The sequence below is a fragment of the Oceaniovalibus sp. ACAM 378 genome (genome assembly GCF_008085915.1).
In the GTDB taxonomy this organism is placed as follows: domain Bacteria; phylum Pseudomonadota; class Alphaproteobacteria; order Rhodobacterales; family Rhodobacteraceae; genus Oceaniglobus.
Map to the genome: position 1 here is coordinate 114,070 of NZ_VSJK01000005.1, position 57,671 is coordinate 171,740.

19 protein-coding genes and 1 riboswitch (1 of these 20 running past the window's edge) are annotated in these 57,671 nt (G+C 62.8%); of the genes, 2 read left to right on the plus strand and 17 right to left on the minus strand.

The annotated features are described in order from the left end of the window. Positions 1 to 76: 76 nt before the first annotated feature. A complete protein-coding gene (metE, locus tag FQ320_RS08130) occupies positions 77 to 2,350 on the minus strand; it encodes a 5-methyltetrahydropteroyltriglutamate--homocysteine S-methyltransferase (RefSeq protein ID WP_148471218.1) in 2,274 nt (757 codons plus the stop codon). Positions 2,351 to 2,453: 103 nt separating this feature from the next. On the opposite strand from metE, the gene FQ320_RS08135 reads away from it, so the two are divergent. Continuing rightward, the gene (locus tag FQ320_RS08135; RefSeq protein ID WP_148471219.1) at positions 2,454 to 3,341 is read left to right on the plus strand and encodes a LysR family transcriptional regulator; all 888 of its coding nucleotides are present in this window, start codon (positions 2,454 to 2,456) and stop codon (positions 3,339 to 3,341) included. A gap of 10 nt (positions 3,342 to 3,351) precedes the next feature. Here the strand turns inward: FQ320_RS08135 and nrdF are convergent, their stop codons facing one another. The 10 genes from nrdF to argE form a co-directional block, all read right to left on the minus strand. After that, on the minus strand, positions 3,352 to 4,326 hold the full coding sequence (nrdF, locus tag FQ320_RS08140) for a class 1b ribonucleoside-diphosphate reductase subunit beta (RefSeq protein ID WP_148471220.1): 975 nt from the start codon (positions 4,324 to 4,326) through the stop codon (positions 3,352 to 3,354). Between the two features lie 8 nt (positions 4,327 to 4,334). Next, positions 4,335 to 6,461 carry a class 1b ribonucleoside-diphosphate reductase subunit alpha gene (gene nrdE, locus FQ320_RS08145; RefSeq protein ID WP_148471221.1) on the minus strand — a complete coding sequence of 709 codons (2,127 nt, stop codon included), beginning with the start codon at positions 6,459 to 6,461 and terminating at the stop codon, positions 4,335 to 4,337. After that, positions 6,443 to 6,859: a class Ib ribonucleoside-diphosphate reductase assembly flavoprotein NrdI gene (nrdI, locus tag FQ320_RS08150; protein ID WP_148471222.1), complete on the minus strand. Its 417-nt coding sequence runs from the start codon at positions 6,857 to 6,859 to the stop codon at positions 6,443 to 6,445. Before nrdI ends, nrdE begins: the two co-directional genes overlap by 19 nt. A 6-nt stretch (positions 6,860 to 6,865) precedes the next feature. Next, positions 6,866 to 7,087, minus strand: a complete 222-nt coding sequence (gene nrdH / locus FQ320_RS08155) for a glutaredoxin-like protein NrdH (RefSeq protein ID WP_148471223.1) — start codon at positions 7,085 to 7,087, stop codon at positions 6,866 to 6,868. 102 nt (positions 7,088 to 7,189) lie between these two features. Further along, positions 7,190 to 7,383: riboswitch (cobalamin riboswitch) on the minus strand. 110 nt (positions 7,384 to 7,493) lie between these two features. After that, positions 7,494 to 8,243: an alpha/beta fold hydrolase gene (locus FQ320_RS08160; protein ID WP_148471224.1), complete on the minus strand. Its 750-nt coding sequence runs from the start codon at positions 8,241 to 8,243 to the stop codon at positions 7,494 to 7,496. Further along, a complete protein-coding gene (locus tag FQ320_RS08165) occupies positions 8,240 to 9,649 on the minus strand; it encodes an amidohydrolase family protein (RefSeq protein ID WP_148471225.1) in 1,410 nt (469 codons plus the stop codon). Before FQ320_RS08165 ends, FQ320_RS08160 begins: the two co-directional genes overlap by 4 nt. Positions 9,650 to 9,664: 15 nt before the next feature. Continuing rightward, complete coding sequence (locus tag FQ320_RS08170) at positions 9,665 to 10,987, minus strand: TRAP transporter large permease (protein ID WP_148471226.1); 1,323 nt, start codon at positions 10,985 to 10,987, stop codon at positions 9,665 to 9,667. Positions 10,988 to 10,989: 2 nt separating this feature from the next. After that, positions 10,990 to 11,508 (minus strand): TRAP transporter small permease subunit, encoded by a 519-nt coding sequence (locus tag FQ320_RS08175; RefSeq protein ID WP_148471227.1) that lies wholly within the window; start codon positions 11,506 to 11,508, stop codon positions 10,990 to 10,992. Between the two features lie 91 nt (positions 11,509 to 11,599). After that, positions 11,600 to 12,646: a TRAP transporter substrate-binding protein gene (locus tag FQ320_RS08180; RefSeq protein ID WP_148471228.1), complete on the minus strand. Its 1,047-nt coding sequence runs from the start codon at positions 12,644 to 12,646 to the stop codon at positions 11,600 to 11,602. 208 nt (positions 12,647 to 12,854) lie between these two features. Continuing rightward, the gene (gene argE, locus FQ320_RS08185; protein WP_148471229.1) at positions 12,855 to 14,015 is read right to left on the minus strand and encodes an acetylornithine deacetylase; all 1,161 of its coding nucleotides are present in this window, start codon (positions 14,013 to 14,015) and stop codon (positions 12,855 to 12,857) included. A gap of 174 nt (positions 14,016 to 14,189) precedes the next feature. On the opposite strand from argE, the gene FQ320_RS08190 reads away from it, so the two are divergent. Next, positions 14,190 to 15,128: an N-carbamoyl-D-amino-acid hydrolase gene (locus tag FQ320_RS08190; RefSeq protein WP_148471230.1), complete on the plus strand. Its 939-nt coding sequence runs from the start codon at positions 14,190 to 14,192 to the stop codon at positions 15,126 to 15,128. Between the two features lie 191 nt (positions 15,129 to 15,319). Here the strand turns inward: FQ320_RS08190 and FQ320_RS08195 are convergent, their stop codons facing one another. The 6 genes from FQ320_RS08195 to FQ320_RS08220 form a co-directional block, all read right to left on the minus strand. Continuing rightward, complete coding sequence (locus FQ320_RS08195; RefSeq protein ID WP_148471231.1) at positions 15,320 to 15,880, minus strand: YcjF family protein; 561 nt, start codon at positions 15,878 to 15,880, stop codon at positions 15,320 to 15,322. A 406-nt stretch (positions 15,881 to 16,286) separates the two neighbouring features. After that, on the minus strand, positions 16,287 to 17,615 hold the full coding sequence (locus tag FQ320_RS08200; RefSeq protein ID WP_148471232.1) for an ABC transporter substrate-binding protein: 1,329 nt from the start codon (positions 17,613 to 17,615) through the stop codon (positions 16,287 to 16,289). A 4-nt stretch (positions 17,616 to 17,619) separates the two neighbouring features. Continuing rightward, positions 17,620 to 18,486: a prohibitin family protein gene (locus tag FQ320_RS08205; RefSeq protein WP_148471233.1), complete on the minus strand. Its 867-nt coding sequence runs from the start codon at positions 18,484 to 18,486 to the stop codon at positions 17,620 to 17,622. Between the two features lie 133 nt (positions 18,487 to 18,619). Next, the gene (locus FQ320_RS08210; protein WP_187393823.1) at positions 18,620 to 38,539 is read right to left on the minus strand and encodes a non-ribosomal peptide synthetase; all 19,920 of its coding nucleotides are present in this window, start codon (positions 38,537 to 38,539) and stop codon (positions 18,620 to 18,622) included. Beyond that, positions 38,536 to 39,870: an NAD(P)/FAD-dependent oxidoreductase gene (locus FQ320_RS08215; protein WP_148471235.1), complete on the minus strand. Its 1,335-nt coding sequence runs from the start codon at positions 39,868 to 39,870 to the stop codon at positions 38,536 to 38,538. The genes FQ320_RS08210 and FQ320_RS08215 overlap by 4 nt, the downstream gene beginning before the upstream one ends. Then, positions 39,867 to 57,671: the 3' portion of an SDR family NAD(P)-dependent oxidoreductase gene (locus FQ320_RS08220; protein ID WP_148471236.1), read on the minus strand. Its footprint extends 2,172 nt past the window's final position; 17,805 of the gene's 19,977 nt are visible here — the last part of the coding sequence; its start codon lies off the right edge, out of view — the gene reads right to left on this strand; the stop codon is at positions 39,867 to 39,869. The genes FQ320_RS08215 and FQ320_RS08220 overlap by 4 nt, the downstream gene beginning before the upstream one ends.

Genomic DNA, 57,671 nt, shown 5'->3' on the forward strand with positions numbered 1-57,671 from the left:
ACGGGGCAGCAACAGCGGCGACCGGATAGATCAGGTGGTTGCGATCAACATCTCAGGCATCCGGCATTCGCACCAATTACTCAGCCGCCACAGCTCTCTTTTCCCGCAACACCCGCGCGGCGCCGACGAGATAGGCTGTTGAGCGTCTGACCTCATCCCATTGCCGGGTTTTCAGGCCGCAGTCGGGATTGACCCAGAGCTTGGCCGGATCGATCACCTCGGCCGCCTTGCGCAGCAGGGTTTCCATTTCCCCCTGTGCGGGCACCCGTGGCGAATGGATGTCCCAGACCCCCGGCCCGATCTGGTTGGGGTAATTGAAGTCAGCGAAGACCTTGAGCAGCTCCATGTCCGAACGCGATGTCTCGATCGAGATCACATCGGCATCCATGGCGGCGATGGCCGGCATGATGTCGTTGAATTCGGAATAGCACATATGGGTGTGGATCTGCGTCGCGTCCTGCACACCGCTGGCCGAAAGTCGGAAAGTGGCAACCGCCCAGTCAAGATAGTCCTGCCAGTCTGCGTGGCGTAAAGGCAGCCCTTCACGCAGGGCGGGTTCGTCGATCTGGATCACCTTGATGCCGGCAGCCTCCAGATCCGTCACTTCATCGCGGATCGCCAGCGCGATCTGTTGGCAGGTCTGAACGCGGGGCTGATCGTCACGCACGAAAGACCATTGCAGGATCGTCACCGGACCGGTCAACATGCCTTTCATTGGTCTGGGCGTCAGAGATTGGGCAAAGCGCGCCCATTCGACGGTCATCGCCTTGGGGCGAGAAACATCGCCATAGATCAACGGCGGCTTGACACAGCGCGTGCCATAGGACTGCACCCAGCCGTTTTTGGTAAAAGCAAAACCGGCCAACTGTTCGCCGAAATACTCGACCATATCGTTGCGCTCGAATTCGCCGTGGACCAGCACATCCAACCCGGCCTCTTCCTGCCATGCCACACATTCACGCGTCCGGTCCTTGAGAAACCTGTCGTATTCGACATCGGACAATTCGCCTTTGCGGTGGAGCGCCCGCGCCTGCCGGATTTCAGCCGTCTGCGGGAAAGAGCCGATTGTTGTCGTCGGAAAATCCGGCAGGCCAAGCTGCGCCTGTTGTTGCAGGATGCGCTTGGCAAATGGTGTTGCGCGGCGGCTGTCGGCTTGGGTTACACCGGCGGCACGTTCCTTGACCGCAGGCGCGTGAATCCGGGGCGAGGCACGACGCGTGGCAGCCGCCGTATCGGACGCGGCGAAGGCAGCGGCGACATCGGATTTCTGACCGTTCAAAGCGCGCGTCACGGCCACGATCTCGGTCAGTTTCTGTTGGGCGAAGGCAAGCCAGCCGCGCAGTTCAGCATCAAGCCCGGTTTCATGATCCAGATCGACCGGCACATGCAGCATCGAACAGGACGGTGCGATCTGCACGCGGTCGGCTCCGATCGCCGCAACCGCCCGTTCGGCGATGGCGAGACAAGCGGTCAGATCGGCGCGCCAGACGTTGCGCCCGTCGATCAGACCAAGCGACAGATGTTTATCGCCAATCGCCGCCAGAACATCGTCCAACTGATCCGGCGCGCGCACCAGATCCACATGCAGCCCCGCCACCGGCAGCGCGGCGGCAAGCGCGAGGTTGTCGCGCAGCGCATCGAAATAGCTGGTCAGCATGATCTTCGGGCCAGCATCGCTCAGCGCGCCATAGGTTGATTTGAGAGCATCCACCTCAGCCTCGGACAGATCCCGCGCAAGGATCGGTTCGTCGATCTGCACCCAGGACGCACCGGCACCGGCAAGCTGACGCAGCAGATCGCCGTAGGCGGCAATGACCTGTGGCAACAATGTCAGCGGGTCGAAGCCCGGTGTCTTGGCCTTGCCAAGCGCCAGCCAGGTGACCGGACCGACCAGCACCGGGCGTGTCTCGATGCCCAGAGCCTTCGCCTCCAGGAACTCGTCCAGCGGCTTGGTTGAGGCAAGTTGAAGGGTCATGCCTTCGGTGAATTCGGGTACGATGTAGTGATAATTCGTGTCGAACCACTTGGTCATTTCCATCGCCGGGGCGTCTTTGGTTCCCCGTGCCATGGCGAAATAGGTGCTCAGATCCGCGCCAGTGCCGAACCGCGCAGGCACCGCGCCAAGCATCAGAGTGGTGTCAAGCACCTGATCGTAGAGCGAAAAGTCGTTGGACGGAATCGCATCGATCCCGGCGTCTTGCTGGACCTTCCAATTTTGCGCCCGCAGATCGCTTGCAGATCGCTGCAACTCGGTCTGTGACGTCTCTTCGCGCCAGAATGACTCGATTGCGTGTTTCAATTCGCGCTTTGCCCCGATGCGGGGAAAACCCAGATTGGCTGCCGTGACCATGTTCCGTCTCCTGTTCGAAAGGGTATGGATGTATGGTTAGCTGCATTGTCCCATGACGTGAAATGATGATATGTCACCGGTTGATGAACCGGAGTCATGCCAAATGATCGACACACAGCCCCTTGCCATCCTGCGCGAGATCGACCGAACCGGCAGCCTGACGCTGGCTGCCGACCGTTTGTGTCTCAGCCAGTCGGCTGTCAGCCACGCCATCCGCCGTTTCGAGGCGCGCCATGGGGTCGCGCTTTGGCAGCGTGACGGGCGCGGTATCCGGTTGACGCAGGCGGGCGAATATCTGCTGGCGCTGGCGGTGCGTGTCCTGCCACAGTTGGATCACGCTGAGACCGTTCTCGATGCATTTGCCAAGGGGCGTCGCGGAACATTGCGCATCGGGATGGAGTGCCACCCCTGTCAGCAATGGCTGATGCGGGTTGTCGATCCGTTTCTGGCCATGTGGCCGGACGTCGATCTTGACGTCTCAACCGCCTTTCAATTCGGCGGCCTTGCAGCCCTGCTCGGGCACGAAATTGACGTTCTGATCACGCCCGATCCAATCGAGAGATCGGGGCTGAGCTATGTCCCGGTGTTCGGCTATGAACTTGTCGTTGCCGTGGCCGAGACGCATCCGCTGGCCGGGCGGGATGTGCTGTCACCGGCGGATCTGGCGACTGAAACGCTGATCACCTATCCTGTCGCGCCCGAACGGCTGGATATTTTCACCGGGTTTCTGGTGCCCGCCGGATGTCTGCCCCGCCGGCACCGCACTGTCGAGACGACGGATATGATGCTGCGACTTGTTGCGGCGGGGCGCGGCGTCAGCGCCATCCCCGATTGGCTTTTGGCCGAAAATGCAGCGCCCGACGGGATCGTTCCGCTGCATATCGGCGAAAAAGGTATTTTCAAAAGCATCCATCTGGGCACCCGCGGCAATGAACCGTCGCCAGATTATTTGGCCGGGTTCATCACGACCGCCCGCGCAACCGCGCTGTAACGCTGCGTGATCAAAAATCCCAATCCTCGTCCTCGGTCGCGACCGCCTTGCCGATGACATAGGACGACCCACTGCCGGAAAAGAAATCGTGATTTTCACTGTCGGGCGACAGGGCGGCAAGGATCGCAGGATTGACCTCGCAGGCCTGCGCCGGGAACAGCGCCTCATAGCCCAGATTTTGCAGCGCCTTGTTGGCGTTGTAATGCAGAAACGCCTTCACATCCTCGGTCAGACCCAACCCGTCATAAAGTTCGGCGGTGTAATGCGCCTCGATTTCGTAGAGATCGAACATCAGCGCAAAAGCAAAATCCTTGAGCGCGGCGCGTTCCGCCTCGGGCAGGCGTTCGGTCGCGCGCTGAAACTTATAGCCGATGTAATAGCCATGAATCGCCTCGTCGCGAATAATCAGGCGGATCAGGTCGGCTGTGTTGGTCAGCTTGGCGCGGCTGGACCAGTACATCGGCAGATAAAAGCCGGAATAGAAAAGGAAACTCTCCAGAAACACCGATGCGATCTTGCGCTTGTACGGATCGGCAGTGGCATTGTATTCCTGAAGGATCAGCCGGGATTTCGCCTGAAGATACTGGTTTTCCTCGGACCAGCGAAACGCCTCGTCCACCTCTTTGGTCGAACAAAGCGTCGAGAAGATCGAGGAGTATGACCGTGCGTGTACCGCCTCCATGAAAGCGATATTGGTCAGCACCGCCTCTTCGTGCGGTGTCTGCGCATCAGGGAGCAGCGACGGCGCGCCAACGGTATTCTGGATCGTATCAAGCAGTGTCAGCCCGGTCAGAACGCGGATCGTCAGAGTGCGTTCGTCTTCGGTCAGGGTCGCCCAGCTTTGCACGTCATTGGACAGCGGCACCTTTTCGGGCAGCCAAAAATTGACGGTCAGACGGTTCCAGACCTCAAGATCCTTGTCATCCTGAATGCGGTTCCAGTTGATCGCGCGGGGCACGGTGGTGGTATGGGTCAAGTCTTTCATGTCGGAACTCACAATGAACAGGAAACGCAGCCTTCGACCTCGGTCCCTTCAAGGGCGGTCTGTCGCAGGCGGATGTAATAGATCGTCTTGATCCCTTTTTTCCACGCATAGATCTGGGCGCGGTTGATGTCGCGTGTGCTGGCCTCGGCGGGAAAGAACAGCGTCAGGGACAGGCCCTGATCCACATGTACCGTCGCGGCTGCATAGGTGTCGATGATCGCCTCGGGGCCGATCTCATAGGCATCGCGGTAGAATTCAAGGTTGTCGTTGTTCATGAAGGGCGCGGGGTAATAGACGCGGCCGATCTTGCCCTCTTTGCGGATCTCGATCTTCGACACGATGGGGTGGATCGAAGAGGTCGAGTTGTTGATGTAACTGATCGAGCCGGTGGGCGGCACTGCCTGCAGGTTACGGTTGTAAAGCCCGTGTTCCATCACCGATACCCGCAGCTTTTCCCAATCCGCGCGTGTCGGAAGATCCTTACCGGCAAAAAGCGCCGTTACCGCGTCGCTTTCCGGCAGCCAGTCGCGGCTTGTGTATCTGTCGAAGAAACTGCCATCGGCATATGTCGACGCCTCGAACCCTTTAAAGCTTGCGCCCTTTTCGCGCGCCAGAATGTTCGACGCGCGGATCGCGTGAAACGTCACAGTGGCGAAATAGACCGAGGTGAATTCGACCCCCTCGGGGCTGCCGTAATGGATGCGTTCCCGCGCCAGATAGCCGTGCAGGTTCATCTGTCCCAGGCCGATGGCATGGCTTTCATCGTTGCCTTTGCGGATCGACGGAACCGAGTCGATGGCGGACATTTCCGACACCGCCGTCAGCACACGAATGGCGGTTTCGACGGTTGCGCCGAAATCCGGTCCGTCCATCGTCTTGGCGATATTGAGCGAGCCAAGGTTGCAGGAAATATCGGTGCCCATGTGATCATAGCTCAGATCCTCATGGAACGTGCTGGCCTCGTTCACCTGCAGGATTTCAGAACAGAGATTGGACATGGAAATGCGCCCCGCGATCGGGTTGGCGCGGTTCACCGTGTCCTCGAACATGATATAGGGATAGCCCGACTCGAACTGGATCTCGGCCAGCGTCTGGAAGAACTCGCGCGCGTTGATCTTCTTTTTGCGGATCCGCTTGTCGTCGACCATCTCGGCGTATTTCTCAGACACCGGAACTTCCGAAAACGGCAGCCCATAGACACGTTCGACGTCATGGGGCGAGAACAGATACATATCGTCGTTATTCTTGGCCAACTCAAAGGTGATATCGGGAATCACCACGCCAAGGCTCAGCGTCTTGATGCGAATTTTCTCGTCGGCATTTTCGCGTTTGGTATCAAGAAACCGCAGGATGTCAGGGTGATGCGCGTTCAGATAAACCGCGCCCGCCCCCTGTCGCGCACCAAGCTGGTTGGCATAGGAGAATGAATCCTCAAGCAGTTTCATCACCGGAATCACGCCCGACGACTGGTTCTCGATGCCCTTGATCGGCGCGCCATGTTCGCGCAGGTTGGTCAGCATCAAGGCCACGCCGCCGCCGCGTTTCGACAGTTGCAGTGCAGAATTGATGCTGCGTCCGATGCTCTCCATGTTGTCTTCCAGCCGCAGCAGGAAACAGGAAATCAACTCGCCCCGGCTTTGCTTGCCGGCGTTAAGGAAGGTCGGCGTCGCGGGCTGAAACCGGCCCGAGAGGATCTCTTCCATGAAACCCAGCGCCTGATCGCAGTCGCCCCGCGCAAGCGTCAGCGCGACCATGACCACGCGATCCTCATAGCGTTCGAGAAACCGTTTTCCGTCGCGGGTTTTCAACGTGTAGGAGGTGTAATATTTGAACGCGCCCAGAAATGTGGGAAAGCGGAATTTATATGCAAAGGCGGCGGCCCAGATCTGATGCAGGAAGGGCCGTGGATAGGCGTCAAGAACCGCCCCCTCGTAATATCCTTCTTCGACCAGATAGCCCAGTTTTTCATCCAGCGAGTGAAAGAACACGGTGTTCTGGTTCACATGTTGCAGGAAATATTGCCGGGCCGCCATTTTATCAGCGTCAAAACGGATGCGGCCCTCGTCGTCATAGAGGTTCAGCATCGCGTTCAGAGCGTGATAATCCAGCGACGCATTCACACCATTGTCGAGCATTCTGCCCTCCATAATTTATCCAGCCCGACACGAATGCGGGCAATGTCGGTTTCTGTTCCGACCATCTCGAAACGATACAGCACCGGCACGTTGCATTTGGCGGCGATCACATCGCCAGACAGCGCGAAGGTCGCGCCAAAGTTGCGGTTCCCCGCCCCGATCACCCCGCGCAAAAGTCGGCGTCGGGCTGGATCGTTGAGAAAGCGGATCACCTGTTTCGGCACTGCGCCGCGACCCTCGCCATCGGCAAAGGTCGGGCAGATCAGCACGAAAGGTTTAACCGGCTGTGGCATCGGATCGGCAGGCCGGACCGGAATACGATCGGCCTTCAGCCCCAGCGCCGCAACGAAACGCGCCGTATTGCCCGAAAGCGACGAGAAATAGACCAGCCCGCTCATCTTCGTTCAGACCAGTTGGCCGATCATATCCGGGCGAAATCCCGCCCAATGCGCATCGCCCGCCACCACCACAGGAACCTGCCGATAGCCCATGTCAGACACTTCCTGCATGGCCTCTGCATCCATCGTCAGGTCGATGACGCGGTAATTCAGCCCCCGCATGTCCAAAGCACGGGTGGTCGCGGTGCACTGCACGCAGCTTGGTTTCGAATAGACGGTGATCGTCATGCCCTTGTCCTTTTGTATTGTAGCAAAGGAAACAGGGGCGCGCAGGTTCCTGACCCTGACAGGGGCACAAACTCAAACACGTCCCCGGGCCCTCCGCCCGTGGTAGTCGTATCGCACTTGGGCAGGTCTCCTGGCTCACGGCTCGATCGCGCTGGCCCGCCTTCCCGGCGCATTTGCACCAGTGGTTATCGGACCATCGCTTGCCGCTTACAGTTGCGGGGGCAGCACCGGTGTTGCACCGGTTTCCCTCTTAGCCTGCGATACGAGTCGCAGGAACCAAAGCAACTACATATTGCGTCTATGTGACTGTGAGTGTCAATATACGGATTAGGCCGACCGGGGATTTTTGTAGCCCTGTTCGGAATCGGCGGCGCCAAAGCTGGTCATCCAGCCGTCATGAACAGGTTCAGCGGCTGAGCCAATCCGTGATCTTCTGCGCGAAATCTGTCGCCCGTGTCTGCGGGAAGAAATGACCACCATCGGGCAGCACGGTCAATGTGCTTCCCGCCAGCCGCTCATGCAATTCGCGCGCCAGATGAATCGGGACGATCCGATCGTCCTGCGCGCCGATCACCATCACCGGTTGATTGATCCGTTCCATCAACGGCGTGCCGTCGTGGCCCTTCAGCGCATTGATCCGCCTGAGTGTGACGCTCGGGTCCAGTGCGACAGCCGGTACGGGCGGTTTGAAATCATCAAGCGGAACGCGCAGAAGATTACCGAGCACCGGGTCAAGATCCGGGGCGCGGGTCAAAAGTTCATGCCGCAGATCAAACACCGCGCGCATATAATCATCTGCCCGCATCCATGTGCCTGACAGAACGACCGAGTCGACCTGTTGCGGATGTGCCGCCGCCATGTGTTGCGCAATGGCGCCGCCGGTCGAATGGCCAACAACCGCAAAGGGTTCATCGCCGAACACGCTTTGCGCCACGGCAAAGGCATCGGCGGCGAGCGTTTCGATAGTCCACTCTGCACCATCATCCGGCGTCGCGCCGCACGCCTTCTGATCGAAGACCAGCACGGAGAATTGCGCAGACAGTGTGGTGGTGATGCCATCCCAGAATCGCGCCTGTCCGTTCAGCCCTGAAACCATCAGAACCTTGCGCCCTTCTCCCGACAAGCGGTGAAAGATTCCGTGCGTTTGCGCGGTCATGCTGCTCTCCCGGGGATCATTGAACCGGGCTCGGCGATCAGCACATCCATGCCCATGGCGCGCACGTGTTCGGCGCCTTCGGGTGGGACCAGCATCCGACTGCTCCGGCCCAGCACCTGCCCATCCGCAAGAATCGGTTTGCCATGGGCAAAGCTTGCCACCGGCGTCAGCCGCGCCAGATCAATCACCGTCACATCGCCATCAGCACCCACGCCAAGATGCCCCTTGCGTGCCGACAGGCCCAGAACCCGCGCCGGGTTCATGCTGGTCTTGATGACGAAACCCTCCATGCTCAGCGCGTCCAGATGCACAAGGCCCAGACCGCGCGAACACAGGTCATTCCGGGGAATACCCCCGCCATCGGTTGCCAGTCCATCAATCGCATAGCTGCCATCCGCGCGCCGGGCCGTCGCCAGATGCAGGCGCGGCTCGGGCGGGTTGGCGTAAAAGCTGATGCCGATATCGGATTCGGCAGCCTGCCATGCAAGCAGCCCTTCGGGGCCACCTTGCAAGTGGTTGATACCGTCCTTCAGCACATGCACCATGGCCCAACCATCGCGGATCGCCTGCGCCAGACCTTCCTTGCTTGCCTCGAAGCCGCCGCGTTCCAGATTGCGCTGGGTGGCAACCGCTTCGGGCACGCCATTGGCGCATTTGCCCGAATTGCCGTTGATCGGCGCGAGATAGGATTCTGACCAGATGTTGGGATGACGGCCAAGCATTTCGATGGCGTCTTCCGCCTCGATCAGCGCCGAACCGTCAAGCCCGCGCGTATAGCTGTTGATATGCGGCAGATGCAGCGGATTGCCCGCCGCCAATTCACAGGACTGGCGCATCCCGTCGACATTCTGAGGCGTGTCGACAGTACCGGAATGGAAGGCAACATAGGCGCCCTCGTCCGCCGTCACCTGCATGACCCGGCCCGAGGCCTCGGCACTGAGCGGGAAGTGCCCGCCGAGGATTTTCAGGCCGATGGCGCCTGAAGCGCGGGCGCGGGCCAGCGTATCGCGCAACTCTGCCATGCCGGGATTGACGGATTCCACAGTATGACCCGGCCGCACATAATCGATGCAGGCGATGGTCAGACCGCAGCCCTGTTCGGCGGCAAATCGGGTCACACCGTCAATCGGTCCGGCCATGTCCAACGCGCAGGTCACGCCGGCGAGCGCCAGCATCCGGTGCCCCGCCGCGCCGCCCAGCCATGGCGACAAATGCACGTGGGAATCGATGATGCCCGGCATGACCACCATGCCTGTAACATCCCGCTCGATCTTTGCGCGCCCGGTCACATCGCCGACCTGCGCCACCTTGCCATCGGCAATCGCCAGATCGGCCACCCGGTTCACACCATTGGCCGGGTCAACGATCAGGCCGCCCCGCAGAATGACATCATATTCCATTGGCATGGCTAAGCTCCGTCGTCAGTTGAACATCATGTTGGGCAGGAAGGTCACGATCCCCGGCACCGCGATCAGCAGGATCAGGACAACAAGGTCACAGAGGATGAAGGGCATAACCCCTTTGTAAACATGCTCCACCCTGACATCTTTGCCGGCCGACCCCGCCAGACTGAAGGCGTTGAGCCCGACCGGCGGCGTCACCCCCGCAATCTCGTTCATCTTCATCGCGATGACGCAGAACCAGATCGGATCATAGCCAAGGTTGACGACGATGGGGAACAGGATCGGCAAGGTCAGCGCAAAAACCGCCGTCTGCACGATCAGCATGCCCAACACGAACCATGTCAAAAGGATCAGGGCGAGAATGAAGTGGCGGTGAACCTCCCAGCTCTCAAGGAACAGGGTCAGGTGGTATGGGATCCGCGACAGACCCAGAAAGCGGCTGAAAAACAACGCACCGACAATGATGAAAAACAGCATCGCGGTGATTTCAGCGGATTCGCGCAGAGCGCCGCGAAAGGTTTCAAAGTGGCGCAGCGGACCGTTGGCCAGACCGAAAACCAGCGTGCCGATTGCGCCGATGGCCCCGGCTTCTGTCGCGGTGAAAAACCCGGCATACATGCCGCCGATGACAATCGTTCCCAGCAGTGCAATCTGCCACAACCCGCCAAGTGCGCGCACCCGCTGGACTGGTGTCACGGATTTCTCTTCGTCCAGCATAGGCGCAAGTGCGGGGTTCGTCTTGGCCCGCCAGTACATCGAAATCGCATAGACGGTGGCGGTGATGACGCCGGGGACGATCCCGGCCATGAACAGGCGGCCGACGGAGGTCTCGGTAAAGATCGCGAACAGGATGAACATGCCGCTGGGCGGGATCATGCTGGCGAAAGTGCCCGAACAAGCAATGGACCCCAGAGCAAAGCTGCGATCATAGCCATAGCGGCGCATTTCAGGATAGGCGATGCGGCCAAAGACACTGGCTGTGGCCAGTGACGAGCCGCAGATTGTGGCAAAGGCGGCACTCCCGAACGAGGTGGCGATGGCGAGCGATCCGGGAATCCCCGCCGCGACCTTGTGGATCGACTTGTAGGCCTGTTCAGCAAACCCGCTGGCCGCCGCGAAGGCACCCATCAACACGAACAGCGGCAGCACCGTATAGGTTGGCGTCGCGATGGCCGAATACATCGTCTCGCCGACCAGTGACAGCGCCGCCTTTGAGTTCAGCAGAATTGCGACACCGCCAAAGCCAACGAGCAAAAAAGTCACCGCCAGATGCATGCCCAAAAGCAGCAGCGCCAGAAAGGCGACAATGGCGCCAATACCGACAATCGTAAAAAAATCCATGTTCAGGCGTCCCCGGTTTTGGTTGTGGGATCATCTGACCCGGCGCGGACAACGGTGCGAACCCCTTGACCGACATTGATAATAATTTGAACTAGATAAAGCGAAAGCCCGACAACCATCACGAACTTGACGGGCCAGACCAGCAAGGGCGTTGGCCCGGCGATTGCCTGCCGTTTGGAAAAGGACACCCCGGCGTTGATATAGACCGCATAGAGCACCACCGCCATTGTCCCGACAACCAGCAGATACATTGCCAGATCGACGATTGCGGCAGAGCGGGGCGACAGCTTGTCAAGGATCAGCTCGACCCGAACGTGGGCCTTCATCTTTTCGGCATAGGGCACGCCCAGATAGACGATGGCGATCATCACGAACATCGCACTTTCCGACACACCATAGATCGGCGTTCCCGTGGCGCGACTGATCAGATCGACAAGGATCAATCCCATCACGATCAGCAGCATCCAGCCGCAAAGTTCGGCCAGAATGTTGGTGAAAAAATCTATGACTTTGCCGAGCATCGGGCTCTCCGTTCAGGGTGGGGAAATCCCGCGCCGGATCGTCAGGATCCGGCGCGGGACAATCATTCAAAAACTACGTTAGCCGGTCCGATCAGCGATTGATCGCTTCACCAACAACCGTTTGGAACTGCTCAAGAATTGCTTCCGGATCAGCGACGCCTGCGGCCTTGGCTTCCTTGGCCCAGGTCTCGCGATTGGTCTGGACTTCGGGCAGATTTGCCATGGTTTCGACGTCAGCGTCTGACGCCATCACGATCGAATAACCAGCCTCTTTTTGCGCTGCGAGGATGTCTTCGATCTCTGTATCCCAGACCGAGGAGAACCTCTCACGCGCCGCTTTGGCGGCTGTGGCAAACGCCGCTTGCTGTTCAGGAGACAGTGCCTGAAATTTATCTTCGTTGATCGTGATGATAAACGGCAGGCCCAGCCACAGGTCAGGCATAAAGAAAATGTTCTGGGCGGCTTCGTCCAGGCTGGAGCGGTGAATTCCGTCGATGTTGGTAAAGACACCGTCGATGGCTCCGGTTTGCAGCCCCTGATAGACATCGCCCCAAGGCATTGAAACCGGCGTTGCGCCTGCACCTTGCAGCAGGTTCAGATACCAACGGCTGGCGGCACGCACCCGCAGATTTTTCATGTCCTCAACGCTGTTCACCGGCGATTTGAACGCGCCGGCAAAGGGCGTCACACCATAGGCATAGACGATGCGCTGGCCCTGATTTGCATATTCCTCGTTGAGTTCGGGCACGCGCTCGAACATCTGGTCGAAGGCCCACGCGATGCTTTCATAGTTCGACGGACCCTGTGGAAACAGGTTGTACGCGCTGTTGATCAAAAGCTGGTTCGGATAGTAGTTTGCGTTGATAAAGCCCATATCGGCCACACCGTCGCGCACACCGCCCAGAATTTCCGAGCCTTCCAGCAGCGACGAGCCCCAATAAGGCACAATACCGATTTCGCCGTTCGAGGCTTTGGTCAGTTCTTCAAGAAAGATCGACTCTGCCTCGCCGCGCATGTTGTTGGGCGGAGTATTGGTGGCAAAGCTGAGTGTGACGTCCTGCGCCATGGCGGCGGTTGCTGTGGTCAGGCCAAACGCCAGCAGTGGCACGGCAAAACGCGCCGTTGAAATAAAGTTCATGTGAAGTTTCCTCCTTGGTGGCGGACATCTCGTCCGCACAATTCTGGGAAGATAGTCGGATGCCCCGTAAAAAGCCTCGGACTGCTCAGATGGATGTCGGCCCGGAACCGGACCTGAAAATGCGTGTTGCTTCCCTCGCCCGCACCGAACCGACTCTTCGGCTTGTCGTCAATACTTTTACTAATTTTAATTTTCAGTGTGGTCCGGCCTACTTGCCTGCAATCGAGGCAAGAATCCGCGACAGCATCTCGTCGCAGCGACGCAGCTCTGACGCCTCGATGAATTCATCGGGCTTGTGGGCCTGGTCAATCGAACCGGGGCCACAGACGACGGTTTGCACGCCAGCCTTGGAAAAATGGCCTGCTTCGGTGCCAAAATCCACTTTGCCCGCATTGCCCTTTTGATCAAGGAAGCCGCTGATCCAGCCGACAATTTCAGAATCCGCGGGCGTTTGCAGTGCCGGATAAGCGTTGCTCTGTTCGATCTCGATGTCAGCCTGTGTGTGATTTTCGCGCGCCTCACCGACAATCTTGTCTGCGCTCTTGCGCAATTCCTCGATGATCGGACCGGGTGCGTCCTGTGGCAGGTGGCGCAGTTCAAAATCAATCACGGCACTGTCCGGAACGATGTTCAACGCACTGCCACCGCTTAACTTTCCGACATGGAGAGTCGAATAGGGCATCGGAAATTCGTCGTCGTGCGCACCATTTTGACGCAGATCGTCCTGCATCGTGCGGATCGTCTGGATCAGATCCGTGGCCAGATGCAGCGCATTGATAAACTTTGGAGCCAGGGAGGAATGCCCCGCCATGCCCGTGCAACGCGCTTGCAGTGTTACCTTGCCCTTATGTTCGGTGATCAGCTTCATTTCTGTCGGTTCGCCGATGATGCAAACCCTTGGCAAGCCGATGGTCGGCTGCAACTGGTCAATCATATGGGCGATGCCAAGGCAGCCGACTTCCTCGTCGTAAGAGATCGCCAGCTTGAACGGTTCGCGCAACTCGAGTCGCGAGGCCCGGTCCGCCGCAGATAAGGCGCAGGCCAGAAACCCCTTCATGTCACAGGTGCCACGCCCGTACAGGCGCCCGTCCCTTTGCGTCAGCGAAAACGGATCACTGCTCCAGTCCTGACCGTCGATCGGCACCACGTCGGAATGCCCAGAAAGCATCACCCCACCCGTCCCTGGCCCGATGCTCGCGAATAATCCGGCCTTGGTGCCGGTCGAATCGAGCACCCGGTGGCAGTCAAAGCCGCGCTCCTCCAGATAGGTCTGGACCCAGTCGATCAATGCCAGATTGCTGTCGCGGCTTACGGTCGCAAACCCGATGAGCTTTTCAAGGAGTTCGATCGTCAATGTGTTTTCTGTCACCAAGCTGTCCTATCTGCTGAGCGGCCGATAAAACATCTCGATCAACGCAAGACCAGTCGAATCGCCGTATGGCACCAGTTTTTCTGCAACGGATCGAAATGGCAGACACCGGGTTCCAAATGCCGTTGAAATATCTGATATTGTGCCAAAGTGAATTTGGTGGAGAGACGTGAAATGAGCCGTGTAATCAAGGTGGGTGGTGCGCAACTGGGGCCGATTCAACGTGCCGAAAGCAAGGAATCCGCAGTCGCCCGGATGGTCGCATTGATGGAGCAGGCACATCGGGAAGGCTGCACTTTTGTCGTGTTTCCCGAGCTGGCGCTGACGACGTTCTTTCCGAGATATTACGTCGAAGATCCCACCGAGTTCGCGAAGTTCTATGAGCGCGAAATGCCCAATCCGGTCACTCGCCCGCTGTTCGAGAAATCGGCCGAATACGGCATCGGCTTTTATCTGGGCTTTGCAGAACTGGCCGAGGAAGACGGCAAGACGCGGCATTTCAACAGCTCGGTTCTGGTCGATCAAAGCGGTCGGGTCGTTGGAAAATACCGCAAGGTCCATCTGCCCGGACATGGTGAATTCGATCCAGAACGCAGCTTCCAGCACCTTGAGAAATACTATTTCGAACCGGGTGACTATGGGTTTCCAGTCTGGCGCAGCATGGACGGGATTTTCGGAATGTGCCTTTGCAACGACCGCCGCTGGCCGGAAACTTACCGCGTCATGGCGCTTCAGGGTGTGGAATTCATCGCGCTTGGTTACAACACCCCTTCCGTCAACTCGCAAAGACCCGAAGAGCGCGGAGATGAGCGGATTTTCCACAGCGATCTAACCGTACAGGCGGGCGCCTATCAGAATGCAACCTTTGTCGCCGCCATTGCCAAGGCCGGAAATGAGGACGGAAATCCGCTGATCGGCGGCTCGATCATCGTGCATCCCAGTGGCCGGGTCCTCGCCCGGGCCGAGACGGAAGAAGACGAACTGATCACCGCGGTCTGCGATCTGGACGATACGATATTCTACAAGCAGACAATCTTTGATTTCGCCCGCCACAGACGCCCCGAACATTACACCCGGATCGTTGAGCAGACCGGAGTCATTCTCCCGGATTAAGCGCTGGCGCGCGGGCACACGTCACAAGACAATACAATCAATATCTTGTGACGTGTTCCTAAACCGAAAACCACGCTTACAATCGACAAGGCTTGATTTTGTCGCAAGGGTTGGCACCCTGCGCTCTCGGCAATCTGGCGCGACACCTGCGTTCTTTTGCGCAGTTGATGTGTCAGAGCAGACTGTACAAATCAGCTCGCTGTCTTGGCGGGCTCTTCCTCGTCGGCCTTGACGGCGCTCTTGGCGCGGCGGGCGACGGTTTTGCCTTTTTCGTACTGTTCGTCATAGAAACGGCGCATCTTGGTGGCGTTGAAATCCAGCAGCGTGCCGCCCTCTTCATAATGGTTGGCGATGGATTTCCCGACGGCGTATGTTGACGCGCCGGCCACAACGGGCAGGGATACCATGCCGATCATCCAGCCGATGCCCGGGATCATCTTGGTCGCGCTGGCGGCGACGATATAGCCCGCGCCATAGCCGAACACGCCCCCGGCCAAAGCGAAAATCACCTTGCGGCCCAGATTGTCCGAGAACGGCTTGTCGTATTGTTCGGACAATTTCTGGATCATCCGCAGCTGAATCGCGACCACAGCGGCGATGTCGAAAAAGGCAACCGGCACAATGCTGGCCGCGACCGAGGCAATCACGTAATCCTTGATCAGGTTCTCGGCGATGATGTTCTGGGCGAACTCATGCTGCACGAGCGCTTCGGTGGCATGTTCCGTCGCGGTTTCTTCGATATTGACTGTCATAGAGTTCTCCTGGACTTAAACTGGCTCCAAAGCCGTGAAGGACCTGGAGTAAGGCGTGATCATCCCGCCCTGATCGAGGCCTCGCCACCCTAGCTTCGTGACCGGGCTGCGCAAAGACATTTTTGCAGTAAATTCAGTGGCGATTTCGCAATTCCGACTCTGAGGACCGTTTATCTTCCCGCCGGCGCACCATCCGCTTGGGCGGTTGCGCCGCGAGCAGTGCAATTACCCCCACGAGAGGGCTGAACAGAAACGCGATAAGGAAATTCCCGCCGAATCCGAACCGAGTGTCGCGCCCCAACATTCCGATGATCCAGCTTCCAACGGCCCAAAACAGGAATATCCAGGGGTTTATAAAAAAGGGCATGGCGCGACTTTCATCAGGTTGCGTGATATCCAGCTCGGCCTAGCGGCGACCGATCTGGGGAACCATATCATCGGGAAGCGGTATCGAAAAGGATTTCACGGTGTGGAAATTGCGGCCGTCATGGCGCACGATATAGGCGTCGGTGTCCACAATCGCTCCGTTAATATCGAATAGAAGCGGTCCGGTCACGCCAACGAACGGGTCTTTGAAACGCGAAACCTTTATCGTATCGGCAAGGTCGCGCCCGTTGATGTTGCCATTGCGCGCAATGGCGTCATGCACCAACATCACGGCGTCATACCCAAGCGCCGCTTCCAAATCGGGCAGCCGGCGATTTATCGTTTGATATGCTGCGGCGAATTCCTTTGCCGCGTCCGACGCAGGTTCGGCATCGAAAACCGACACCCCGATAACGTCATTCATTGCCTCATTGCCCACAGCGGTGACCATAAGATCAGAGTAGAGGTATTCCATACCAAGAATCGGCATCTTCAACCCCAGATCGCGCGCCTGCCGGATAAAGCGGGCAGTCTCGAGCGGATCGGATGTGACAACAAAGAACGCGTCGAAATCCTCAGGGCCAAAGCCCGTGTTGTCGAGGATATACAACAAAAGCTGCCCGATGGAGCGGCTGCTGTCGCCCAGATGGCTGCGATAGACGATATCCCCATCCAAATAGGCCGCCGCCTCTTTGAAGAATTTGGTGGTTTCGCGCCCGTATTCAGATTTATCCGACAATAGGACGAAACGTTTCAACCCGTTGAGATGCGCGTATTGCGCCAGCATCTGCGCATTCGCGGCGTTGTTCGGCACCAGCGCAAACACCGTGTCGAGGCTGTGGTTGGTGAATGAGGTTTCGGTCGCATGGGTCGAAAGATACAGCACTTGATTGCGGTCATAAACGGCGCTGGCGGTGATTGCGGCGTTTGATCCGGTGTGCCCGATCACTGCCAGCAGATCCTTCTTCACAACAATTCCGTCTGCCAGCGTCAAAGTTTCCTTGACCACCCGCTCAAGTGGCTTTCGCTGTGTCACCAAGGGCTCGACAGCCAGTTCCAGAACAACCGGACGGCCCAAAATACCGCCGAGTTCGCCATTGATCCGGTCGATGGCCATCATCGCTCCGTTGAAGAAACTGCTGTCGTCATCGTCTCGGTCGTGGACGGCGACGATGCGATAGGTGTCATCCTGCGGGCCGATCAACCAAACTTGAGCAACCGAAGCACCGCGGCCAATGCTACCGCTTCCCACCACGGCCAAAACCGCCGCCACGGCAACAAAGATCGCTGCGAACAGAACCGCGATACGGCGCCAGTGAAACCCCGCGGGTGACAACGCCGGTGCGGCGGGCGCATGTTCAAGCGTCATGCAATCACCTGTCGCCGCCAAGGATCAAAGGCAATCCATCAGGGCCGCTGCCGATCACCACGGTCTTGGAATTGGGCGAAGCCGCCAGATCGCGTGTCGCCTGTATCCCCTGCCAACGCAGCAGATCGGCGGTGAGGCTTTGTTTTATGATGTTTTGATAGCTTCTGATCCCGTCGGCCTCGATTGCCTTGCGCTCTGCTTCCTTACGTTCGATCCCGATGCGGTACTCATAGGCCTTTTGCTCTTCAGAAAGGGTCAGCTTGCGCTCGACCGCGTCGCGCACTGTGGGGGGCAGTTTCACGCTGCGCACCAGCACGTCATCGACGATGACATAGCGGTCTTCGGTGTTGGTAAGGCTGCTCACGACGATGGTTTCAAGAAACCCACGGTCGCTCGTGTACACTTGTTCCGGCGTGTACTGCCCCACCGCGCGGCGCAGCACGGCTTCGGTCTCGGGGAAAAGGATCTTGTTCAGGTAATCAGGCCCCACCGTAACGTGCAACAGCGGCAACATGCGCAGATCGGGCTGATAGCGCACGGCGATTTCCAGCTCGATCGGCAGACCACCCTTGGTCAACATGGTATAGCCACGTTCGCGGGTTTGCAGGCGCACATTATACACCGTCATGACGTTCCAGGGCCAGATGACATGAAGCCCCTCGCCATAGATCTCGTCCATCTCGGTGCCGTTGGACCAGCGATAAAGAACGCCGGCCTCGCCCGAGTGAACGGTTATGACGATGCGGTTCCAGAACAGCCCAAGCCCGATGCCGATGCCGATCAACAGGACCAGAAGATACAGGCGCATCCGCCCCCCGAAGGTTGCTTTCCGGTCGACAAGATCATCCTCGTATTCGTCGTCATAGGTCATCGGGCAAGACGCCCTTCACACACCGCTGGAAAACGGCACTGGGGCGCGTTGTCATACTTCATCTCTGTCTCAAATCTCCCAAACGATACGGTGCGACGGGTGCGCCTGGGCCAATCGTACTGCGCGGTGTTCATCATGTTTCACCGGCGCTTCGCAAAAGGTTTCGGTCTGTGGTTTGTCGCAGCACACCATGAATTGCGGAGGACCATTTAACAAGACAGGGTTTGGCGATGATCGAATAATGGTCCGCCTCGACCGGATGCACCGACAAAGGCGCACCGGGCAGCGCGCGCCAACCGGTCTGGGACAATTCCCCGCCGTTTTGCGTTGCACAGAACAGGGTCGCGGGAACGGCACGCGCTGTGATCTCGTGGCGCGAAACGGCTTGCACGTTGGTGGCAAAGACGCGGTAGAGCCGCGCGATCATTGCGCCATCGGCACCGGGCAGGACACTCTTCACGCGTGGTAAGGTCAGAGCAGCGGCAACCGGGTCTTCTCCGTCAAACAATTCCACATCCTCGCCAAACAGATCGCGCAGGAACGCCCGGCCCAGAACGTGGGGCGACGCATCTTTGTCCTGCGCTATGCTGCGATCCATCCGGGCCAATGCTGCGGGCGTATAGCTGTCGATCATTCCCAAAAAGGCGATGCTTTCGCCCGCCTCGACAGATTGCCGGGCAATCTCATGGGCGATGATCCCCCCGATTGACCAGCCGATAAGCGTATAGGGCCCGTGCGGTTGAACATTGCGAATCTCGCTCAAGTACAGCCGCGCCATGCCTTCGATCGATGCGGGCGCGGTTTCCTCCCCCCGCTCCAGCCCGCGCGCACGAATGCCGTGGATCGCACGCCCATCGTCCAGCGCTTCAGCCAGCGGGGCATATTGCGACACAGAGCCGCCCACCGGATGCACAAGAAAAACCGGCGGCAGGGCGCCATCGCCGTGACGAAGCGGCACGATCAGCGATCCGCCGCCAGTCCGCGCGCCGCCCCTGATCCGCAACAACGCCGCCTGAGCGGGGATGCGCGGCGCTTCGGCCAGATCGAACACCGACAGACGCTGGCCGAACCTGTCGGCGATGGCTTCGATCAGGCGCACGGTCAGCAGACTGTGGCCCCCCGCCTCTTCAAAGGTTTCATCAGGATCTACGCTGTCGCGACCCAGAACCTCGGCCCAGAGCGCGGCAAGGTCGCGTTCGATCCGGTCATCCTTTGCAGTCGGCACAGCCGTTTCCTGTGCCGTTTCCTGTGCGTTCCGTGGACGAGTCAATGCGCCACGGTCGGTCTTGCCGCTGACCATCTTCGGGAGCGCGTCCTGTGTCACCCAGTCCGAGGGCAGCATGTGGCGCGGCAGCCGCGCCGCCAGTCGTTTGCGCAAGGCAGGCATATCGAACGCCGCGCCGCCGGTGGCGATGTGGGCGACGATCTGCGCATCACCCGCGCGGTTCGCCGTGACGATGACGGCGGCGTCGGCGATACCGCACGCAAGGATCGCCGCTTCAATCTCGCCTGTCTCAATTCGGTGTCCACGGATTTTCACCTGATCGTCGCTGCGGCCATGAAAAAACACAGTTCCCGCCGTATCCGGGCCAAACGAGGCCAAATCACCGGTCCGGTACAGAACCACATCACGCCCGCCGATCCGCTGGATGGCAAACCGCTCGCGCGTCAATTCCTCGCGTCCGTGATAGCCTATGGCAAGCCGGGGACCGCCAAGGAACAGCTCTCCTGCTATGCCATCGGGCACCGGGTTGCCGTGCGGATCAAGGATATGCACTTCGGTGCCCGGAAGTGGACGACCAATCGGCACCGAACGCCCGTCATCGCGCCGGGTGACCGTGTGGATCAGGGCGGTCACCGTCGCCTCGGTCGGGCCATAGGCATTGATCAGGCGCAGGTTTTCAGGTGCCATGCGGATGAAAGCGGCGGCCACCTCGGGCGGCAATGTTTCGCCGCCGACAATCATCAGCCGCAGCTGCGTCGCGCTGATATCCGCACCGTTGCGTGTCCAGCTGCGCAACAACTCATGCAGATAGACCGGCGGCAAATCGGCAACCGAAACCCGGCGATCGCGCAGAAAGGTCAAGAATGCCTCACCCGTGGGCAGCTCTGCTGGCCGCAGGATCAGACTGGCTCCAACGCTCAGCGGCGGCAGGATCTGTTCGATTGCCGTATCGACGGCCAGCGGGGCGAATTGCAGCACCCGATCCCCCGACCCCAACCCATAAGCCTTGGCGACAACGGCACAATGGTGCGCCAGTGCACCATGCCCGATCACCACGCCCTTGGGCGTGCCGGTCGAGCCGGACGTATAGATAATATAGGCCGGATCCTGAGCAGCCACCCTCGCCCTTGGCAGTCGCGCAAACCGGGCCGCAAGGCCGGGCCGTTCACCCGCAATGTCGATCACGGCCCGGCCATCGGGCATAAGCGGGGCGATCCGCGCCACCAGATCACCCTGCGACATCACACAAGCCAGATCGGCATCGCGCAGGATGAACGACAGCCGCGCATTCGGGAATTCAGGATCAAGCGGCACCCAAACCGCTCCGATGCCCAAGGTTGCCAGCAGTGTCGCAATGGCATCCCTGCCCCGCGGCAACAGGACCCCGACACGATCGCCAGCTTTGATCCCGCGCCGCGTAAGAAGACGTGCAAGATGTTTCACCCGTAATTCCAGCGTGCGAAAGCTGATGGTCGTGTCACCGTCGACCATCGCCACCGCGCCGGGCGTCTTTTTCATCTGCGCGAAGATGGTGGTATGGACTGGCGGTGCGGTCTTGCCCCCTGCGACCGGGGCAAAGGCAAGCGCACGCTCAAGCTCGGGCGCAGTGAGCAGCGGCATGCTGCCTACGGCGGTGTGACCGGCGTCAGGACCACAGCGCAATACCTCTTGCAGATGGGTGACGAAACGTTCGACACCCCGCGCCTCGTACCGGTTGGCATCGTATGCTGCAGAAATGCGCAGCCCACCCGTTCCGTTCACCACCTCGATATCAATACCCGTCCCGCCAGATTGGCGAATGTCGGGCATATAGCATAGATCGCCCCGCGCCATGACTGCCAGATCCGCCGGATCGAAACCAAAGTTCTGGTAGGCAAAGCTCACCCGCCACGGCGGCGCGCCCGCGCTGGTTCCGCCCCGGACGCGGGCGATTTCGGCGAAGGGGTAGTCTGCATTGGCAAGCCCGGTGTTCATTTCTCCGTGGATCGACTGAGCCAGAGTGGCAAATAGCGTCTCGGGGGCGATGGACAGGCGTGGAGTGATCGTGTTGGCGCAATATCCCACCGTCCGGGCAAACCGGCGCGCCGGACGGCGCAGGGTTGGCACGCCCACCACGATGTCAGTTTCGCCGCTATAGCGGTGCAGAACAACCGCGAGCGCCGCAAGGGCCAGAGAGGCCGGGCTGATCCCCAGATCCTGCGCCGCCGCGATCAGTCGTGTTCCGACGTCCGGCGGCAGGGTACCTGTGACGATGCGGCTATCGGCGGAAATATCGGCCCCCACAACCCGCTCGAACGGCAGGTGCAGCGTCGGCGCGGGGGAATCGAGACGGTTCAACCAATGGCGGCGCTGCGCCCTTCCCCGTTCGGATGTGATGAATTCCGCCTCCCATCCGGCGAATTCCGCGTAATCCGCGCCCACGGTGGGTTCAGGCAGGGGGCCACCGGCGGCAAAATGCTCATAGGCTGTCCAGAAATCGGCGGTGATCACTGCCGAAGATGTGCCGTCGGTGGCGATGTGATGGACGACGATCAGGACGATGCTTTCATCAGGGTCCAACGATCCGCCGATCAGATGTTCGATGCGCAGCACACCTGCGCTCAGATCAAAGGGGGCCGCGACGCGACGGGCGATCAAAACAGCAAGATCCATCTCTTTGGGGATCGCGACCGGGCATAGCGTGGGAGCCTGCACCACAGGCGCCATGATCAACCCGCATTCCGTATCGTCGACGCGCGCGCCAAGGATCGGGTGCCGTTCGATCAGCCATGCCATCGCCAGCCCAAGTGCCTCGTGGCTCAGGCCGCGACCGCGAAACGCCAGCGGAACGTTGTATTCGGCACTGTCTGGAAAAAGCGTCTGATTCACCCAAAGCCCCTCCTGCGCGGCGCTCAGCCGTTGGCGGGCGGGGGGTGCAAGACTTTCGGGCGGATCGGCCGGAGCCTGAGCCGACACATGCGCGGCAAGCGCATCGGGGGTTGGGTAAAGATCGACGTCCGCTGGGGTCAGGGCCAGACCAAAGGCCCCCTCAATCTCGTGAAACAGGCGGGTGCGCACCATGGAATCGGCCCCCAGATGCTCCAAACGCTGTGATGTATCGATGATCTCGGCTTTTATGCCCAGTTCGGCGGCGAGGGTTCGTCGGATCAGCGCAAGCGGCGAGATTTTTGCATCCGCCGATGGCGCCTCGCCCGGTTCGGGCAACCAATGACGATCCCGCGCAAAGGGATAGCCGGGCAGGACAACCATCGCGCCCTCTGACGCTACGGGATGTGCCGTCGATTGTAGCGGCGTGTCACCCGCCAGCGCGGCAATCAGATCGGGCAGGTTGCGGGCGGTGAAATTGGCGCGACATTCAAAATTCTCACGCCCATATTGCAGGGTGCGGGCCAAGGACTCGGGGCAGAGATCGGGGTGTTTGCGCAGATGGGCGGCGAGTGTCTGGCGCAGGACATCCAACCGTTCGGGCGTGCGGGCCGACAGGGGGAAAGCCCGGATCGCCGGTTCGGTCCGTGCCAAGACAGGTCCGGGCGGTGCTTGTTCCAGGATCAGCGCGACGTTGGAACCGCCCGCTCCGAACGATTGAATCAGCGCGCGGCGCGGCTGTTCGACCCCGTCAATCATCCGGGCGGGCCAATGCGCACCCACGATCTGCGGTGTCAGCGGCAGGCCGTCGAACCGCCCGGCCTCTGCGGCCCGGGCAAAGCCGCAGGACGGAAAGAGGCGACGATCCTGCAATTGCAACAGCACCTTGGTCAGTTGCGCCAACCCCGATGCCGCCTCGGCATGGCCGATACTCGCCTTGACTGAGCCAAGCGCCGGCGGCGCATCGCCAGAATCGGCGAACACTTGCGCCAAGGCGCGCAGTTCGATCGCATCGCCAAGCCGCGCGCCGGTCGCCGCCGCCTCGACATATCCGATGTCGCTGGCATTGATGCCCGCCGCGTCCAGTGTTTCACCAATAAGTTGCGCCTGCACCCCGGCGTCGGGCACCGCAAATCCTGCCGAGTGGCCCGCGTGGTTGGCCCGGCTGGCCCGGATCACCCCGAGCACGCGATCCCCGTCGCGCAGAGCGTCGGTCATCGGTTTCAACAGCACCGCGCCCACGCCCTCGGATGGCAAATACCCATCGCCATCCGGCGCAAAGGCGCGACTGTCCGGTCCGCTGCCTGCCAGCCCGCCGCGGCTGAGCATTTCGAACTTGGCCGGGTGGATCGACAGGTTCACGCCCCCCGCCACAGCCAGCCGCGATTCCCCCGAGGCAAGGCTTTGGCAGGCCTGATGAACCGCCTGAAGCCCCGCCGAACACATGCTGTCGACGGCCACGCTCGGCCCTTGCAGATCAAAGAAGAACGAGGCCCGGTTGGCGATGCCCGCATAGGACGACAGCGCCAGCAGGTTGCGCGTTTCCAGATCACCGGCCAGCCCGGGATACTGGTTATACATCGCGCCGACGAACAGGCCGACGCGCCGGTCATAACGTTCGCCAAGCGCGGCCCGGGTCAACCCGGCGCGCTCGAACAAGTGCCAGACGGTCTGCAAAAACAACCGCTCCTGTGGATCGGCCAGATCGGCGGCACGCGGGGTATAGCCAAAGAATTCCGCGTCGAACCTGTCGATATCGCTTAAGAAACCGCCCCATTTGCAATGGCTTGCCCCCGGCTCACCCTTCTTGGTGGAAAATCGTGGGATAAGCGCCTGCCGCTCGAGCGGCAGTTCGGTGATGCAATCGCGCCCCGTGCGCAGGGCCTCTGCAAAGGCCTCAATGGTGTCAGCGCCCGGATAGCGCCCGGCGACCGCAATGATTGCCACGTCGCCGGAGCGGGTCACGTTGGCCGCAGCGCGGGCCGTGGCCGGTGGCGTCGCTTCGGGCAGGCTGCGTCCCGCCAGTTCGTCGGCGAGCCGTGCGATTGTCTGGAATTCGAACAGCAGCGTCGGTGACAAGGCGCCAAAATCGGGTTCCAGCGCGGCGATGATATCAAGCGCCGAGACGGAATCGACGCCAAACCGGTCTATGGTTTCATCCGGTTTCAGATGGTCGGGCTTTACGCCAAGGATGGTGCAAAACGCCCGCTTGATCACCGCCACGACATCATCGCGGGATTTTGTCACGGTGGCATCAAGGGTTGCACGGGCAGGTTGCGCTGCCTTTACGGGGGGCTGCATCAATGCGCGCAGACGCTCATGATCGCCGTCCAGCACCAGCACCTGATTGTCAGAGCGGCGCGTGAGGATGGCGCGCAGGCCCTCAAGGGCCGGGCCGGTTTCCAGCGGGCGCACACCCACCGCACGTTCGACCCCGGCGATGGCGCGTGCGTCCATCCGCATACCCCCGTCGCGCCAATACGGCCAGTCGATGGCAACGCAATGCCCCTGCCGTGAACCGCGCGCATTTCGCAGTTCGGCGAACCGGTCGAGAAATGCGTTGGCGGCGCCGTAATCCCCCTGCCCCGGATTGCCCAGCGCGCCAGCCACCGAGCCGAAAAGCACCATGAAATCCAGCGCCCTATCACCCAAGGCATCGTCCAACGCCAGTACTCCGGCCACTTTTGGCGCAAGAACCGAATGCAGCGTCTGTTCGGATTTACCCGCCAAGAGACCATCACGGGTGATGCCCGCGCCGTGGAACACGCCGGTTATCGGACCCGAGAGATCTTCAATCCGCTGCACAAGGTCAGCGACGGCCAGCCGGTCAGTGATATCTACGCGAGCGTGGTGAACCGTAGCGCCAAGGCTGCGGATTTCTTCAAGCCGCACTTCGCCCGCCGCATCCAGCGCCGAACGGCCGGTCAGCCACAGGGTTGGGGAAACGCCGGCGGTGGCGATTTCCTGCGCCACATGCAGACCGATCCCGCCTGCCCCGCCCGTCAACAGATAGACGCCGCCCTGCCGCCAGGGTGTGGCCGGTTCGGGCGCTGCGATCTCTTGCCAATGGCGGATCAGACGACGGTTGCGCAGGTGCCGGATCATGCCCCATTCCGCCCCGTCTGCGGCATCCTGCGCCAAGACCCGCGCCGGATCGGGAAGATCAAAGTCCATGGCGACCAGTTGGCAACGCAGGCCCGAATGCTCCAGCACGGCACAGCGCAGCAGCCCGGCCATTCCTTCCAGTCCTGCGTCGGGGCCGGTGGCGGGCACGACGACCTGAATCAAGACCTGCGGTGCTGTCGCAACACGCTGGACAAGGCGCAACAGCCCCGCCGCGCAGAAGCCAAAGCGTTCATCCGCCGGCCCCTGCGGCGGGATCAGACGTTCGATTTCGGGCGCGTCTGGACCGCCATCAAGACCCACATCGGACCCACAGATCACAACGATGCGCCGCGCGGCGCTCTGTTGGTTGGCCTTGCTCGGCTGCTCGCGCCACGTCGGCGCGAACAGCAGCGGCAGGGGCTCGGCCTGCGGTCCCGGGGTGGCAGCGATATCATGCAGCCAGCAGTGATCTTCGGCAAAGGGATAGGTGGGCAGACTGATCGGCTGGGGTTGCGCCCCGCGCCGCAACGCTGCCCAATCCACCGTCTGGCCGATGGTCCACTGGTGGGCGATCTGCGGCAGGGGTGCAGACAGATCGCCCACCCCGGCCCCACGGGCAGCGCGGCCCCGGAGCACCCTATCGCTGTCTGCCCCGCCATTGGCATCATCCAGCGCGGCGATCAATTCCGCCCGTCCGTTGGCGACAATGGCAAGCCGTGCCTCGAACCCTTCGCGCCCCTCTTGCAGGGTGAAGGCGACCGACGGCAAATCAGCCTCATCCAGCGATGCAAGCGCGACACGGAACCGGGCAAGCAGCGCGTCCAGCCGTTCAGGATCGCGGGCTGAGAACGGATAGATTTCCGGCACGGATTTAGAGGCATGCCGGGTCGGCGCCCGATGTTCGGCCAGAATGAAATGCGCATTCGACCCGCCTGCCCCGAACGACGACAATCCGGCAATGCGCCGCGCCCCGGTGTCCCAAGCCTCGAGACTGCGCTGGACCAAAAAGGGTGTGGCGGCAAAATCAATCTTGGGGTTCAGCGTTTCGGCATGCAGCGACGGCGCAAGCTGACCGTGCCGCATCTGCAACAGAACTTTTGTCAGCCCGGCGACCCCTGCCGCGCTTTCGCCATGGCCAATGTTAGATTTGACCGACCCGATGGCACAGCCGCCGGGTGTTGCGCCGACGCCAAAGGCGCGGCTCAGCGCTGCAATCTCGATCGGATCACCCAGTTTGGTGCCGGTGCCATGTGCCTCGACATAGCTGATCTGTTCGGGTGCGACACCGGCCCGCGCCAAGGCGGCGGTGATCACCGCGCCCTGTGCCTGCGGATTGGGAACGGTATAACCGTTTGTTTTACCGCCGTGGTTCAACGCCGAGCCAAGGATCACGCCATGCACCCGGTCGCCGTCGCGCATCGCCTGCGCCAATGGCTTTAGCAGCACTGCGCCCACCCCTTCGGCCGGGACATAGCCGTCGCCGCCTTGACCAAAGCTTTCGCACCGCCCGTTGCTGGACAAGAAACGTGCCTGCGCCAAGGCAATGTATTTGTTGGGATGCACCGTCAGATTGACCCCCCCGGCCAGTGCGGTCGCACAACTGCCCGCGCGCAGTGAATCGCAGGCAAGGTGGATCGCACTGAGCGATGAGGAACACATGGTATCAAGCGCAATGCTCGGCCCGTGGAAATCACAGAAATACGAGACCCGGTTGGCGATCGAGGCGGCACTGCCGGTCAGAGCGGTGGGCTGTCCTGCGGCCGTGCGTTCGGGGCCGTAAAGCTGATATTCCTCATACATCACACCAACGAATACGCCGGTCTCGCCCTGAGTGGCCAAACGCGCACGGGTGTATCCGGCATCCTCCAGAGTTTCCCAGGCGCATTGCAAGAACAGCCGCTCTTGGGGATCGATGAACGCAGCTTCCCGGGGGGCGATGTTGAAAAACATCGGATCGAACCTGTCGTGCCCATCGACGAACCCACCCCATTTTCCGGTGGTCTTGCCCGGCTGTCGCTTGGGGTCGTAATATTCGCTGTGATCCCAACGCGATGGCGGCACTTCGGTCACGCTGTCGCGCCCTGCTGCCAGATTATCCCAGAACTGGACCAGATCGCGCGCACCGGGGTATCGCCCGGCAATGCCGATGATTGCGATCGGTTCATTGGCGGGTATCGCTGTGGGCGCGGTGCGCACCGGGATCGGCGTGGTGATTGGTGCGATTGGCGTTTCGGCAAAGACAGCAGCATGATCCTGCGCCAGATATCCGGCCAAGGCCGCAAGCGTGCGATGTTCAAAGAACAGGCTTCCGGGCAGCGGGCCGCAGCGGGACTCCATCACATCGGTGAGCCGGGTGATCATGATGGAATCGATCCCGTATTCCTCAAGCGGCGCGTCCATTGCGATGTCATCCATCGCAATTTCGGCCTCACGGGCCACCAGATCGACGAGCCAGGCGTCGATCACCCAGCGCGCCGAGGTGGCGGCGTGCACGGGCGGCGCTTCGGTGGCGGTGGGCGCCGCGGCAGGGGTGGCTTTCAGCAGCCGCAGGGAAAACCCGGAGATCCGCACCGCCACTTCGCCCCGCCCGTCGACCAGATCTATGTCGAGCCGAAGAACCCCATCGCCGCCGGGGCGCTTGCGCAGATATGCAACCATCTCGGGGCTGGTGGGGCGGTGAATCTCGATCCGGTCAATCCCGAACGGCAGCGCCAGAGCGTCGCCCCCCTCGGCGTCAAACGCCGCCAGAACCGCCTGAAACGCGCCGTCAAGGATCGCCGGGTGAACGCCAAAGGCTTCGTCGGTTTCAGCGGCACCCGGAACGCTCAACCGTGCCATCACTGTATCGCCGCCCGAAGCCAGCGCACGCACCGCCCGCATCCCCGGCCCATAGGTGATGCCAAGCGCAGCATACCGCGCATAAAGCCAGTCGGGATCGTGAGGCGTCACACACCTCTGCCACAGCGTTTCGATATCCAGCGTTACCGCAGGCCCGGGCGGTGTGGCGCAAATCTCAGCCTGCACATAAGGCGCGGCGGGCGCCCCTTCTGCGATAATTTTGCAGATGTGCCCGCCTTCTTTCGGTTCCAGTGTCACGTGCAGGGTGGCAGGCGGGCTGATCGGGCGACGCCAGACCAGATTGCTCAGCGCCACGGGATAAGCCCCGCCATCCTGCGCAGCGGCGCGGCGGATCAACTCAACGCTCATCGCGCCGGGCAGGATCGCGCGGCCCTGTACCACGTGATCGCGCAGATAGAACGCCGCCGGGTCCAGTTGGGTGATATTCTTGGCGGGACTGGTGGCGTGTTCCGTTCGTTTTTCAATGCGACCGTCGATGCGATATTCGTCGCGCGCAAAGGGATAGGTTGGCAGGCGCAAGCGCGGGCGCGGTGTGTTCCAGCGGGCCGCCCAATCGACCACCGCCCCGCCAACCCAGAGGCGCGCCACCTCGTCCAGCGGCGCGTCCTTGCCCGGGGAAGCGACTGTGGACCGTGCCTGCGCGCGCCCCGTCACGATCCCCGGCCCACTCCCATCGGCAGTGTACAAGGCCAACGCGCGAACAAGTGCCGCAATCGTGTCACAGGTGATGGCCAGCCGTTGCGCCATCCCATGCCGCCCCACCTGAAGGGTGTGCGCCAGATCATAGAGGTCCATATCGCCCGAAACCGAGCCGGCCAGCGCTTTTACCGCCTCGGCCAGACGATCGGTATTTTGTGCCGAAAGCACGATCAATACAGGCCCGTGACCCGGTGCGGGCGGCGCAATGGCATCCGGTCGAGGGCGATATTCCTCAAGCACGACATGGGCGTTGACCCCGCCAAAGCCAAAGCTGCTGATTCCGGCGCGCAGGGGCAGCGCGCGCCCCATCGCGTCACATACCGGCAGCCAGTCCTGAGCTTGGTCGATCAGACTGAACGGCGTGTCGTCCAAATCAATATAGGGATTCACCATGTCGCAATGCAGGCTGGGGGCAAGGCGGCGATGCCGAAATTGCGCCAGCACCTTGATCACCCCGGCGACGCCTGCGGCCAGTTCAAGATGGCCGATGTTGGTCTTTAAAGCGCCGATCCGGCAGCCCGTGCCGGTGAGATCGCCGGCGTTTCGCGGCAGCGCGGCAAAGGCCGATTTCAGCGCGTTGATCTCGACCGGATCGCCAAGCGCCGTGCCGGTGCCATGCGCCTCGATATAGCCGACGCTGCGCGGATCAATCCCGGCGTTGTTATAAACGCGTGTGATCAGTTCGGTCTGGGCTTGGGTGTTGGGCGCGGTCAGCGAATTGGCATGACCGCCGTGGTTGATGCCTGTGGCACGGATCACCGCCAGTATCGGATCGCCGCTGCGTTCGGCGTCTGACCGGCGGCGGATCAGGATCATCCCTGCCCCTTCGCCGCGCACATACCCGTTCGCATCAGCCGAGAACGTCTTGCACCGCCCATCGCGTGACAACATGCCGACTTTGGCAAAATTGATATGCGCCTCGGGTGTGACGATGGTGTTCACCCCCCCCACCAAAGCCATGTCGCAATCGCCCGCCGCGATCGCCTGAACCGCGCGGTGCAGCGCAACCAAAGAGCTGGAACAAGCGGTTTCCACAGGTTCGCTGGGTCCGCGAAAATCGAGGAAGTAACTGATCCTGTTGGGACCAATCGAGGGAACCGCGCCAGTGGCGACATACCCTTCGCCCCCCGTCGCGCCGCCGATCATGTCGCGATACCCGCTGGACGACGTGGCGACGAATACACCCACCCGGCCACCGGCCAGCGCGCGCGGCGAATGGCCCGCATCCTCGATCGCTTTCCACGCATGCATCAGCATCAACCGCTGCTGCGGATCCATCAACCGCGCCTCGCGCGGGGAAATGTTGAAAAACAGCGGATCAAACGCAAAGATACCGTCGCAAAATCCGCCCCAGTGGATATCGGTCTTATCCGGCTGGCTGCGCGGATCGCCATCCATCGCCTGCCAATCCCAACGATCGGCCGGAATACGCGAGATACAATCGCGCCCGGTCTGCAGGTTTTCCCAGAAGGCATCGATATCTTCGGCCATCGGGAACATCCCGCTTTGCCCGACAATCACAATCGGATCGTCATCGGTGCGGGGCGGCGGCGCGAAAGCGGTGCGTTCCGCCATCGCTTTGGGTGGAACAGTGGCGTTATCGGCTTGGGACACAGATTGTTCGGGAATAGGCGCCGACTCTGGCACCGGTATGGTCGACAGGCCCAGTTGCCCATCGCTCAGATCGTCGCAGACATGGGCGGCCAGCCTTGAAAGCGTTGCAAACTCAAAGAAATCGGCGGGCGTCAGTGACAATGACAACTCGCTGTTCAACCGTGCGGCAAAGGCAGTCATGGTGATGGAATCAAACCCGAATTCACCCAGTTCATCCTCGGGGTCAAGCATGTCGGGTTCGACTTCGAGCGTCCGACCCGCAATCGCTGTTATACAGGCCAACGCCGCCGCTTGCCGTGCCGCACCCAAGGGCGCGGTGCTGACAATGGCCGAGGGCGCGCTGACAGCAAGTGCTGCGCGGGGCTGGGGTTTCGATTGCACGGGCCGACTGCTGAAGTCCTCCAGCGCAACCATCACGCGGCCAGCGTCATCACAGATCTCGATCTGCTCACCTTGCACGCCCGGCCGGATCACCGCCCACATGCGCGCCGTGGTCGGGCCGTACACGGAAACGCGGCGCACGGTATAAGGCAGGCTCAGCCCGGTATCGCCGTCCTGCGTCGCCAGCAGCGCCTGAAGCGCGCCATCCAGAATTGCCGGATCAAGCGCCCGCCCGTGATCCGCCGCATCGGGGTGTTCCAGCCGCGCCAGCACCCGGCCCGGCCCGGTCCGAAACTCGCGAATTGCCCGCTGTGCAGGGCCATAACACAGGCCCATCGCATCGAACCGCGCATAAAGCGCGTCGGGATCGCCCCGCTCGGGGGTGGCGGCACGCTCAGCCGCAAGGTCGATCTGGCGCGCCTCACCAAGCGGCAGGTGGCGCCAAGTGCCCTCGGCGTGACGGTGATCGCCGTTTGCGCCATGCGCGGTGACCTCATAGCGCTGGTCGGGCATGACAGTCACGCAAACCCGCTGCGCGCCATCCTCCAGATCAATCGGCCGAGTCCAGGTATGGCCGATCAGCTCAAACGCCGGATCGGGGGTTTCCTGCGTCGCCAGCGCATTGCGCAACAGATCAAACGCGATGACACCGGGCAGCACGCGTCGCCCGGCAACCAGATGATCGCGCAGGAAACTTTCGCTGCCGTCCAAATCCACCGAATGCTGTCGCGTCTGCGGCTCTAAGGCGACGGGTCGCGCCGCACCGTCGATCCACAGGCGCGTCTTGGCAAAGGGATAGCCGGGCAACGTGATGCGCCCCCCGACACGTCCACCCCGAACCGCGTGCCAATCAAGATCAAAGCCACCCACCCACAGCGCCAGCAGGTCCTCGGGGTGGCCACGCTCGGCCAGCCCGTTGGCGGCGACGCGCATTATGTCATCACGTTCCAGCAGCGACGTCATTCGCCGCCCATCTTTTGCGCGTCCCGATTGCACCTGATGCCCGCACTCGCCGGCCAGATAGCCGTTCAGCCGCGCCGCCAGATCACCGGTATCGCGGGCAACTAGGCCCAGCCGCCAGTCCATCGGCTCGCGCGTGCATTGCAGCGTCTGCGCGATGTCGCACAGTCGGTCATCGCGGCCCGGACCGTTCAGATGCGCCGCCAGAGCGTGTGCCATTTCGTCAAGCTGTGTCTCACTTCGCGCCGAGAGGATGACGATCTCCGGCGCTATCGGGGCATCGGATTCGACATCCACCGAGTCCGAACGCGCCGGGGCGATATATTCCTCGACCACCACATGCGCGTTGCTGCCACCAAAGCCGAAACTGCTGACCCCGGCGCGGCGCAAAAGCGGGTTTCCCGCGGCGTCCACGGGACGTGCCCATTCACCGCCTTCGCTGGCAATCCGGAACGGCCCACCCTCAAGCTTGAGATAGGGGTTGAGCGTGTCACAGCCAAGCGAACGGGCGATTTCGCCGTGTCGCATCTGTAACACGACCTTGATCAGCCCGGCGATTCCGGCGGCCAATTCCAGATGGCCGATATTCGATTTCACCGAACCGATGGCACAGTTCTGCGCCGGTGCCGGGCCATGGCGCGCCTCGGCCTCGGCGTTCAGATCGCCAAACGCGCTTTGCAACGCCTCAACCTCGATCGGATCACCCAGCGGCGTGCCGGTGCCATGCGCCTCGATATAGCTGACGGTGCGCGGATCGAACCCGGCCCGCCGATAGACATCGCGCAACAGCGCCGCCTGAGCGCGGGGGTTGGGCGCTGTCAGAGATGCCGCCCGCCCGCCGTGGTTTTCACCGCTGGCCCGGATGACCGCGTGAATTCTGTCGCCGTCCCGCTGCGCCGCGGCCAGTGGTTTGAGCATGACAAGCCCCACGCCTTCACCCCGCGCGTAACCATCGGCCCCCGCTGAAAACGGCTTGCACCGCCCCTCGGGCGACAGCATCCCGGCCTTGGAGAATCCGACAAAAGCATCGGGCAGCAGCAGAGCATTTATCCCCCCGGCGATCGCTGCCGTGCAGTGCCCTGCCGCCAGCGCCTCGATCGCGCGATGAACGGCAATCAGTGCGCTGGAACAAGCGGTTTCCACCGCCACGCTGGGGCCATGAAAATCGAAATGATAACTGATCCGGTTCGGCCCAAGCGAAGGCGCAAGGCCCGTCATCGCATAACCCTCGACAGCGGTGCCCGCCGCAGCAATCAGGCGGCTGTACCCGGTATCTGCGGTGCCGATGAACACGCCGGTCTGCGATCCGGCCAGAGTGCGCGGGGCATATCCCGCATCCTCCATCACCCGCCACGCCTGCGTCAGCAAGAGGCGTTGTTGCGGGTCCATCATCCGCGCCTCGGGGGTAGAGAGGCCAAAGAACGGCGCGTCAAAGGCGCCGATATCATCAATAAAACCGCCCCATTTGACGTTGCACTTTCCCGGCTCTGACAGGGGATCACCCCAGATATCGCGCCAATCCCAACGCTCGGCCGGAATCTCGCGGATGCAATCGCGCCCCTCGTGCAACACGGACCAAAAGGCATCGATATCGGGCGCACCGGGGAATTGCCCGCTCATCCCGATGATCGCCACAGCATCCGCGGCATCGGTCGGTGTTTCGATCCGCGCGGGCGCCTGCGATACGGCGCGGGGTTGCATTTGTTCCGCCTTGATCCCGAGGGCAGAGCTGATCTGCACCCCGTAATGGTTCGCCAGATGCCCCGCCAACCCTTCAAGCGTGGGAAATTCGAAAAAGACTGTCGGCGTCAGATCAAGGTTCAGCCTGTCGTTCAGCCGGTTGGAAAACTGCGTGAACGCGATGGAATCAAAGCCATACTCGGTAAGCTCCTCGTCAGGCTCCAGATCGTCGGGCGCAACCTTCAGCTGTTCCGCCGCCTCGTGCAGTAGACACGTCAGCAGGGCGCGTTGCAGTCGCGCGGTGCTGGGTGGGTGGGACGCGGCGGGCTCGGGTACGACTTCAGACGTGCCGCTGACGAATCGGCGAATTGTGTCTCCGGCGCCTTGGGCCGCCATGACGCAAGGTTCGCTCGCAGCCAGTGCAGCGGCCAAGGCGGCCCGCCCAGCATCCGCCGCAAGCGGGATAAGCCCCGTGGTGCGGCGCATCAATCGTTCCTGCGCCGCGTCCATCCCCATGCCGCCGTCGCGCCAGAGCGGCCAGGCGATGGACACCGTGCGCCCGTGGCACTGCCCCGCCGCGCGCCGCGTTTCGCGCCTTTGGGCAAACCCGTCGAGAAATCCATTTGCCGCCGCATAATCGGCCTGTCCGGCATTGCCCATCACGCCGGAAATCGAGCTGAACAGCACCATGAAATCAAGCGGTTCGTCCGCAATCGCACGGTCGAGCGCCTCGATCCCGGCGACCTTGGGCGCGAGAACCTCGACCAACTCCGCCTCGGTCTTGCGCAGGAATGCCGCATCCCGCAGCACGCCCGCCGCATGGATCACCCCGGTCAACTGGCCGTGATTGCGCCGGATATCCGCGATCAGCTGCGCCGCATCAGCCGGATCGCAAAGATCGGCGCGCCGGAAATACAGGCCCGGGTGGCGATCAATCCAGCGGGCGGTTTCGGCATCCGGCGCGCTGCGCGCGGCCAGAATAACCGTGGCGTCCGGCGCGGATTCGACAATGTCGCGCGCCAGCATCTTCCCCAATGCACCGGTGCCGCCGGTGATCAGATAAATACCGCCGTGCTGCCATGGTGCGGGGGCAGACGGCAGGATCTGCTCCTCCCACGTCTGCACGCAAAGCCGCCCGTCGATGATCTGCGCGATGGCCCCGGCAGGGGCGGTGCGCAACGCGTCAAGGTGGGTGACCGTCGGGGCATCCGGCGTCTCAACCATCAGGGTCTGCCCCTGAAAACCCGGATGCTCGCGGTTGATACTACGCAGCATCGCACCCAGTCCACAGCCAAGCGGAAGAGTTTCAGCACCCGACAGCAGCACCTGCACAAGCAGCGGGCCATGGGGCAATTCTGACTGAAGCAGCGCCAAAATTTGGCGTGAGAGACGGCTCAAACGCGCGCCCGCGCTGTCCTGTGGATCATCATCAAGCCTGCGGCAATCGGCACCCGTAACCGCAATGGCAACACCGCAGTTCAGCACGATCCGCCGTGCTTCAGCCACGATCCTATGCGCGGTGAAGGGGCGCCAGACAGGCTTGAAAGTCAGCAGATCAGCCGGTTTCGCACGCTCTTGTTCCCGTGTGGCAAAGCCGCCAAGGGCCACCCGGACGCTGCCGTCTTCGGCGATCAGGTCAATGTTCATCCGCCGCGTTCCCGCCGCCACATCGCCGGCCGCACGCACATGCGCCCACATCACGCCCTCCATCGGGCCGAAAATATCGACCGAATCCATCGCAAAGGGCAGCGCCGCGCCCGTCGCCGCAGCGTCAGCCGCGACAAGCCCAATGGCCGATTGCAGCGCGCCGTCCAAAAGCCCGGGGTGTAATGCGCAGCTGTCCAGCTCCAGGTCTGCGCGCAATCGTTTAAGCCGCGTCAGAACCTGCCCCGGTCCGACGCGCATGTCGTCAATCACCCGGTGCGCCGGACCATAGCCAAGGCCCATCGCGTCAAACGATGCGTAGATCGACGCGCTTTCGCGGCGTTGCGGCGTGGCGATGCGCAGGGCGCTCAGATCAACCTGCGGACGTGTAAATGCACCGCTTTCGATCCGCATCTGCGCATGTAACAGCGGGCTATCCCCATCGGCCCCGGTCAGGATTTCGGCCCGCGCCTTGCCATTCTCCACCGTAATCCGGCAGGTCACCGTGACACGGTTTTCCACCCGCAGGGGGGCCATCCAAACGACCTGTCGCAACGCCGGATTGGTGATGCCATGCAGCACCGCCGCCGCGCGGGCCAGTTCCAGATAGGCAACTCCGGGCAGGACAGGAACACCGCCGACCCGGTGATCGGTGAGAAAGGATTCCGCACCGCTCAGCGTGAGCGTATAGTCACCCGCGCCCTGCGCCACAGGTTCCAACGCGACTCGCGTCGCCCCTTGCGGTAACCAGAAACGCTTGCGCTGAAACGCATAGCCCGGAAGGGCGATCCGGCGCGGTGACCCTTGGGGATACAGCGCCGCCCAATTCACCGCGCCACCCTTTGACCAGTGGTGCGCAATGTCCTCGGGCGCTTTTCCTGCGGGATCCAGCGATGCGGCGGGCGCCGAGGCTTTGGGGGCCTGCCCCACGAATGCACTGCCGGTATCGCCCGCACCGAAGTCCCGCATCCGCCGCGCGAGTTCGTCCCGATCGTTTGCCAAAAAGACTGCGCGGTGGCGCATCGCATCGCGGCCCACCTGTAACGTATGGGCCAACGCGGCGAGCGGTGCAGCGGGCACGGCTTCGCCCAAACGTGCAGCAGCTTCGCGCAAGGCGGCTTCGGTGCGGGCCGAGATCGGCACGATCACCGGCCCCCCGGCGGCACCCTTTGCCGTGGCGCTGACGCGATATTCCTCGATCACCAGATGCACATTGGCGCCCCCGGCCCCGAACGAGCTGAGCCCGGCGCGGCGCGGGGCTTCGACCCCGTCGATCACCGGGCGCACCCATGGTGCCGACGCCTGCGCCAGACAAAACGGTGAATTCGTCAGATCGATCAGCGGGTTGGGCGTGTCGCAGTGCAACGTCCGGTACACCTGCCCGTCCCGCATCGCCAGCAGCACCTTGATCAGCCCGGCCAGTCCCGCCGTCGCCTCGGTATGACCGATGTTCGATTTCACCGACCCGAGTGCGATACCCGGCGTCTGTGGCATGTCGATCCCGGCGTCATCGTAAAGGGTGGTGAACGCCTGTTTCAGCCCCTCAACCTCGACCGGATCGCCAAGCGGCGTGCCGGTCCCGTGACATTCAATCATGCCGATGCTGCGCGGATCGACGCCCGCCTGCCGATGCGCCTCGACGATCAGTCGCGCCTGCGCTTTGGGGTTCGGCGCGGTCAGCGAAGTAGCGGCACCGCCGTGATTTTCCGCCGATCCCCGGATCACACCGATGATCGGATCGCCATCCCGCTCGGCCGCGTCCAGACGTTTCAACAGCACAGCCCCCACGCCATCGGCGCGGGCATATCCATTGGCATCGGCCGAAAACGTCTTGCAACGCCCGTCGGGGGTGATCATCCCCACCTTGGAGAACATGATATGCTGCATCGGCGAAAGCATCAGGTTCGCCCCGCCCGCAATGGCCATTTCGCAGCCTTCGTGACGAATCGCGTTGACGGCGCGGTGGACGGCCACCAGCGCGCTGGAGCAGGCGGTATCGATCACCGCGCTTGGACCATGGATGTCGAGCAGGAAGGAGAGCCGGTTCGGACAGAAGGCGTGGCCGATCCCGGTCAGTTGCTGCGCCTCCATGATACCCGCGCGGTTGACCATTTCGGTATAATCAAGAAGGTTGATGCCCAGAAACAGCGCCACCTTGCGCCCGGCAAGCGATCCGGGGGCAAGGCCAGCCTGTTCGATCAGGTGCCAGACGACCTCAAGGAACAGGCGGTGCTGCGGGTCCATCAGCTCGGCCTCGCGGGGCGAGATGTTAAAGAACGCCGCGTCGAAAGCATCAACATCGGGGACAAACCCGCCATATTTCACATCGGAAAACGCGCCCTTCTTCGGGTCGCCGAAACTGGCCCGCCAATCCCAGCGGTGATGCGGGATTTCCTCGATGCAATCGTCGCCTGCCGCCAGATGGGCGGCTAGGGTCTCGATATCGGGGCTTTGGGGAAAACGACCCTCCATCGACAGGATCGCGATGGGTACATTTGCGGGAATGGTTGCGGCCGGGGGCAAGACGGTGGTCTGCTTTGGAATGGCGGCAGCCCTTTGCCGGTGGATCATCTCACGCGCCCAATCCTGTGGTTGTGGCGCGGGGACCGGGCGTGCCGGCTCGGGTGAGTGCTGGGCGTAATGCGTCGCTATGGCGCGGCCGTTGCGATCGCGCAGGATACTGGCGAGATCATCCAGATGGGTGGCCTCGAAAAACATCGTCGGTGGGCAGGACACACCGAAACTGCGTGAAATCTGCGCCATGATTTCGGTGATCGCGATGGAATCAACCCCGAGGTTTGCGAGGTTTTCGCGCGGGTCAAGCTCGGCGGGCGCAAGCCCCAATGCGCGCGCGGCAATCAGGTGGACGTCATGGGCGAGGCGGTCTGTGGGGGCGATGGCCACGCCCGGCGAGACTTCGGGCATTGCATCCGCCAGCCGTGCACCGGCGCGGGCGATCAGCTCATCATCGACCAGTCGCGCCATCCGGGCCCGCAGCGCTGTTTCGGTATCGTTTGTCATTCTGCGGCCTCCCTGATCTGCACTGGCGCGCCTTCGGCCAGCATGTCGCGATAATGGCGCATATGGCCCAGCAGCTTCCACAGGTCCGCCTCCCATTGGTGGCGATAACTGTCGATGAAATACCCCTGCCCCAGATCGGGCGTGTCAGTCTTTTTGGCGGCCAGAAACCGATCCAGCCCCGCGGTGCGCCCAAACAGCGCGTTTGCGTAATTGCGCACGAAAAGCCCCTGTGTTTTCAACCCATCGCCCAAGCCACCGGCGGCGTTGATGAAGCCCATGAACAACAGGTTGTCGTGATTTCGCGGGGTTGAATGAAGAAACAGATCGGGGATGTCGCCGCTCCACTCCAGCAGATCGTCGTCAAGAAACGGAAAATCGCGACTATAGCCGGTGGCGTAAAGGATCACGTCGAATGTATCACTGGTGCCATCGGCAAAGACCACGCGGGGCCCTTCAAACCGGGCGATATCGGGGCGAGGCGCGATATCGCCGTGCCCGATATGATAGAGCAGCAGCGAATTCATCACCGGATGGGCACCGTCCAGCGGATAATCGGGGCGCGGCAGCCCATAGTCGGCGCCATCAAAACCCGCAAATCGAAACACCTCCTGAATATAGGCCAGCGTCTCGGTCTTGGTGGAGAACTTGTTGCCCAGCTCCATCATCCATTGCGGCGTTGGTTTGCCATCAATGAATTTCGGCTGATAGTAATAGCCGCGTCGCGTGCTGTGATGCACCGATTGGGCGGTGCGGATCGCATCAACCGCAATATCACAGCCCGAATTGCCGCCCCCCACCACCAGCACCCGCTGATCACGCAACTGGTCGGCGGTCTTATAGTCGCAGGCGTGCAGTGTCTGCCCGTCAAAAATGCCCTTGCCCGTCCTATCGGGAAACCGCGCCACACGTTGCAGTCCGTTGCACACCACAACCAGCGGATAGTACGCATCCTGCCCCGCCCCGCTGATCAGTCGCCAGCCCTGCCCTTCGTGCGTCAGACGCGTGACCGGGGCGTTGAAATGCGTCCGTTCATACAGCCCGAAGGCCCGCGCATAGGATCGGACATAGGCCAGCATCTGTCGGTGATCCGGGTAATGCGGGTAATCCTCGGGCATCGGAAAATCGGCGACCTGCGTGTTGAATCGCGGTGAAATCAGGTGCAGCGACCGGTAAGTGCGCCCCGAAGCAGCATCGCCGTTCCAGACGCCGCCAAAATCGGCCTCAGCCTCATAGATATCCACCTCGATCCCGCCTTCAACAAGCTCGCGCGCGACGCCGATTCCGGTGGGGCCGCCGCCGATGATGGCGACCTTTGCCTGTGCTCTGGTCATGGCAGCGTTTCCTCGTCCATAAATATATCGCGGCAGTGTTCGGAAGGTGCAATTCCCACCTGTTCAAGGCGCAAGACCTCGGCCCCCGCCCGATCAAACACGACCGCATCAAAGGCCCTTTGATCCTGCTGTGCGCGGGCGATCCGAACCACGGCGCCATCCCCCACAGCCGCAAAGGCGGCGATCCGGCGGGCCTGTACCGGCAGTTGCGCGGCACCATTTTCGCCCGCACATCCCTGCGCGAAAAAGCCGAGCAACCGCCAGACGGATTCCAGAACCATCGGACAGAACAGTCGTCCGCCGCTTGCCACATTGTCCAGCCGTGCGAACAGGCGGTCACCGTCGCGGTGCAACGCGCTGATCCCTACGCTGGCCTTCGGAACCGGGCCGCGGCCTCCATCGAAAACGCGGAACGCATCACTGATATCATGCCCCGGCAACACTCCGCCCGGTTCAATCTTTTCGCGCGCCGCGGCGTCAATCGGACCGCGCACACCGGAACCCAGATGACAGGGCGCAGTCCCCGGCGCGCCAGTTTCGATCCGGTAAAGAAGCCCCACATCGTCGGCCATAGCCACCACGGTGAAATCGCGCGGCCCCCCGGCCCTCTCTATGGGCCGCCCCCAGATCAGATCGCACAGCTCGTGCACCGGCGCATCCGACAGCTGTTCCAGCGCGCGCCGTGCCATTTCGGGCAGGAACAGCCCCGAAAATGTTCCCTCGGTCCCACGGGACAGCAAAAACGGCTCGTCGCGCGAAATGCGCCGGGTCATCCGCCCGATTTCGGCAAAATCCGGCGCCTGTCCCAGCGTCGCGGGGGCGAGCGGCGTGGGCGAGGCAGCGACCTCGGGGGTGGCCCAGTACGATACCGTCTCAAACGGATAACCGGGCAGATGCAGACGCGCCGTGTCACGCTTTGGCCATGTCACGTTGATCCCCGAGGCCCAAAGCGCCGCAACCTTGTCCAGCCGTGCAGCATCACCGGCCTGCAGCCAGACGGCGATCAGGGCGCGCGTGTCCGCATCATCCGCAAAGGGCGCGGCGTTTTTGGACGTGCGGTGCACCCCGGCCAAAGGCACGCCTTCGGCCACCGCTGACAGCTTGCGCAACATTTCGGACCGCGAGGAAAACACAAACGCCATCCGGTCTTCCATAACGGCCCGCCCAGTTTGAAGCGTATGCGCCAACGCGCCGCAGTCCAGATCTGGATCGGCAGCGACGAACCGTTCCATCCGCGCCGCATAGTCGCGCAGCCGAGCGTCATTGCGCGCCGACAGAACAAGGATTTCTGGGCCCTGGCCGGGCTGCCGCGTGGCGCGGGTGAAGTCCTCCAGCACCAGATGCGCGTTCGTCCCGCTGAACCCAAAGGAACTGACGGCGGCGCGGCGCGGCCTCCCGGCGGGCCAGTCCTGCAATGTGCGCGCCACCTCGAACGGGATCTTGGCAAAGGGAATATGCGGGTTTGGCACCTCAAACTGGATCGACGGCGGGATCTGACGGTGTTCCAGCGCCAGCATCGCCTTCATTGCCCCCGCAATCCCCGCCGCAGCCAAAAGATGGCCGACATTGCTTTTGACCGATCCGATGGCACAGCGATGGTCGGGGCCTACGTCCCGGAACGCATCGCGCAGCCCCTCAACCTCGATCGGGTCGCCGAGTGGTGTGCCTGTGCCGTGACATTCGACAAGGCCGATACCCTCCGGATCAATCCCGAACCGGGCGTGAATATCGCGCATCAGCGCGGTCTGTGCCGCCGGATTGGGCGCGGTGATGCCATTGGTGCGCCCGTCCTGATTGACGCCCCAGCCCTTGATCACCCCATGGATCGGATCGCCGTCGCGTCGTGCCTGCGCCAGCGGTTTCAACATCACCACCCCCACGCCTTCGCCCGGGACGAAACCGTTGGCGCCCGCGTCAAAGGAATGGCACCGCCCGTCGGGCGAGAGCATCCCGACCTTGGCCGTGTCGATGAAGATTTTCGGCCCGACCATCACCGACACGCCCCCGGCCAATGCCATGTCGCAGGTGCCAGCGATCAAAGCCTCACAGGCCTGCGCAATCGCAACCAGAGAGCTGGAACAGGCGGTATCGATCGAAACGCTGGGCCCTCGAAGATCCAGCAGATACGAAATCCGCGCCGCAAGGATCGAGCCGGAATTACCCAGCAGGCTATAGCTGTTACGCTCGGATATCAGGGTTTCATAACCGCTCGGCCCCGAGGCGGCAAACACCCCGACACGCCCGCCCGCCAGTGCCGCCGGGTCGATTGCGGCGTCTTCGATGGCGTGCCAGGCCGATTGCAGGAACAACCGCTGCTGCGGGTCGGTCAGCTCGGCTTCGCGCGGCAGAATGTTGAAGAACCGCGCGTCAAATTCATCGACCCCGTCCAGTGCCCCCATCCATTTGCAATAGGTCCGGTTCGGGGCCTGTGGATCGGGATCATAATGCTCGCCGATCACCCAGCGCGAGGCGGGTATTTCAGAAATGCAATCGCGCCCGGCTGCGATATTGGCCCAGTATTCGCCCAGATCCGCGGCTTTGGGAAACCGCCCCGATGCACCGATGATGGCAATATCCATAGCACCATCCGGTGCGGCGGCAGTGTTTTCCTGTGCGGGTGCGATCGAAATGGGAGCCGGAATGGGAGCCGGATTGGGGGCCGGAGTGGAGGTCAGTTCAATCGCGGCCGGATGCAGCGACCCAAGGTGGGCAACAAGCATGCCGACGGTCGGATGGCCATAGACGACGGTGGCGGGCAGATCGACGCCAAACCGGGTATTCAGGTTGCGAACCCAGGTCACCGCGAGGATTGAATCCAGCCCCAGATCAAGGAAGGTGTCAGTGTCGCGGATATCGCCCGGCTCGATCATCAGATCTTCGGCCAGCGATGCGATGACCGTATCGCGCATCTCGGGGGTGTCCGCCTTTGGCGTGGCGGGTCGCGGCCGCGGGGCCGCACCGTCGCCGACAAGCGTGGCGATATGGCCCGTCAGGGCGCCGACACTCGGATGGGCATAGACGACGGTGGCGGGCAGATCGACGCCAAACCGGGCATTCAGGTTGCGAACCCAGGTCACCGCAAGGATCGAATCCAGCCCGAGATCAAGAAAGGTGTCAGTGTCGCGAATATCGCCCGGCTCGATCATCAAGTCTTCGGCCAGCGATGCGATGACCTTATCGCGCAGGCGTGTGGCATCGAGCGCGGCGGCACTGGTTGGCTGTTTCATTGTGGGCAAATCTCCGAACCGTTCGATCAACCGGGCGCGCACCCGGTCGTTGCCGACAAAGGTTTCATCGTGCATCGCAAGCTCACGGGGCAGCACCTCGTTCAACCGGATGCGCAATGGCGCGGCGGCGGCGGCTTTTTGCGCCATCAGCGCGGATCTGTCTTCCCGCGCCAAGGTGCGGGCCATCCCAAGCGCATGATCCAGCACCGCGCGCCCGGGTTTCACCACCATCCCGGTTGCCCGCGCGCCGATATCGCGGCCACGGTATTCGCGGGCCGAAAACAGCACCTCGCGCCCCAGATCGTCACCCAAACGATACGGGAAGATCATCGTCGCCCCGGCTCCGGGCGTAAAGCCGAACCATAGGTAATTGCTGTGGAAAACCGCCTCGGCGGCCAGAACCGCATGATCGCAGAACATGCCCAGCGACCAGCCCGCACCGATCCCGTGACCCTGTATCGCGCCAATCACCGGCAGCGGGCAATCCAGCGGCAGGGAATAGATCCGCCGGTCGGTGAACCGGCTGCCGCCTTGTTGCAGATCGGCCAGCCCGTCAGCGGTGCCGCCACAGGCGAAATAACTGTCGTGGCCGGTCACGACGACAACCTTTGCCTGTGGTAATCCGCCCAGCGCGGCGAAGGCCTTTTCCAGCCCGTCCATCAGCGCCGGTGTGAACATGTTGCGCCCGGCCCGCTCGACCATTCGCAGGATGGCAACGCCGCTGTCCTCCAGCGTCAGTTCCACAACCGGCGAATCCACATCGACCCGCCGCGCAGTCCCGACCGGCCCGCGCGTATCGGCAACTGGGGGTGCGGCGGGCGGGGACAGATCGCCTGCCGTCAGGGGTGCCGAATGGCGCATGTGACGTTTGAGCAGCACCAGTGCGGCGCGCGGCGCGTCAGCGATCTCTTGCGCAAGGCTCAGTGCGGCATCTTTCACCTCGGCTGCGGGCACCCGCCGCACACCGGGAAAATCTGACGTGGCAGTGGGGCAGCGGGCGGCGTAAAGCCGCTGCGCCAGCGGCGTCAGTGGTGCAGGAACATCGTCAAGCGCAGCACCTTCCCCGAGAATCAGGAAATCGGCGAGCATGGCAAGTCCCGCACCGCCCCCCGACGCCCCTGTCGGCGCGGCAAAGATCACCGGCAGCGCGCATTCGGCCACGGCGGCGATATCGCCCCCCGACCCGCCCAGCGCGTCTTTGTCACAACAAAGGACGACAACGCGCAGATCCTTGTTTGTACCCGCATTGGTCATCTCATCGCGCAATGCCTGTGAAAGAGGCACGCCCCACGGCCCGGTCAGGGTAATGAGACGCACACCGCCGCGATCCTCGGCACGATGGATCGTTCCCGCCGGGGCCGGGGCGGTCCTGCCCAACGGGGCAAGCGTGACCTTGGCGCTTTTCGTGTCAGAGGTCCGTTGCGCCATGACGCTGACCTGTTTCGCAGCGGCGAGGCGGATGCGCCCTGTTTCGGATGGGGCAGGCTCTGGTCCCGGTTCGCAGATGCCGGCCCCACCCCAATAGCGCCGGTCGGCCAATGGCGTTGTGGGCATCGGAACGCGTCTGCGCGGGGTGGCGAACAACGCCGCCGCGTCGGGTGTTCCGCCGGTCAGGAAAACCTGCGCCCAGACGTTCAGCCATGCGGTTCGGTCTGCGCCCTCGGGTGTTTCGGGCGGCGAAATGCCATCGCCGGGCACAACCTCGGCGCTTGCAACATCGGCCGCCACACCAGAGGACCAAGCCAAGAGCGCGGCGGCGGCCTCCGCGCGATCCGCAGCCACAAACGCCAACCGGTGCGCCAGATGACGCCGGCCAACAAGCAGGGTGAAAGCCACATCGGCCAGCGCCTGTTCAGACTGCGCCGTCAGATGCTCGGACAGGTTTTGCGCCTGCACCCTCAGCGATTCAGCACTGCGGGCCGACAGCAGGATCAGCTGCGGCTTGCCATCGTCAGGCAAGGCCGGGCGCACGGGCGCCTCTTCGATCACCGCGTGGGCATTGGTGCCACTAAAACCGAACGAACTGAGCCCCGCACGGCGAATCTGCCCCGCCCGCGCGGGCCATGGCAGCGCCTCGGTTACCGGGCGCAGCGGGCTGGTGGTGAAATCGATGGCGGGGTTGCCGCCAGCGATATGCAGCGTCGGCGGGATGGCCTGATTGCGAAGGCTTTCCAGTATCTTGCACAGCCCTGAAATGCCCGCCGCCGTCGTTGCGTGGCCGATGTTCGACTTGACCGAGCCGAGGTGCAGCGGATGCTCTGCCCCCCGCCCGGCAAACACCCGCGACAGCGCGGCAAATTCGATCGGATCGCCCAGAGGCGTGCCGGTGCCATGCGCCTCGATCCAGTCGATACTGTCGGGGGCGATTGCGAAATCTTCCATCACCTGCCGGATCAGGCGTTCCTGCGACATGGCACTGGGGGCGGTGATTCCGTTTGTGGTGCCGTCCTGATTCATCCCGCTTGCGGCAACCACGGCCAAAATCGTGTCGCCCGCGGCCAGCGCCGCCGACAGGGGGCGCAACAGGACGGCACCCACCGCCTCGCCGGGGACGATCCCGTCGGCATCGGCGCCGAAGGACGCGCAGCGCCCCGAGGTTGACAGCATCCCCGCCGCATTTGCCGAGCGGAAGAATCGCGCCGTGGATTGGACAAAGACGCCCCCGGCGATGGCCAAGTCGCATTCGCCAGCGCGCAGGCTCTGACAGGCCATGTGCAACGCGACAAGTGAACTGGAACAGGCCGTATCCACCGCCACCGCCGGTCCCTTCAGGTCCAGCCAGTATGACAGGCGCGCAGGCACAAGCGACGCGGTATTGCCCCAGAACGCCTGCCCCGGCGCGCCCTCGCCCAGAACCTCGGCATAGTCGCCATGGCTGCATCCGGCAAAAACGCCACAGCGGCTGCCAATGATGTCTGCGCCGCCGTGCCCGGCGCTTTCCAGTGCCTTCCACGCCTCTTCTAGAAACAAGCGTTGCTGGGGGTCCATGCAGGTGGCCTCGGCCCCCGAAATGCCAAAGAAAGGCGCGTCGAACCGGTCAATTGCGTCCAGAAAACTGCCGTGATTGCCGCCCGGTCCCGTGACTTCGAACCGGCTGGCCGGTTCAGTCAGATCGCGCCCGGCAGCCAGATGCGCCCAGAGCGCGGCAAGGGTTTCAGAGCGCGCAAATCGACCGCTGGCGCCGATGATTGCGATGGGTTCGCATGTGGCGCTGGGCGGTGTGGCTGGTGCCTGTTTGGCGATGGGATGCTGGATTGTCAGGTGTTGGATCAACTTGGCGGCGCTGGTGAAATCGAACAGCGCCGTCTGATCGACAGAAACCCCAAGCGTCTTGCGCAGCCGATGCACAAATTCTGCGCCGAGGATGGAATCCAGCCCGTAATCGGCAAAGCTGCGGTGCCGGTCGATTTGCCCCGGCGCGACGTTAAGCGTGTCACCAAGCGCCTGAAGCACTGCCGCGCCGATAGTGTCATGCGCCAGCGCATCGGGTTGGACCTGTTCGGGCCGAATGAGTGTCGCAACGGCGTCGCGCCGTTCTGCCGCCCGCGCGGCAGGGGCGTTCACGGCTCGGGCAACGACGATCTGCTGACCCAGCCGGGTTTCAGCCGCATCCGATCCGGCGATCCATTCGAAACCCGTCTCCTCCAACACCCGGCGCCAGCCGTCGGGGGTAAGCGATGGTGTTCCTTCGATCCGCACCTCGGGATCGGTAAACCGCCACCAGCCCTCAAGCAGGCCAAAGGTGACATGGGTGAACAGACTCGCCGCGCTGGTTTCGTTCAACACCAGCATCCCGCCTTGCACCATGGTTTCACGCACCCGCGTCAACGTCTCGCGGATGTCTGCGGTCGCGTGCAAAACATTGGCGGCGATCACGATATCATGGGCCCCCGGCGCGATATCCTGCCCGTTCAACGGTACCTCGACATTGAACAGTGCGGTTGTCAGCCCCGGCATCCGGTCGCGATAGGACCGTTCCGCATGGATCAGAAAAGCGCGCGAAACGTCAGAATAGACATAGGCGGCGATCTTGTCGGCCTGAGCGGTCAGGGCGTCGAAGACCGGCTCGCTGGTGCCGCCGGTGCCCGCGCCGATCTCGAGGATCCGCAGCGGGGTCGCGCTGCGCGCCACGATATTGCTCACCGCTCCGGCGGCCGTGTGGCTGAACCGGGCGGCGACGGCGTTTTGCTTGTAGACCGCCTCGACCAGAGATTGGCGGCCTTCGGGAAATAACACCGTGGTGGCGGCCAGTCGCCCGGTCAAGATGTCGGGCAATGCGCGCAATGCCACTTCGGCCAGATCCATCTGCGCCGCAGTTTGCCCGGATGCACGGTGGGCGGCCCAACGCGCCCAAGCTGCCGCTGTCGATGCGGCGCATGGACCAGTGCGCGTGTGCAATAACCCCCGGGCCGCCTTGGTCCAGCGCGCGAAGGGCGCGGCGATTTCGGCGTCGGACAGATCGGCAAGACTGGCCGACAGAACATCGGCGATACACTGTTCCAAAGCGTCGGCCTGCGCGGTCAGCGTGGCGTCGCCCCGGTGCTGATCCAGCAAGGCGCGCAGGGATTCATCCGGGGTCGGACGCGCCGTTTCCAGCCAGAATCTCTGCCGCTCGAACGGATAGGTGGGCAGCGAGACGATCCGCCTTGGCCCGCCATCCCGCAGCGGCACCCAATCCACGGAGCTGTCCGAAACCCAACGGCGCAGCGCTGCATGCAGCACGCTTTCCTCACGCACGCCCGCCCCGGGCAGGATTACCGCCTGCGTCGGGCGCCCCGACAGCCAGTCGTCAAGCGACCGCGCCAGATCTGCGGTGTCGCGGGCAACGATGCCGACCCGCGCCGCCATCGCCTCACGCCCGATGTGCAGCGTGTGGGCGATGTCCCGCAGGTTTGGACCCGGAACACCCGTTCCCCCCAGCAGCGTTGCAAGGCCCGAGGGCGTCTGCGCCTCGACGATCTCTGGCCGGGTCGGGCGACGGCCAATAGTCTGTTCGATCCATCCGGCAAGCGCAGTGAACTGCGCCAAGTCCAGCCCGAGGGTGTCGAACCGTTCCTCAGGGTCGATATCATGCGCCGCCACGTCGAGCAGACCAGCCAGCGCGGTGCAGATTGCAGCAGCGTTGACCGGCTGCGTGGGTGCGCCGGAACCTTGCCGACGCAAGAACGCCAAAAGCTGCACCCCCTGATCGCGCAGGCGGGCATCGTTCATCGCCGACAACAGGATTGATTCGGGCCCGGCGGTGTCGGGCACAGGGAAGGTCTCGACCCATTCCTCGATCACCACATGGGCGTTCGCGCCCCCGGCCCCGAACGACGACACCCCCGCAATACGCGGCCTGACGGCGGGCCAGGGTGCCAGATCGCGCTGCAACACGAACGGCGTGGTCGCAAGATCAAGGTTGGGGTTGGGTCGCGCCGCATGCAGGGTGGGCACCAGCATGGCATGCTTCATCTGCAGCACCACTTTGGTCAGACCCGCAATTCCAGCCGCCGCCTCGAGATGGCCAATACCCGACTTGACCGAACCCAGTGCGCAGCGACCCTGCGTGACAGCATCCACAGCGAATGCATCGCGCAGACCGTCAAGTTCGATCGGATCGCCCAGATCGGTGCCGGTGCCATGCGCCTCGATATAGCCCACAGCATCCGCCGTTACGCCCGCATCCGCCAGCGCCGTGCGGATCACGTCGCGCTGCGCGGCGGGGTTCGGGACGGTATAACCATGGGTGCGCCCGCCGTGGTTCACCGCACTGCCCCGGATCAAGGCGTGGATCCGGTCGCCGTCGGCGCGCGCTTTTGACAGCGGTTTCAGGACGATACAGCCGACACCCTCGCCCGGAACAAAGCCATCGGCCCCCATGCCAAAAGCGGCGCAGCGTCCCGTGGGGCTAAGCATATGCGCCGCACTCAGCTCAACATAATTGGAGGGATGGAGATAGAGGTTAACGCCACCGACAAACGCCATGCCGCAGGTGCCCCGGCGCAGCTCGGCGCAGGCGGTATTGATTGCCACCAGCGACGAAGAACACATGGTATCGATCGGCATGCTTGGCCCCGCAAGGCCCAGAATATGCGACACCCGATTGGCAATGCTGGCGAACGATGTGCCGGGCCGCACCAGTGCGCCACCCTGTCCACGGAACGGGCCATGCAGCGCGAACCCGGTTTTCGTGACACCGACGAACACGCCAACGCGCGCGCCGCCATGTTCAACCCCCGCCACAGCCCCAAGCCGCTGGCGGGTATATCCGGCATCCTCCATCGCCTGCCAGGCCGCCATCAGGAACAACCGCTCTTGCGGGTCCATCGCTGCCGCCTCGCGCGGGGAAAGGCGGAAGAACAGCGGGTCGAAATCGGCAAATCCGTCGAGAAACGCACCCCATTTGGAAGAGCTGAGGCCCCGGGCGGCAGCCTCGTCAGGGTCGGGTTCGTAAAATCCGTCAAGCGGCCAACGCTCGGCCGGAATCTCGCGAACCGCGTCGTGGCCGTCACAAAGGTTTTGCCAGAAACGGTCCAGATCGGGGGCATCGGGATAGCTGCCGCTCATGCCGATGATGGCGATGGGCTCGTGGGAGGGATGAGCCTTTGCAGCGGCAGGGGCCGGAGCGGGACCGATCCAGACGCGGCAGGCGTCCGGCTGTGCCTCGGTCAGGTGGCGGGCCACGGACGCCAAGGTGAGATGGTGGAAAAACAGCGTCTTGGGCAGCGCATCAAACACCGAGGCCAGCGCATTGTTCAGCGCGGTGATCATCAGCGAATCGATACCGTAATCCTCAAGCGGGCACTGGGGGTCGAGGGTGGACTCCTCCAACCCACTGACCTGCGCGAACACGGTGATCAGCCGTTGCAACACCCCGTCGGGCGCTGAGGTGTCGCCGCTTTGCTCCGGTGGCGCGGGTCCAGATGTGGGCGAATCGCCAAAGAACTGTCGCATCCGAGCCGCATCACCCGCCACAACAGCAATCTGCCCACCACGCATAGCGTTGATATTTAACGCAGACAGCCCCAGATTGGTCGGCATCGGTTCCTGCCCCATGCGGCGCGACAGGGCCGCGCAGGTGGCGGCATCGACGCGCATGCCGCCCGCGGCCCAGAGTGGCCAGGCGATTGAGGTGACGGTGCCCCCGGGCAGATCGGCCAATGCGTCGAGAAAGCCATTTGCCGCCGCGTAATCCGCCTGTCCGGCGTTGCCAAAGGGCGAGGCAAGCGATGAGAACAGCACGAAGAGTTCGGGCGCATGGGGCGCGCTGGCCGCCTTGAGCGCCAATGCCCCTGCCACTTTGGGCGCGAGAACCGCGTCCAGATCGGTGTCACTCTTGGTGCCGATGAATCCGTCGCGCAGCACGCCCGCGCAGTGCAAAACGCCGGTCAGCCTGCCGTGAACCTCGACGATATGGCCGATCAGATCCGTCACCGCCTCTGCATTGGCTGCGTCCACCTGACGATACACGGCGACGGCCCCCGCCGCGCGCAGGTCGGCCAGCACGTCAGCATCGCCAGCGCCCCGCCGCCCGGTCAGCACCAGCACGGCACCCGGCGCCGAATGGGCGATCTCTTGCGCGACCAATCGGCCAAGGCCGCCCATGCCACCGGTGATCAGATACACGCCATCGTCCCGCCAAGGTGGTGAAACAGCACGGTCTGGCACTTCATCCCAGACTTGCACCATGCGGCGGCCCTGATCGTATCGCGCGACTGTCCCCGAAGGTGCGCCCGATCCCTGCCAAAGCCAATCGGCCACGGTATCCGCGCCCGCCTCTTGCGGGACCTGCACCACATGAACGCAAATGCGCGGATCCTCGTCAGCGGCACTCATCAACATGCCGCCCAGTCCGGCGAACAGGGCGCCGTCGCCCTCTGCCGGGACGGCCAGTTGGATCACGACGGGTGCCTCTTGATCCGGCTGCATTTCGCCCCGCAACAGCGCCAGAAGGCGGAGCGCGGCCTCGCCATATTGCTGTGCCATGTCACCACCCGCGGGATCGAGCGGTACGACCGTCGCACCCTGCCCCGGCGCGATGTCCACGCCACACCCGATTGCAATCCGGCGCAAGGAACTCGGCGGCGCGGTCACGTCGCGCGCACTCCAGCGGGGTGTGAACATCAGGCGGGCGGGTGCGCCCCCGGAACCGGGTAGCGTTTCGGGCCGCGGATCGGCCCGCGTATCAGGCAGCCAGAACCGGGTGGGCGCGAAATCATGCGGTGGCAGCGGCGCGCGATTGCCCTGCGGCCCTTCATAACTTTCCAGCACGACATGGGCATTCGCACCGCCAAAGCCAAAGCTGCTGATCCCTGCGCGACGCGGCGCGCCGCCCGGGGGCCAAGGCGTGCGCGCGTGCAACAGACGGAACGGGCTTCCTGTAAGATCGATATGCGGGTTTTGCGGATCGGCATGCAGGGTCGGTGGCAATTCGCCGCGATCCATCGCCATCAGCATCTTGATCACCCCGGTGAGCCCGGCCGCCGCCTCAAGATGACCGATGTTCGATTTGACGGAACCAAGCCAGACAGGCCCGGACGCCGTCCCCTCAAAGGCCAGACGCAGGCCGTTCACCTCGACCGGATCGCCCAGTTCGGTGCCGGTGCCGTGACACTCGATGCACGACACACTGGCCGGGTCCAACCCCTCCATCGCGGCGGCAATCAGGCGGGCGTGGGCCTTGGCGTTGGGCGCGGTCAGCGCCCCTGCCCGCCCGCCGTGGTTTTCCGCGCCCCCGGCAATCACCCCGAGAATCCGGTCGCCATCGCGCAGCGCCACATCCACCCGTTTCAGCAATACCGCAGCACAGCCCTCGCCCCGCGCATAGCCATTCGCCGCTGCGCCAAAGGTGTGGCACCGTCCTGTGGGCGACAGCATCCCCGCCCGGTGCGGTCCCGCGAACCCATCGATCGAGAGGCACAGGTTGACCCCCCCGACAATCGCCGCGCCGCATTGCCCCGATGCCACCGCGTCGCGCGCATTCAGCAGCGCGATCAGTGAGCTGGAACAGGCCGTATCGACCGCGCGGCTGGGTCCGTGCAGATCGAATTGGTGCGACAGGCGGTTCGCCGCCATGGCAAGCGAATTTCCGGTGGCACCATAGCCATCGGCAGGATGCCCGCACGCACGCCACAGATCGGCGTAATCAAGCGATGTGATGCCCACGAAAACGCCGGTGTCGCGAGGCAGTTCAGCCGGGGTATAGCCCGCGTTTTCCAGCATCCGCCATGCGGTTTCCAGCAGGATCCGCTGTTGTGGATCAAGCCGCGCCGCCTCGGTGGGTGACATGCGAAAGAACGCCGCGTCAAACTTGTCGATATCCTCAAGAAATCCGCCATGCATCGCGAACCCGGCCGAGCTGAATTCTTCGCCATAGGCGTTTGGAAAGCGCTTTTGGGGATAGGCACCGGTCAGGTCGCGCCCGGCCAACAAGTTGTCAAAGAACGCGTTAACATCCGGGCTTTGTGGAAAACGCCCCGCCATGCCGATAATCGCCACGCGCGTATCCGGCAGCGGCGGCGGTGCCCGCAACGTCATGACGGACGTGGCGCGTTGGGCCATGGCGGGTCGTGGTGTCGAAGGCGCGGCGTGATGGCGGCTCAGATGTTGGCTCAGCGCTGCGATATGTTCACATTCGAAAAAGATCGCGGGCGACAGATTGGATTTGAACGCGGCGTTGATCTCACCGGCAAAGCGGGTCAGCGAAATGGAATCAAACCCCAGATCGTGAAAGCTTTCGCGCAGGCCCAGATCGGTTGGCTCGAAGCCAAGGATTGCCGCCGCCATATCGCGCAGGACATGGGCCGGGCCGGCGACCGTGGATTCTTGCACGCGATCCCGGTCCGCGTCGACAGGCGCGGCACCGCCCGGCACGACGACGGTGCCCAGTTCCTCGCCGGTTTGGCCCAACAGGCGGATATCAAATCCGCCTCCCGCCTTCGGGCGGACCCACACATGGGCGACCTCGCCCGCCGTGGCCCATCCCGCCTCGACCGGTCCGATGCGTGCCGGATCAACCCCGGCAAAAAGCAGCACCTGAACCATGGCCCCCAGCACCGGCGCGTCGCAGGTCACGTTTTTCTTGAACCGATCCTGCTGCGCCGGAGATTGCGCCAAATCGGCAAAAAATCCGCCGTCGTTCAGCCGGTGCAGGCCCGTGATAACGTTCAGAAATGGGCCGAACCTCAGCTTTTGACGGGCAAGGACATCGTAGAACGCCGCACCCTCAACCGTTTCGATGGCCGACAGGCGCAGAGCCACAGGATTGACCGGTGCGCCTTGCGCCGGTGCCTCACCCAGCCGCGCGCCGATCCAATCATGTTTCGCGCCCGCCTCATCCACCGCCACAACGCGCGCCGCCCCGGAAATCACCGTCAGATCCAGACGCCGCACCTGACGCCAGTAGGGCGGCGCGCTAACCGTCAGATCGGACACCGACGGGCACGTGGACAAGCCAGCAATCCGCGCCAGCGCAGCGACGATGTCAAAGGCCACCAAGGGAACGATTGTCGGCTGCCCGCCCTCAGTGAACAGATAATCGCGCAGCTCGGACAGGTGGATCGCGGTGCTGTATCGCAGTCCGGTGGCATCGGACAGGTTTTCGCCGATGAACGGGTGCAGCTTGGATCGCGCCCCCATTGGATGCACGACCGAGGGCGCATCAAGGGCCTCGGGGTACCAGCAGCGCACCTTTTCAAACGGATAGGCGGGCAGACAGACGCGGCGCCGCGCGCGCCCCTCGTGCAGCAGCGGCCACTCGACAGCAGCACCGGCGCACCATGCCTCGGCCACAGCCTCCAGCCGTCCGGCGTGGCAATCCTGTCGCAGACGCTCAGGATCGTCGGGCGGATCATGATCGAGGATCGACGCAGCGTACCGGCAATCCGCCGTGGCACCCTCACGCTGGAACGCCGCGATCCGGGCAAGCGCCTCGGCTTTGTCCGACGCCACAAAGGCCATCCGGCACGACAGTTCGTTCTTTCCCGATTGCAGGGTGTGGGCAATGTCGCCGATATGATCCTCGGCCGCACCCTGCAGGAAGGCGGTGAACCGATCCAGAACCGCGACAAGGCGTGTCGGGTTCATCGCTGAAAAGACAAACAGATGTGGTTCACGCGCAGAGACCGGGCGCGGGGATGGCACATATTCCTCGATCAGGATGTGTGAATTCATCCCCCCCGCCCCGATCGACGTGACACCGGCGCGGCGCGGCACCTCGGCGCCGGTGTCGTCCCGCAGGTGCGGCCAAGGCGCGCGTGTGGTCTGGATTCGGAACGGCGAGGTGGCGAAGGGAATATCGGGGTTCGGCGTCTCGGCGTGCAGCGACGGCGCCAGTTCGCCGTGCCGCATCTGCGCCAGCACCTTTGCGACCCCCGCCAGCCCCGACGCCGCCAACAGATGCGCCACGTTGCTTTTCACCGTACCGATGGGACAGATCCCCACGTCATCGGTATATTTGCGGAACACCTGGGTCAGCGCGCGAATTTCGATCGGATCGCCCAGAGCGGTGCCCGATCCATGCCCCTCGACATAACCGATGGTTGTCGGATCGACCCTTGCATCGTCGAACGCGTCCTCGATGGCGCGGGCCTGCTGCGCTGGGCTGGGAACGGTGAAGCCGTTGCGCACACCGGCATTGGAGATACCGCTGCCAATGATAACGCCGTGAATACGATCGCCATCGGCGCGGGCGGCGGCCAGCGGTTTCAGCACGACAGCGCCCACCCCTTCGCCCAGAATCGTCCCCTCGGCCCCCAGGCCATAGCCGCGGATCACCTCGGCTGATTTTGAGGTGAAATGCTCTTGCGATGTCGCGATCAGCTTTTGCGGATGAAGCAGCAGGCTTACGCCACCGGCCAGCGCCATCTTGCAGCGCCCGGCGCGCAACATATGCACCGCCTCATGGATACAGGTGGAGGAGGCGGAACACATGGTATCAAGGAAATACGACGGCCCGGTCAGCCCGTAAAAATACGACACCATATTGGGAATCGTGCCAGTATAGCTGCCGCTGGCCAGCGATGGACGCATCAGCATGTTCTGAAAGCCGTAAAGATCGTATTCGTTGGTCATCGACCCCATGATCACGGCCACGTCGCCGCCGTATTGGCGCGCGATGGTTTCCCGCGAATATCCGGCGTCCTCAAAGGCTTCGACGCTGGCCTGAAGAAACAGGCGCACCTCGGGCGACATCAGCTCGGCCTCGGTCTGGGATATGCGGAAATACCGCGGATCGAACCGGTCGATGTCGCGCAGGAAAGCGCCCGTGCCCACCACCGTCTTGCCCAGCACATCACGTTCGGGGTGATGCAGCGCGGCGTTGTCCCAGCGGTCTTGCGGGACCGGTTCAAACCCGTCTCGACCCTGCGCCAGCATCTCCCAGAAAGCGTCGCGATCATCGGCGCCCGAAACGTGCAGCGACAGCCCGACAATCGCGATATCGTGCAGATCATCGTTAGCCTTGGCAGGTTGCGCTGGGCGCTGCGTGATTTTCGCATCCGGTGCGGCAAGCGGCGCGGCGGGTGGCACGTCCGCGTCCTGAACAAGGGCGCTCAGGGCGGCGGAATATTCGGCCACCAGATGATCGGCCAGCCCGTCCAGATCGACAAATTCAAAGAACAGCGTCTTGGACAGCGGGCCAAGCCTCTCTTCCAGTCGCGTCGTCGCCTCGACAATTGCGATGGAATCAAGCCCGTATTCCTCAAGCTTGCGCTTCGTGCGGATCCGCCCGGCATCGGTTTGCAGGACGTCGGCCAGGATATCGCGCAGGTGGGCAATGGCCGCATGTTTCAGCGCGCCCGTGCTCACCACGGCCACAGTGGGCCGAGGCGTCACGGGGAGAGGTGCGGTGCCGAAGCGCTCCAGCACATCCGCGATCCGCCCCGGTTGGCCATGCATCACCGTCAGCCGGGGGTGATCGTCCCCGGTCAATGCCGCCTCCAGCGCGGCGATGCCGGATTCTGTCGGCAATGGATCGATGGCAAGGCGGCGGTTCATCGCCTCTTGGGTGGCCGGATCGGCCGACATTCCGCCATCACGCCACAGCGGCCAGCCCATGGCCACCGTGCGACCGGACCGCGCACCGGTGCGCACCGCTTCGGCACGGGTTTCGGCGAATGCATCCATAAACGCATTCGCCCCGCCATAGATCGCCTGCCCCGCCATGCCAAAGACCGAGGCGACCGAAGAACACAGCACCATGAAATCCAGCGGCTGATCGCGTGTCGCCCGATCAAGGTTGATCGTGCCCGCCACCTTTGGGGCGAAGACCGCCGCTGCCCGGTCGCTGTCTTGGGTCAGGACATAACCGTCATCCAACCAACCTGCCGCATGGATGACGCCCTTGATCGGCCCGTGGTCCGTGACGATCCGCGCCATCGCGGAATCGAGCGCGCCCACATCGGCAACATCGCAGGGCACATATTCGATCTGCGCCCCACCCTCGCACAGATCATCCAGCGTTTCGCGCAGTGCCGGAGCGAGGGCGGCGCGCCGCCCGCTCAGCACAATCCGGCGTGCACCCCGGTTGATCAGCCAACGGCAGAAGATAATCCCAAGACCGCCCAGCCCCCCGGTGATCCAATAAACGCCCTGACTGTCAATCTTGATCGGCGCGGTGCCAGTGTGCGTCAGGGCACGCGGGCGCCAGACTGTTCGCGCGCCGTCAACCGTGTGGCGCAGGTCGGTATGGGTGTCGGCGACGCGCGACTCGACCCCGGCGACGGTGGCCAGCCTTTGTGCGGTGATCTCGCCGAACAGCGTAACGCGCCGCCCGTCGATCCGGGGGTTTTCAAGCGTGATCGTCTTGAACAGCGCGACCAGCGGCGCGGTAATGCAGTCCGCCACATCCGCCCCGGTCAGCGCCAGAATGCGCACTGGCCCCTTCACCCCGTCGCGCAAAACATCGCGCAAAAGCCCGTGGGCCTGTTGGAACAGGGCAAGCGCGGCGTCACCCTCGCATCCGTCCGGAAGGGTCAGCGCCTTGATGGGCAGGCCGGTTTGCGCGCGCAGCGTTTCCGCCAAATCCGCTGCCGCGCCGATCAGCCATATCTGTGCCCCGGCCACTTGCGGAGCGGGCGCGGGTTCGGCGCGGCAATCCTGCCACACACCCGATGCAAGCGTCACGGTGTCGGGGAGGTGCGCAAGGTCATCCTTGGGCGGCGCGGCAAGCTGCCCACCTTGCACCAGTTTGAGAACAAGACCGCGAAACGCGACCGCCACGGCCCCGGATCCATCGCAGAGGTCGATATCGAATTCGCGCACAGGCGCGCCGGATATCGCTGGTCGGATTTGCCGCAGATGCGCCCACATCACCGGCACGCAGGGGCCGCGCACCTCGATCCGGCGACAGGCGAAGGGCACTGCGGCACTGCCCGGCGCTCCACCGTTCAGCGCCACCCAAGCCTGAATTGCCGCGTCCAGCATCACCGGATGCAACGGCATCGCATCAAGCGTCGGGATCAGCCGTCGCGGCAACCGGATCTGCGCCAGCACCGCACCATCGCCGCGCATCGCCTGCTTCAATGCGCGGAAGGCTGGACCATGCACGACACCGCTTTGCACCAGACGGTCATAGCAGGTTTGCGCATCCAC

Excerpts from the sequence above, each read along its gene's own strand:
- FQ320_RS08205 (WP_148471233.1), bottom strand. The coding sequence starts at position 18,486 with ATGACCTATGACGACGAATACGAGGATGATCTTGTCGACCGGAAAGCA.
- FQ320_RS08165 (WP_148471225.1), bottom strand. The coding sequence starts at position 9,649 with ATGCCAATGGAATATGATGTCATTCTGCGGGGCGGCCTGATCGTTGAC.
- FQ320_RS08175 (WP_148471227.1), bottom strand. The coding sequence starts at position 11,508 with ATGCTCGGCAAAGTCATAGATTTTTTCACCAACATTCTGGCCGAACTT.
- nrdH (WP_148471223.1), bottom strand. The coding sequence starts at position 7,087 with ATGACGATCACCGTCTATTCGAAACCAAGCTGCGTGCAGTGCACCGCG.
- FQ320_RS08135 (WP_148471219.1), top strand. The coding sequence starts at position 2,454 with ATGATCGACACACAGCCCCTTGCCATCCTGCGCGAGATCGACCGAACC.
- FQ320_RS08195 (WP_148471231.1), bottom strand. The coding sequence starts at position 15,880 with ATGACAGTCAATATCGAAGAAACCGCGACGGAACATGCCACCGAAGCG.
- nrdF (WP_148471220.1), bottom strand. The coding sequence starts at position 4,326 with ATGAAAGACTTGACCCATACCACCACCGTGCCCCGCGCGATCAACTGG.
- FQ320_RS08190 (WP_148471230.1), top strand. The coding sequence starts at position 14,190 with ATGAGCCGTGTAATCAAGGTGGGTGGTGCGCAACTGGGGCCGATTCAA.
- FQ320_RS08200 (WP_148471232.1), bottom strand. The coding sequence starts at position 17,615 with ATGACGCTTGAACATGCGCCCGCCGCACCGGCGTTGTCACCCGCGGGG.
- FQ320_RS08160 (WP_148471224.1), bottom strand. The coding sequence starts at position 8,243 with ATGACCGCGCAAACGCACGGAATCTTTCACCGCTTGTCGGGAGAAGGG.
- nrdI (WP_148471222.1), bottom strand. The coding sequence starts at position 6,859 with ATGAGCGGGCTGGTCTATTTCTCGTCGCTTTCGGGCAATACGGCGCGT.
- metE (WP_148471218.1), bottom strand. The coding sequence starts at position 2,350 with ATGGTCACGGCAGCCAATCTGGGTTTTCCCCGCATCGGGGCAAAGCGC.
- FQ320_RS08180 (WP_148471228.1), bottom strand. The coding sequence starts at position 12,646 with ATGAACTTTATTTCAACGGCGCGTTTTGCCGTGCCACTGCTGGCGTTT.
- FQ320_RS08215 (WP_148471235.1), bottom strand. The coding sequence starts at position 39,870 with ATGACCAGAGCACAGGCAAAGGTCGCCATCATCGGCGGCGGCCCCACC.
- FQ320_RS08170 (WP_148471226.1), bottom strand. The coding sequence starts at position 10,987 with ATGGATTTTTTTACGATTGTCGGTATTGGCGCCATTGTCGCCTTTCTG.
- FQ320_RS08210 (WP_187393823.1), bottom strand. The coding sequence starts at position 38,539 with ATGACAAACGATACCGAAACAGCGCTGCGGGCCCGGATGGCGCGACTG.
- nrdE (WP_148471221.1), bottom strand. The coding sequence starts at position 6,461 with ATGCTCGACAATGGTGTGAATGCGTCGCTGGATTATCACGCTCTGAAC.